At 45.4% G+C, this 57,671-nt stretch carries 48 protein-coding genes, 2 tRNA genes, 2 rRNA genes and 1 other annotated feature (1 of these 53 running past the window's edge); of the genes, 31 read left to right on the top strand and 21 right to left on the bottom strand.

Annotated features, from left to right (window positions below):
* The 3 genes from L1D23_RS17000 to L1D23_RS16990 form a co-directional block, all read left to right on the top strand.
* On the top strand, window positions 1–537 hold the end of the coding sequence (locus tag L1D23_RS17000; RefSeq protein WP_239868692.1) for an MATE family efflux transporter. Its footprint begins 801 nt before the window's first position; the window shows 537 of its 1,338 coding nt (coding positions 802–1,338); its start codon lies off the left edge, out of view; it ends in the stop codon at window positions 535–537.
* Between the two features lie 297 nt (window positions 538–834).
* Complete coding sequence (gene vpsR / locus L1D23_RS16995; RefSeq protein WP_239868689.1) at window positions 835–2,169, top strand: cyclic-di-GMP-binding transcriptional regulator VpsR; 1,335 nt, start codon at window positions 835–837, stop codon at window positions 2,167–2,169.
* 514 nt (window positions 2,170–2,683) lie between these two features.
* Complete coding sequence (locus L1D23_RS16990; protein WP_239838498.1) at window positions 2,684–2,935, top strand: DUF1127 domain-containing protein; 252 nt, start codon at window positions 2,684–2,686, stop codon at window positions 2,933–2,935.
* Window positions 2,936–3,006: 71 nt separating this feature from the next.
* Here L1D23_RS16990 and L1D23_RS16985 read toward each other — a convergent pair whose 3' ends face one another.
* A complete protein-coding gene (locus L1D23_RS16985; protein ID WP_239868686.1) occupies window positions 3,007–4,041 on the bottom strand; it encodes an NADP(H)-dependent aldo-keto reductase in 1,035 nt (344 codons plus the stop codon).
* Between the two features lie 127 nt (window positions 4,042–4,168).
* On the opposite strand from L1D23_RS16985, the gene L1D23_RS16980 reads away from it, so the two are divergent.
* Window positions 4,169–4,480, top strand: a complete 312-nt coding sequence (locus L1D23_RS16980) for a DUF6482 family protein (protein WP_239868683.1) — start codon at window positions 4,169–4,171, stop codon at window positions 4,478–4,480.
* 1 nt (window position 4,481) lies between these two features.
* Here L1D23_RS16980 and mutH read toward each other — a convergent pair whose 3' ends face one another.
* Entirely contained in the window at window positions 4,482–5,147 is a 666-nt protein-coding gene (mutH, locus tag L1D23_RS16975) for a DNA mismatch repair endonuclease MutH (protein WP_239868680.1), read from the bottom strand.
* 621 nt (window positions 5,148–5,768) lie between these two features.
* Here mutH and rppH point away from each other — a divergent pair.
* The 5 genes from rppH to L1D23_RS16950 are packed head-to-tail and all read left to right on the top strand — an operon-like array spanning window position 5,769 to window position 11,063.
* Complete coding sequence (rppH, locus tag L1D23_RS16970) at window positions 5,769–6,287, top strand: RNA pyrophosphohydrolase (RefSeq protein ID WP_239838494.1); 519 nt, start codon at window positions 5,769–5,771, stop codon at window positions 6,285–6,287.
* 2 nt (window positions 6,288–6,289) lie between these two features.
* Window positions 6,290–8,536 (top strand): phosphoenolpyruvate--protein phosphotransferase, encoded by a 2,247-nt coding sequence (ptsP, locus tag L1D23_RS16965; protein ID WP_239868677.1) that lies wholly within the window; start codon window positions 6,290–6,292, stop codon window positions 8,534–8,536.
* Between the two features lie 8 nt (window positions 8,537–8,544).
* The gene (locus tag L1D23_RS16960) at window positions 8,545–9,336 is read left to right on the top strand and encodes a sulfite exporter TauE/SafE family protein (RefSeq protein WP_255906151.1); all 792 of its coding nucleotides are present in this window, start codon (window positions 8,545–8,547) and stop codon (window positions 9,334–9,336) included.
* Between the two features lie 44 nt (window positions 9,337–9,380).
* Window positions 9,381–10,202 (top strand): prolipoprotein diacylglyceryl transferase, encoded by an 822-nt coding sequence (gene lgt, locus L1D23_RS16955; protein ID WP_239838492.1) that lies wholly within the window; start codon window positions 9,381–9,383, stop codon window positions 10,200–10,202.
* Between the two features lie 9 nt (window positions 10,203–10,211).
* Window positions 10,212–11,063 carry a thymidylate synthase gene (locus tag L1D23_RS16950; protein ID WP_239868674.1) on the top strand — a complete coding sequence of 284 codons (852 nt, stop codon included), beginning with the start codon at window positions 10,212–10,214 and terminating at the stop codon, window positions 11,061–11,063.
* Window positions 11,064–11,334: 271 nt separating this feature from the next.
* Here L1D23_RS16950 and L1D23_RS16945 read toward each other — a convergent pair whose 3' ends face one another.
* Window positions 11,335–12,480 (bottom strand): Na/Pi symporter, encoded by a 1,146-nt coding sequence (locus L1D23_RS16945; RefSeq protein WP_239868671.1) that lies wholly within the window; start codon window positions 12,478–12,480, stop codon window positions 11,335–11,337.
* A gap of 406 nt (window positions 12,481–12,886) precedes the next feature.
* Here L1D23_RS16945 and nhaR point away from each other — a divergent pair, with 406 nt between their 5' ends.
* Together nhaR and L1D23_RS16935 are read left to right on the top strand one after the other, a co-directional pair.
* Complete coding sequence (gene nhaR / locus L1D23_RS16940; RefSeq protein ID WP_239838489.1) at window positions 12,887–13,777, top strand: transcriptional activator NhaR; 891 nt, start codon at window positions 12,887–12,889, stop codon at window positions 13,775–13,777.
* Between the two features lie 127 nt (window positions 13,778–13,904).
* Window positions 13,905–14,210 (top strand): metalloregulator ArsR/SmtB family transcription factor, encoded by a 306-nt coding sequence (locus tag L1D23_RS16935; RefSeq protein WP_239838488.1) that lies wholly within the window; start codon window positions 13,905–13,907, stop codon window positions 14,208–14,210.
* A 97-nt stretch (window positions 14,211–14,307) separates the two neighbouring features.
* Here the strand turns inward: L1D23_RS16935 and rpsT are convergent, their stop codons facing one another.
* Complete coding sequence (gene rpsT, locus L1D23_RS16930; RefSeq protein ID WP_004410238.1) at window positions 14,308–14,568, bottom strand: 30S ribosomal protein S20; 261 nt, start codon at window positions 14,566–14,568, stop codon at window positions 14,308–14,310.
* Between the two features lie 260 nt (window positions 14,569–14,828).
* On the opposite strand from rpsT, the gene murJ reads away from it, so the two are divergent.
* The 6 genes from murJ to ispH all read left to right on the top strand — a co-directional run bounded on the left by murJ (window position 14,829) and on the right by ispH (window position 22,439).
* A complete protein-coding gene (gene murJ / locus L1D23_RS16925; RefSeq protein WP_239868669.1) occupies window positions 14,829–16,391 on the top strand; it encodes a murein biosynthesis integral membrane protein MurJ in 1,563 nt (520 codons plus the stop codon).
* A gap of 72 nt (window positions 16,392–16,463) precedes the next feature.
* Window positions 16,464–17,399 carry a bifunctional riboflavin kinase/FAD synthetase gene (gene ribF, locus L1D23_RS16920; protein ID WP_239868666.1) on the top strand — a complete coding sequence of 312 codons (936 nt, stop codon included), beginning with the start codon at window positions 16,464–16,466 and terminating at the stop codon, window positions 17,397–17,399.
* A 64-nt stretch (window positions 17,400–17,463) separates the two neighbouring features.
* Entirely contained in the window at window positions 17,464–20,310 is a 2,847-nt protein-coding gene (gene ileS, locus L1D23_RS16915; protein WP_239868663.1) for an isoleucine--tRNA ligase, read from the top strand.
* 76 nt (window positions 20,311–20,386) lie between these two features.
* A complete protein-coding gene (lspA, locus tag L1D23_RS16910) occupies window positions 20,387–20,899 on the top strand; it encodes a signal peptidase II (RefSeq protein WP_239838484.1) in 513 nt (170 codons plus the stop codon).
* Between the two features lie 116 nt (window positions 20,900–21,015).
* Window positions 21,016–21,447 (top strand): FKBP-type peptidyl-prolyl cis-trans isomerase, encoded by a 432-nt coding sequence (fkpB, locus tag L1D23_RS16905; RefSeq protein ID WP_239838483.1) that lies wholly within the window; start codon window positions 21,016–21,018, stop codon window positions 21,445–21,447.
* A 26-nt stretch (window positions 21,448–21,473) separates the two neighbouring features.
* Entirely contained in the window at window positions 21,474–22,439 is a 966-nt protein-coding gene (gene ispH, locus L1D23_RS16900) for a 4-hydroxy-3-methylbut-2-enyl diphosphate reductase (RefSeq protein WP_239868660.1), read from the top strand.
* A gap of 184 nt (window positions 22,440–22,623) precedes the next feature.
* Here the strand turns inward: ispH and L1D23_RS16895 are convergent, their stop codons facing one another.
* Window positions 22,624–24,108, bottom strand: a complete 1,485-nt coding sequence (locus L1D23_RS16895; protein ID WP_239868657.1) for a carbon starvation protein A — start codon at window positions 24,106–24,108, stop codon at window positions 22,624–22,626.
* A gap of 207 nt (window positions 24,109–24,315) precedes the next feature.
* Here L1D23_RS16895 and L1D23_RS16890 point away from each other — a divergent pair, with 207 nt between their 5' ends.
* Window positions 24,316–24,666, top strand: a complete 351-nt coding sequence (locus tag L1D23_RS16890; protein WP_239838480.1) for a DUF2799 domain-containing protein — start codon at window positions 24,316–24,318, stop codon at window positions 24,664–24,666.
* Between the two features lie 52 nt (window positions 24,667–24,718).
* Here the strand turns inward: L1D23_RS16890 and murQ are convergent, their stop codons facing one another.
* From murQ to L1D23_RS16870, 4 genes are read right to left on the bottom strand one after another with little or no spacing between them, the layout of a single operon-like run.
* A complete protein-coding gene (murQ, locus tag L1D23_RS16885) occupies window positions 24,719–25,642 on the bottom strand; it encodes an N-acetylmuramic acid 6-phosphate etherase (protein WP_239868654.1) in 924 nt (307 codons plus the stop codon).
* Between the two features lie 12 nt (window positions 25,643–25,654).
* The gene (locus L1D23_RS16880; protein ID WP_239868651.1) at window positions 25,655–26,764 is read right to left on the bottom strand and encodes an anhydro-N-acetylmuramic acid kinase; all 1,110 of its coding nucleotides are present in this window, start codon (window positions 26,762–26,764) and stop codon (window positions 25,655–25,657) included.
* Window positions 26,757–27,635: a BadF/BadG/BcrA/BcrD ATPase family protein gene (locus tag L1D23_RS16875; protein WP_275667347.1), complete on the bottom strand. Its 879-nt coding sequence runs from the start codon at window positions 27,633–27,635 to the stop codon at window positions 26,757–26,759. Before L1D23_RS16875 ends, L1D23_RS16880 begins: the two co-directional genes overlap by 8 nt.
* Window positions 27,632–29,224, bottom strand: a complete 1,593-nt coding sequence (locus tag L1D23_RS16870; RefSeq protein ID WP_239868642.1) for a sodium:solute symporter — start codon at window positions 29,222–29,224, stop codon at window positions 27,632–27,634. Before L1D23_RS16870 ends, L1D23_RS16875 begins: the two co-directional genes overlap by 4 nt.
* A gap of 236 nt (window positions 29,225–29,460) precedes the next feature.
* On the opposite strand from L1D23_RS16870, the gene L1D23_RS16865 reads away from it, so the two are divergent.
* Complete coding sequence (locus L1D23_RS16865) at window positions 29,461–30,309, top strand: MurR/RpiR family transcriptional regulator (protein WP_239838475.1); 849 nt, start codon at window positions 29,461–29,463, stop codon at window positions 30,307–30,309.
* A 9-nt stretch (window positions 30,310–30,318) separates the two neighbouring features.
* Complete coding sequence (gene nagZ / locus L1D23_RS16860) at window positions 30,319–31,302, top strand: beta-N-acetylhexosaminidase (protein ID WP_239868637.1); 984 nt, start codon at window positions 30,319–30,321, stop codon at window positions 31,300–31,302.
* Window positions 31,303–31,345: 43 nt separating this feature from the next.
* On the opposite strand, the gene btsR is transcribed toward nagZ, so the two are convergent.
* Window positions 31,346–32,068, bottom strand: a complete 723-nt coding sequence (gene btsR / locus L1D23_RS16855; protein WP_239838473.1) for a two-component system response regulator BtsR — start codon at window positions 32,066–32,068, stop codon at window positions 31,346–31,348.
* A gap of 9 nt (window positions 32,069–32,077) precedes the next feature.
* The gene (locus L1D23_RS16850) at window positions 32,078–33,751 is read right to left on the bottom strand and encodes a sensor histidine kinase (protein ID WP_239868633.1); all 1,674 of its coding nucleotides are present in this window, start codon (window positions 33,749–33,751) and stop codon (window positions 32,078–32,080) included.
* A 240-nt stretch (window positions 33,752–33,991) separates the two neighbouring features.
* Between L1D23_RS16850 and L1D23_RS16845 the strand changes: the two genes are divergently transcribed.
* Together L1D23_RS16845 and tyrA are read left to right on the top strand one after the other, a co-directional pair.
* Window positions 33,992–35,065 (top strand): 3-deoxy-7-phosphoheptulonate synthase, encoded by a 1,074-nt coding sequence (locus L1D23_RS16845; protein ID WP_239838471.1) that lies wholly within the window; start codon window positions 33,992–33,994, stop codon window positions 35,063–35,065.
* Window positions 35,066–35,089: 24 nt separating this feature from the next.
* Entirely contained in the window at window positions 35,090–36,217 is a 1,128-nt protein-coding gene (gene tyrA / locus L1D23_RS16840) for a bifunctional chorismate mutase/prephenate dehydrogenase (RefSeq protein ID WP_239868630.1), read from the top strand.
* Between the two features lie 69 nt (window positions 36,218–36,286).
* Here the strand turns inward: tyrA and L1D23_RS16835 are convergent, their stop codons facing one another.
* The 3 genes from L1D23_RS16835 to ettA all read right to left on the bottom strand — a co-directional run bounded on the left by L1D23_RS16835 (window position 36,287) and on the right by ettA (window position 39,462).
* Complete coding sequence (locus L1D23_RS16835; RefSeq protein WP_239868627.1) at window positions 36,287–37,246, bottom strand: M23 family metallopeptidase; 960 nt, start codon at window positions 37,244–37,246, stop codon at window positions 36,287–36,289.
* A gap of 9 nt (window positions 37,247–37,255) precedes the next feature.
* Window positions 37,256–37,627: a PilZ domain-containing protein gene (locus L1D23_RS16830; RefSeq protein WP_239838468.1), complete on the bottom strand. Its 372-nt coding sequence runs from the start codon at window positions 37,625–37,627 to the stop codon at window positions 37,256–37,258.
* Between the two features lie 167 nt (window positions 37,628–37,794).
* Complete coding sequence (gene ettA, locus L1D23_RS16825; RefSeq protein ID WP_239868624.1) at window positions 37,795–39,462, bottom strand: energy-dependent translational throttle protein EttA; 1,668 nt, start codon at window positions 39,460–39,462, stop codon at window positions 37,795–37,797.
* Window positions 39,463–39,721: 259 nt separating this feature from the next.
* On the opposite strand from ettA, the gene sltY reads away from it, so the two are divergent.
* Together sltY and trpR are read left to right on the top strand one after the other, a co-directional pair.
* On the top strand, window positions 39,722–41,677 hold the full coding sequence (gene sltY / locus L1D23_RS16820; RefSeq protein ID WP_239868621.1) for a murein transglycosylase: 1,956 nt from the start codon (window positions 39,722–39,724) through the stop codon (window positions 41,675–41,677).
* A gap of 29 nt (window positions 41,678–41,706) precedes the next feature.
* Complete coding sequence (gene trpR / locus L1D23_RS16815) at window positions 41,707–42,003, top strand: trp operon repressor (RefSeq protein ID WP_239838465.1); 297 nt, start codon at window positions 41,707–41,709, stop codon at window positions 42,001–42,003.
* Window positions 42,004–42,028: 25 nt separating this feature from the next.
* On the opposite strand, the gene yjjX is transcribed toward trpR, so the two are convergent.
* The 7 genes from yjjX to bamD all read right to left on the bottom strand — a co-directional run bounded on the left by yjjX (window position 42,029) and on the right by bamD (window position 50,451).
* Complete coding sequence (yjjX, locus tag L1D23_RS16810) at window positions 42,029–42,562, bottom strand: inosine/xanthosine triphosphatase (protein WP_239868617.1); 534 nt, start codon at window positions 42,560–42,562, stop codon at window positions 42,029–42,031.
* Window positions 42,528–44,873 carry an EAL domain-containing protein gene (locus L1D23_RS16805; protein ID WP_239868614.1) on the bottom strand — a complete coding sequence of 782 codons (2,346 nt, stop codon included), beginning with the start codon at window positions 44,871–44,873 and terminating at the stop codon, window positions 42,528–42,530. Before L1D23_RS16805 ends, yjjX begins: the two co-directional genes overlap by 35 nt.
* Window positions 44,857–45,897 (bottom strand): spermidine/putrescine ABC transporter substrate-binding protein, encoded by a 1,041-nt coding sequence (locus tag L1D23_RS16800; protein WP_239869003.1) that lies wholly within the window; start codon window positions 45,895–45,897, stop codon window positions 44,857–44,859. Before L1D23_RS16800 ends, L1D23_RS16805 begins: the two co-directional genes overlap by 17 nt.
* Window positions 45,898–46,055: 158 nt before the next feature.
* The gene (gene pheA / locus L1D23_RS16795; protein WP_239838461.1) at window positions 46,056–47,234 is read right to left on the bottom strand and encodes a prephenate dehydratase; all 1,179 of its coding nucleotides are present in this window, start codon (window positions 47,232–47,234) and stop codon (window positions 46,056–46,058) included.
* A 13-nt stretch (window positions 47,235–47,247) separates the two neighbouring features.
* Window positions 47,248–47,369: a sequence feature (Phe leader region), on the bottom strand.
* 128 nt (window positions 47,370–47,497) lie between these two features.
* Complete coding sequence (raiA, locus tag L1D23_RS16790) at window positions 47,498–47,827, bottom strand: ribosome-associated translation inhibitor RaiA (protein WP_239838460.1); 330 nt, start codon at window positions 47,825–47,827, stop codon at window positions 47,498–47,500.
* Between the two features lie 343 nt (window positions 47,828–48,170).
* Complete coding sequence (locus L1D23_RS16785) at window positions 48,171–49,613, bottom strand: lytic transglycosylase F (RefSeq protein ID WP_239868611.1); 1,443 nt, start codon at window positions 49,611–49,613, stop codon at window positions 48,171–48,173.
* A gap of 112 nt (window positions 49,614–49,725) precedes the next feature.
* Window positions 49,726–50,451, bottom strand: a complete 726-nt coding sequence (gene bamD, locus L1D23_RS16780) for an outer membrane protein assembly factor BamD (RefSeq protein ID WP_239868608.1) — start codon at window positions 50,449–50,451, stop codon at window positions 49,726–49,728.
* Window positions 50,452–50,581: 130 nt separating this feature from the next.
* Here bamD and rluD point away from each other — a divergent pair, with 130 nt between their 5' ends.
* From rluD to L1D23_RS16745, 7 genes are all read left to right on the top strand, one after another.
* A complete protein-coding gene (rluD, locus tag L1D23_RS16775; RefSeq protein WP_239838458.1) occupies window positions 50,582–51,559 on the top strand; it encodes a 23S rRNA pseudouridine(1911/1915/1917) synthase RluD in 978 nt (325 codons plus the stop codon).
* Between the two features lies 1 nt (window position 51,560).
* Window positions 51,561–52,289: a peptidoglycan editing factor PgeF gene (pgeF, locus tag L1D23_RS16770; RefSeq protein ID WP_239868605.1), complete on the top strand. Its 729-nt coding sequence runs from the start codon at window positions 51,561–51,563 to the stop codon at window positions 52,287–52,289.
* Between the two features lie 112 nt (window positions 52,290–52,401).
* Window positions 52,402–54,975 (top strand): ATP-dependent chaperone ClpB, encoded by a 2,574-nt coding sequence (clpB, locus tag L1D23_RS16765; RefSeq protein ID WP_239868601.1) that lies wholly within the window; start codon window positions 52,402–52,404, stop codon window positions 54,973–54,975.
* Window positions 54,976–55,450: 475 nt separating this feature from the next.
* Window positions 55,451–57,003: ribosomal RNA gene (locus L1D23_RS16760) — 16S ribosomal RNA — on the top strand.
* 26 nt (window positions 57,004–57,029) lie between these two features.
* Window positions 57,030–57,105: transfer RNA gene (locus L1D23_RS16755), tRNA-Ala, on the top strand.
* 26 nt (window positions 57,106–57,131) lie between these two features.
* A tRNA-Glu gene (locus L1D23_RS16750) sits at window positions 57,132–57,207 on the top strand.
* A gap of 335 nt (window positions 57,208–57,542) precedes the next feature.
* Window positions 57,543–57,671 (top strand): 23S ribosomal RNA (locus L1D23_RS16745); the annotation flags it as partial.

Here is a 57,671-nt window from a genome sequence, read left to right as displayed (position 1 = left end):
TACGCGATATTAGGTTACATCGTTACAGTTTACTACTTAACAGCGGAAGGTATTGCCAATGGGATGCAGCCTTTGGTGAGTTTTAACCATGGTGCTCGTCATCAAGAAAACATTCGCAAGCTGCTTAAGGTCGCAATGGTGAGCTCTGTGATGCTAGGCCTAGTTTTTGTCATATTGCTGAATATTTTTCCGAACGAGTTTGTTTCGGTATTTAATTCTTCCGATGAAAAACTGATTGAAAACACAATATTAGGTGTCCGTTTACATATGTTTGCCTTGGCTTTAGATGGATTCCTTGTAGTGACAGGCGCCTACTACCAAGCGATTAACAAAGGCAGTAAAGCCATGTTTGTTACTATAGGTAATATGCTGATTCAACTGCCTTTTCTTTACGTTATGCCGAAACTGATGGGGGTGCCGGGTATTTGGATTGCTTACCCATTATCCAATATTGCCCTCAGTATTGTGGTGTTGCTAATGCTATTAAGAGATGTACGTCGCTATCACACACAACAGACAGAATACGTGATGGCTTAATAGAAGTCGTGTTTACAATGAATCCGGTATAGGTGAGACTTATACCGGTTTTTTCGTTTCTGATGCCTGCAATATCAAGGAAGATTGCACAGCAGCTTTGGCTCAATCTCTCTTTTTGTGCTTGGAAATGCATATTCACTTTGAATGTTGTTCGAATTGTTGTTTGGAATTTATATAATTCACTGGCTAGTCTTATAGATGAGACAGATTATCTTGCCGAGTCTCTATAATGTAACGGCTGAATTTCATGTGCCTCTGGGCATTGCATTAAAATTTGAATCAATAGGGATACATTTCATGGCTAATCAGTTCCGAATGGACTCCATTCCTGGTTCACTTGTCGTTGTCGGTGGTACGTACGAGCCCTGGCTGTCGGTGTTAGAGCAAGTTGGATGGCGTTGCACTCAATGTGCAGATTTACGCAAAGCAGATGCTTTGTTCAGTGAAACAGGGCCTTGTATTGGCATCGTCGATCTTAGCCATGATGAGTTCAGCCTCAATGGTATTGCGAATTTGGTTAGCACACACAAGCAAGTCCGTTGGCTCGCATTTATTCGTGAATCGCAGTTAAGCTCAGATACCATTTGCCAGTTTATTGTTAACTTCTGTATCGATTTCTTCACTGCGCCGATTCCGGATGCTCAGCTATTGGGCACGATTGGTCATCAACTTGGAATGCTTAAGCTAGAGAAAAAAGTCTGGCCACATTATGGCAGCAATAACGATATGGGATTGATTGGTGAGTCGATCCCCATGAAGCGTTTACGTGACCAGATCAAGCGTATTGGTCCTACTGATGTCAGTATTCTTATTTATGGTGAGAGTGGTACTGGTAAAGAGACTGTGGCTCGAGCGGTTCATAAAACTTCTTCACGTGCGCAGAAAGAATTTATCTCAGTAAACTGCCGTGCAATGTCAGAAAGGCGTCTTGAAAGTGATTTGTTTGGTATTAATCGTGATGATGTTTCAGAGCCTTCAATTCTTGAGAAAGCCAATGGCGGCACCATACTGCTCAACGATATTCTGACCTTACCTAAATCACAGCAACTGAATTTATTGCGCTTCCTTCAGGAAGGTACGATAGAAACGATAAATGGTCGCCAAGAAGTAGATGTGCGTATCCTAGCGGCAAATTCGGCAGATATTGAAAAAGCCTTGATCGATGGTGATTTCAATGAAGAACTCTATCACTACATCAATGTCTTGCGCATCAATGTGCCAAGCTTAAAAGAACGAGCAGGGGATATTGCGATATTGGCGCGTCATTTCTTGCAGGAATATTCGAAAGAATACAATGCTCAGGCTCGCAGCTACACTGAGGAAGCGACCCGCGCTCTGACTCGCTACCACTGGCCGGGCAATGTTCGCGAGTTAATGAATCAAATTAAGCGCATTGTTTTGATGTCTGAAACGGTGATGTTGGATGAGCAACACCTAGATTTACCTAAACGTAGCGATGGTAAACGTAGCCTCAAGAGTATTCGTGAGCGTAGTGAGCGCGATGCTTTATTGCTGGTATTAGAGTCCCATTCTGGGCAGGTGTCGATGGCTGCAAAAGAGTTGGGTGTATCACGCGCGACCATGTACCGATTGCTAAATAAGCACAACCTCATTAGTGACACCACGGTATAAATAATTGTTTTAGCTATATAAAGTCACACGCTAACTGGTGTGTATTTATATTATCTCTAGTTAATATGTCGATTAATCTGATATTGCTTAGTGGAATGTCTTATATCATTAAGCTCTATTGGGGTGTTTTTAGGTTAATACCTTGTATTTAAATTTTATCTAACAAAGTGGTTGAAATATCATCGTTGATGCATAGAATTTAACCATGAGCACACGCTCATAAACCGAAATACTTTTCTATTTGGATTAATACGTTACTTAGGAGGCGCACAATGAAACATTTCAAAGCTACTTCATTGAACATTGCGTCTTGCGATCACTCAGCGATCATGGCGACTAAACAAGATAAGTCTGCTGCATGTGATCCTAGATCTACCCGAGTAATGTAATTAGTCCGTATCCTTTTATTTTTAATTGGCTGCGGAAAAGCAGCGAATTAAAAGTGTCCTCATTTTGTTGTCAGTTTATTCGTTGATCTTTTCCCAGCTGTCTATCATCCAACTGGAGAATTATCATGAGCCATTCTGTATATCTAAAACTTGCTACGCTATTGGTGAAAGCTGACCTACGTCGTGAGGAGCGTGAGTGGAAGCGTCGAGTTCGACGTAGTGCCTTCCATATCCCATGGGAAAATGAGCGTTTATTACGTGATATAGGTTTAGAAAGAGACGGTCGCCCTGTCGGTCATACAGAGCCAGATAGCGTAAAAGCTGAACGCCGTATTCGTCATCTTCGTCGAGTACTCAGTGCGCGAATACCGACGTAATTAAAAGGGCCAGTCTGCTTCGCTGGCCCGAACATTATCAACCAGCTACTGATGCAGTCGCTGGTTTCTCGTTAAGGGCAAGGATTGGAATAGGTCGTGCCAATCTCTTGAAGTCCCTGAAGCAATTCTTCACTTAATACGACATCAAGGCTGTCAATATTAGACTTGAGCTGTTCCAGGTTTGTTGCTCCTATGATATTGGAGGCGACGAACGGTCGTTGATTAACAAATGCTAAGGCCATTTGAGCAGGATCGAGCCCATGCTCTTTGGCAAGGTTGACGTAAGCTTGCGTTGCTTGGATGCCTTGCGGTGTAAAGTAACGCACGAAGCGCTCAAACAACGAACATCTTGCACCTTGTGGACGTGCATTATCGAGGTATTTGCCGCTCAAACAACCAAATGCCAATGGTGAGTAGGCAAGAAGCTGAACACCTTCATAATGGCTAATTTCAGATAAGCCAATTTCAAAACTGCGGTTAAGCAGGTTGTATGGGTTCTGAATGGAAACAATACGTGGCAGTTCATGTTTTTCTGCCAGACGTAATAACGTCATAACGCCCCAAGGGGTTTCATTCGATACACCAATATAGCGAACCTTACCGGCTTTAATCAGTTCCGCCAAACTCTCGAGAGTTTCAATTAACGTGACTTCTTCCTGCTCATCTGGATACGGGTAATTGAGTTGCCCGAAGCAGTTTGTCTTACGTTGAGGCCAGTGCAGTTGGTACAGATCAACGTAATCAGTTTGCAGCCGCTGCAAACTTTGGTCTATTGCTTGATGAATATTACGTCTATTCAAGCTCATATTGTCACGGATGTAAGGAACATTTCTTGGCCCTGCAATTTTGGTGGCCAGTACGACTTTCTCTCTCTTTCCCGATGTTTTCAGCCAGTTACCAATGTACTGCTCGGTTAGACCTTGAGTATTTGCTTGAGGTGGAACCGGATACATCTCAGCGGTATCGATAAAATTCACACCACGTTCAAGCGCATAATCAAGCTGGCTAAATGCTTCTTGTTCAGTGTTTTGCTCGCCAAATGTCATGGTACCGAGACAGATTTTACTAATTTCAAGAGTGGAATGCGGTAACTTGTTGTATTGCATTGAACTTCCTTACTCAATATCTCTTTGTTATCCCAATATAGGGCATCGTCACATGAGATGAAACGGGAACGATAACAATTTCGCAAAATCTGCGTAGTTAACTAGAATTTAAATACGGAGGTAAGCTATGCAAAAAAGCCAATTAGATAAATGGATTCATGGACACCATAAAGACAGCTATCAACCACCTAAAGTGTTTGTCATTGGTTGCTCAGATCTCTCACACTACCTTCTCGCGGTGGAGTATAAGCACAAATTGGAACCTATTAAGCAAGATGATGAGACGATTCATTTCGAATCATTAGACTCTGTTAAAGAGGAGCTATTGCGGCTTGGTGTCGAAAGGGCTTATCTCAGGTTACATAATGCCTATGACGAATGTGGCTCAGGGGATGCACCACTTTATCATGATGTAGAGCTGTCACTAACGACGCACTAATTTAGACAAAGTGTTGTTCAAGAATTTTGGCTGTAAACTGAGTACGAAGATAGAATCCGCGCGGCAACGTCATTATAGGTTTGCCGCTCGCTCCATAGGCTTCGGTTAAAACACGACTGTTGGCTGCTTTTGGTCTTAGTTGAAGGACTTCGCCATGGCGCGCTGTAATTTGTTCGACTCTTCCTAAAACGATCATCTCCATCAGTTCTTCCCAGTCCGTTTTGAGCTGACATTCTTCGCTTTGGTTTGGTGACCAAATAAGAGGTGAGCCAACTCGACGTTCGGCTAATGGAATTTCTCGCTCTCCTTGTACGGGCACCCAAAGAACACGTGATAGCTTGTTGCGGACATGACTGGTTTCCCAAGTTAAACCTTGAACTCCTATTAATGGTGCGACACAAACAAAAGTGGTTTCTAAGGGTTTTCCGCTATGACTGATTGGGATTGTTTTAAGCTCTATGCCTAGTTGTTCAAAGTCTTGTTGCGGCTTGCTACCCGCTATGGCACCCAGATGCCATTCGAGTAGTTGTCCAACCCAGCCTTTGTCTCTTCTCAAATCAGGTGGAATGGTAAGCTCAGCTTCTGCGGCAAGCTCTTGAAAACTGATACCAGCAATCTCCCTTGCTCGGTCAAGCAGCTCTGTTTCTGACTTGGGTTCAGGTTTCATGTGGGTTTATCGGCTTGGTCAAATGTGATGGTCATTGTAACGGAATTTGATCCAAATGTGACTGGTGAAAAATTGATCTTAGAGTTGAAAAGATCATCGTTTAATGAGTTATCCACAGAATTAGTCGTGTGCTAGTTGTAATTTTTCCATGTTGTATGAATAAACAGTGCTTTTAATGCGAATTTTTACTTGAATTTTCCAACGCTAATTGTATTTGTTATTTTTTTTGTGGATAAATATAGTGCTGATGGATCTTTAACCGATCGTGTTTGGGATTGTCTGTTTGATCATTACAGCATGATGTAAATTATCATTGTTTTCTTATCTTTTTGATTTTATTTTTATTTTTTGGTTTTTGATTTAAGGTTTTATCGAGTTTTAAGGTGTAATGGATAAACAACGATCACTTTCACTAAGATTCTACACATGGTTATACACAGAAAAGGTGTATAAATGTGGCCTGAGTCTCACCTTTGTGTGTATAACCTAGCTTTAGGCTAAAAGTTATTCATGAAAGGCAAGTTAAGCCATATTTTACGTATCAGTCACACTAGTAAGTTTGCTACATCTGGGGATATGTGGAAAAATCACTGTAATTAAGAATTTATTAGAGGTTGGCCAGTGATAGATGGCGATGGTTACCGCTTAAATGTGGGAATTGTAATCTGTAACAACCATGGTCAGGTCTTCTGGGCTAAACGATACGGGCAACATTCATGGCAATTTCCTCAGGGAGGAATTGACGACGGTGAAACTCCTGAGCAGGCAATGTACCGGGAGCTCTACGAAGAGGTTGGTCTTACTAAAAAAGAGGTAAAAATTGTAGCCACTAGCCGTCATTGGTTAAGGTATAAACTACCAAAACGATTAGTGCGCTGGGATTCGAAACCTGTCTGTATCGGACAAAAACAGAAATGGTTCCTTCTTCGTCTGGATTGTGATGAATCACGAATTAATATGCAGCGAGGGAATTCCCCTGAATTTGATGGTTGGCGTTGGGTGAGTTACTGGTATCCAGTCAGGCAAGTCGTATCCTTTAAGCGTGATGTTTATCGTCGAGCCATGAAGGAATTTGCCTCTGTCGCAATGCCATTTAAAGAACGCAGAGCGAAAGGTAAACGCAAACATAAAAGAGGATAGACATGCTTTCTCAACTAAGGGACATAGTTGAACGGGTATCTAAAGTCGAAGATGTGCATCAGGCACTAAAGGTTTTAGTAAAGCAAACATGCAGCGCCATGAACACGGAGTGTTGTACTGTCTATCTCGCTAATGAAGAAATGCAACGCCTTGAGTTAATGGCAACTCAAGGCCTTCGTTTTAAAGGTAATAAAATTCATATCAATTTCAGCGAAGGTTTGGTCGGCTTGGTCAAACGTAGCGCTGAACCTCTCAACCTTGCTGAAGCTTCTCGGCATCCTAGCTTTAAATACTTTTCCCAGCTCGGCGAAGAGGTTTATCAAAGTTTTCTTGGCACGCCTATTATCTATCGCAAGCAAGTCTTAGGCGTTCTGGTTGTACAGCAAAAGCAGCCCCGTCAGTTTGATGAGATGGAAGAGTCCTTTCTGGTGACTCTGGCGGCCCAGCTAGCGGTGATCATCGCTCATGCTCAAACGCAAGGTCACTGGCGCTTAGAGAAAAAGCAACATGCCATCAAAGGTGTGCCAGCCTCGTCTGGGGTCGCGATTGGTGAGTTTTGGTGGGATGATACTCAACCAGATTTGACCGAGGTGTATCCCGCATCAACCTTAGATGTTGACCGTGAACAAGAGTGGTTATTGCTGGCAATTGAAGATGCGCTGAGCGATTTCCGTCGAATGCGTAAGAAGCTTGATAGTGAAATTAACAAAGACACTCTGGCTATTTTCGATTTGTTTACGCACTTGCTGAACGATCCGATGTTGCGCAAAGATCTCAAAGCACAGATCCAAAAAGGGGACCGTGCCGATTGGGCGTTAAGACAAGTTGTTGAGAGCTACTCTAACCGATTTGCTCGTATGTCGGATGTCTACCTCAGAGAGCGAGCACAGGACATAAAAGAGCTGGGGCAGCGCTTATTGTTCTTTCTCCACAATACAGAAAAAGATCAACCCGAGATCGATAAACCCGTTATCTTGGTTGTGCGTGAACTCACGGCGACTTTACTGGCTTCTATCCCTAAAGAAAAATTGCTAGCGGTGATCTCTCTAGAAGGGGCCGCGAATTCCCACGCAGCGATTTTATCGCGAGCTTTAGGGATCCCAGCTGTGATGGGGGTGACGCTTAACCCTAAGCCAATCAATGGCAAGCGTGGTATTGTCGATGGCTACAGTGGCAAGATTTTTGTTTCTCCGGGGAAGCAGCTACTCAGAGAATACCGTGAGCTAGCTCATGAAGAGAGTGAGTTGGCGAGCATGGTTAACCAACGAATTCTTGAGCCGGCTTGTACAAGTGATGAGGTTCGTATCGAGGTGATGCTTAATGCTGGTTTAAGCGCGGATGCCAATATCGCGGTGAACCAAGGGGTTGATGGCGTAGGTTTGTATCGGACTGAAATTTCTTTTTTGCTCCAACATCGATTCCCTTCTGAAGATGAACAAACGTTGCAGTATCAATCTGTCCTTAACACATACCCCGATAAACGTGTCGTTATGCGTACGCTGGATGTGGGTGGAGATAAGGCTTTACCTTATTTACCTATCGAGGAAGATAACCCATTTTTAGGCTGGCGGGGCATTCGATTTACTCTAGATCATCCAGATATCTTTTTAATGCAAATTCGGGCTATGATGCGTGCCAGTGCTGAGCACAATAACTTGAGTATACTTCTGCCTATGGTGTCTGGTGCTCAAGAGCTGGATGGTGCGATCGATCTCATCGAGCGTGCCTATCAGGAAGTCTCAGAGTTGGATGATAGGGTTGAGATGCCTGCGATTGGTGTGATGATTGAAGTGCCGTCGATGATTTATTTGCTGCCTTTGATTGCAGAGAAAGTCGACTTTGTTTCTATCGGGACCAACGATCTAACCCAATATCTGCTGGCCGTTGATCGTAATAATGCACGGGTGTCTGATGTGTACGAATCGATGCACCCCGCAGTGATTATGGCTTTAGATCATATTCAGCAGACATGCCAGCAACTGCAATTGCCAGTTTGTATCTGTGGTGAATTGGCTGGCGACCCTATTGGCGCACTTCTTATGGTTGGCTTGGGTTATCGTAGTTTGAGTATGAATACATCCAACGTGGCTAAGGTCAAATACTTGCTGCGCCACACTGACAGTGGTGAATTAAGGCAACTTGCTGACAAAGCATTGATGCAACCGTATGGCAATGATATTTATACAATGATGCAAACTTTCTTTGAAGAGAAAGGCTTTGCAGGTTTTATCCGCGCAGGTAAACGATAAGGAAAAACGTGAATATTGAATTTGTGGTCTTGCTGCTCCTTCTAGGCAGTATTGTTGGGGTTATGGCGGGGCTTCTCGGCATTGGTGGCGGATTAATCGTTGTACCTGCTTTGCTCTTTTTACTACCTATGGCAGGCATTGACCCTGCTATCAGTATGCAAATCGCCTTGGCGACTTCTCTTGCCTCAATTATTGTCACTTCCGGTTCTTCTGCTTTAAACCACTTTAAGCTCGGTAACGTAGACATGTATGTAGTGAAGTGGTTGATGCCTGGTGTGGTTGTTGGTGGTTTTCTTGGAGCCAATGTGGCTGAATGGATCCCTTCTCAGTATCTGCCTAAGGTGTTTGGTGTGATTGTGCTGTGTTTAGCCATACAAATGTTGTTTTCCATCAAAGGGCAGAGCCAGAGAGTCATGCCGGGTAATGGGGCAACATTGACAATTGGCACCGGGATTGGAATGGTCTCGAGCCTAGCGGGCATCGGTGGAGGCTCTTTATCTGTCCCGTTTTTGAACCGACATGGGATTGAAATGCGTAAAGCGGTTGGCTCCTCCTCAGTTTGTGGTTGCTTTATTGCCATCTCCGGTATGATTGGTTTCATCTTGCATGGTTATCAGGCACAATCGTTGCCTTCTTACAGCTTGGGATATGTTTATGTGCCAGCGCTGATTGCGATTGCGTCGACTTCAATGTTGACGACCCGTGTCGGTGCCAAACTTGCCACCTCATTACCCACCGCAACATTGAAGAAAATTTTTGCAGTATTTTTACTCTTTGTTGCTGGAACTATGTTGCTGTAGTGGAATCTCACCTAATTATCTAAATACCAAAAGAGTATAGTTTTATGTCTCAGGGATATTTTGAATTTCCTAATATCGATCCCGTTTTAGTTGCGATTGGACCCCTGTCCATTCGCTGGTACGGGCTGATGTATCTGGTTGGTTTTGCTTTTGCACTTTGGCTGGCAAATCGCCGTGCAGATAAGCCAGACAGCGGCTGGACACGCGAGCAAGTGTCAGACTTATTGTTTGCCGGTTTTCTTGGCGTCGTGATTGGCGGCCGAGTGGGTTACGTGCTCTTTTATAACTTCGATTTGTTCCTACAAGATCCGCTTTACTTATTTAAAGTATGGACGGGTGGAATGTCATTCCACGGTGGCTTATTGGGTGTCATTACTGCGATGTTGTGGTATGCCAAGAAGAATGGCCGTACCTTCTTTGGTGTCGCTGATTTCATTGCACCGCTTGTACCGTTTGGCTTAGGTATGGGGCGTTTAGGCAACTTTATGAACAGTGAGTTATGGGGACGGGTTACCGATGTGCCGTGGGCGATCGTTTTCCCTAATGGCGGGCCTTTACCTCGGCATCCCTCCCAGCTCTATGAGATGTTCTTAGAAGGTATTGTGCTGTTCTTCATTCTCAATTGGTTTATTAAAAAACCTCGCCCACTAGGCTCAGTATCAGGGCTATTTTTAGCGGGTTATGGTACATTCCGTTTCCTTGTCGAATACGTTCGTGAGCCTGATGCCCATCTGGGATTGTTTGGCGGATTTATCTCAATGGGGCAAATCCTGTCTCTGCCTATGGTTATCGTTGGTATCCTGATGATGGTTTGGGCTTACAAGCGTGGTCACTACAAAGATGAAATCCCACAACAAATGAAGTAAGGACTTGGTGTGAAACAGTATTTGGATCTCTGTCAGCGTATCGTTGAGCATGGTGAGTGGATTGAAAATGAACGTACAGGAAAACGCTGCCTGACGGTCATCAACGCTGATCTGACTTACGATGTTGGCCACAACCAGTTCCCATTAGTGACAACACGTAAAAGCTTTTGGAAAGCTGCGGTGGCTGAGCTACTCGGTTATATTCGTGGTTACGACAGCGCGGAAGCTTTTCGTAAGCTCGGTACCAAAACTTGGGATGCGAATGCAAACCTAAACCAAGCTTGGCTTAAGAATCCTTATCGAAAAGGTGAGGACGACATGGGCCGCGTTTATGGCGTTCAGGGACGTGCGTGGGCGAAACCAGACGGTGGTCATATCGATCAACTGCGTAAGATTGTCGATGACTTGACTCGAGGTGTGGATGATCGAGGTGAAATCTTGAACTTCTACAATCCCGGTGAATTTCACATGGGGTGCTTGCGTCCTTGTATGTATAGCCATCATTTCTCATTATTAGGTGATACTCTGTATCTCAACAGTACTCAGCGCTCATGTGATGTGCCTCTTGGCCTGAATTTCAACATGGTTCAGGTGTACGTGTTCTTGGCTATTATGGCTCAGATTACAGGTAAAAAACCGGGGCTGGCTTACCACAAGATAGTTAATGCTCACATCTATGAAGATCAGCTTGAGTTGATGCGTGACGTTCAGTTGAAGCGAGAGCCTTTGGCATCACCTACGTTCCATATCAACCCGGATATCAAGTCTCTAGAAGATTTGGAAACTTGGGTCACATTGGATGACTTTTGGGTTGAGGGCTACGAGCATCATGACCCAATTCAATATCCATTCTCAGTGTAATCAGCACGAGTTGTTAAACAGCCGCCTAAAATTGGGCGGCTTTTTTATACGAGAAAGAACGGGCGGCACCTTATGGAGCGCTTTGGTACTGGAAAGTGGGATCGAGCGTCGCCTTGTTGAAAACTAGTGTTGTTTACTTAACCACAACTTAGCTCTTTATTTCTCCGCAGGATGAAATTCGTTCCCGTATCCTTCTTCATCAGCGAAGCTTAGACAAGCAAAAAGCCCGCAACCTAGGTTGCGGGCTTTGAATAAGCGATGGTTCTTCGAATTAAGCAGTCAGCGCTAGGATGCTACCTGGCAGTACAAGGAATACCGCAATAAGGTAACCAGCCACTACAGCTTTGTTCTTCACTGCCATATCAGAGATGACGTCAGCGGCTTTGACTGGTAATTCACGTAGGAATGGAATACCAAAGATAAACACAGTTGCTAGGATATTAAACGCTAGGTGTACTAGAGCGATTTGCAGAGCGAATACTGCGAACTCACCTGATGCTGCTGTTGCTGCCAATAGTGCGGTAATACATGTACCGATGTTGGCGCCTAGTGTGAACGGGTAGACATCACGAACTTTCAATACACCTGAACCTACAAGCGGAACCATTAGGCTGGTAGTGGTTGAAGACGATTGAACCAGTATAGTGACGACTGAACCAGAAAAGATACCGTGAATAGGGCCACGACCAATGGCGCTCTTTAAGATTTCACGAGCACGGCCAACCATTAGACTCTTCATCAGTTTACCCATCACAGTGATAGCAACGAAGATGGTTGCAATACCAAGCACGATAAGTAGTACGCCACCTACAGTATCACCAAAGGTTGCTAGCGGCTCTTTTACTGCGTTAACAACTGGCTTTGTGATTGGCTTGATGAAGTTCAGGCCTTTCATACTCATATCGCCAGTCGCGAGGAATGGTGATACTAGCCAGTGAGAAATTTTCTCAAGGATACCAAACATCATTTCGAGTGGTAGGAAGATTGCGACCGCGAGAAGGTTAAAGAAGTCGTGAATGGTTGCGCTTGCAAAAGCACGTTTAAACTCTTCTTTATTGCGGATATGACCTAGTGAGACCAAGGTGTTGGTGACAGTGGTACCTATGTTGGCACCCATGATCATAGGGATCGCGGTTTCTACTGGTAAACCGCCTGCCACAAGGCCAACAATGATCGATGTTACTGTACTGGAAGATTGGATAAGAGCGGTTGCGACAAGACCTATCATCAGGCCTGCTACTGGATGAGAAGCGAATTCGAAGAGAACTTTAGCTTGATCGCCTGTCGCCCATTTAAAGCCACTGCCTACCATAGATACTGCCAGAAGCAGTAGGTATAACATGAATGCCAAGTTAGCCCAGCGTAACCAGCGAGTAGTGCTCGATATCGGCGCCGCTGTAGTAGTAGCTTGGTTCATAATTTTCTCCGTGGACCGTATAAATTTGTATTGGTCGGTTGTTGAAACTGTGGGCGATAGTAGAGGGGAAATATTTCATTAATATTACAGTTATGTGTAATGGGATTTTTTTTATCTCTCCGTCGCAATTTTCAATGTTTATTTACTTTTTCACTGCCTTTATGATATTGAAAAGTAAGAGGTTTTATTGGTTTTTCTGAGGTTTTCTGAGAGTGTTGGAAAATGGAGTCATTTCACAAATTGACCATGCTGTAACAAGCTTCCTAGTATGGCTTTGTCATATAACTTTTATTACTTATCGGTAAAATCTTGTTTTTTTTGTTATGAGGTCGGTTTTTTCGAAAGATTGTTGTCATTTGAAGCTTCTGCTATAACCATAGCCATATATAAAGCAGAGAGATTTTTCATGTCGCATTTAAATTACAACCATCTTTATTACTTCTGGATGGTATGTAAGCAGGGATCAGTGACCAAAGCTGCTGATGCGTTATTCCTCACTCCTCAGACGGTAACTGGGCAGATCAAAGCGCTTGAAGAGCGTATGGACGGTAAACTGACCAAAAGAAATGGTCGAAGTATCGAGCCAACCGAGCTTGGTCAACTGGTATTTAAATACGCTGACCGAATGTTTGGCTTAAGCTACGAGATGCTGGATATTGTCAACTATAGCCAGCGATCCAATATACTGTTTGATGTAGGAGTTGCTGATGCCTTATCAAAAAGGTTAGTCAGTAAAATTCTAATGACCACAGTTCCTCCTGATAACAGTATCCATTTACGTTGTTTTGAATCGACCCATGAAATGCTACTTGAGCAGTTATCTCAGCATAAACTGGATATGATCTTGTCCGATTGCCCTGTTGACTCCAGTCAAAGTCCCGGCTTATACAGCAAGAAGTTAGGGGAGTGCAATATGAGCTTCTTCTCTAGCCGAAGTGTTGAACAGGTAAAATTTCCTGCAGTGCTTGAACAGCGAAAATTATTGATACCGGGGAGTCGAACGGCAATGGGGCGGAAAGTTCTGCAGTGGTTCGATCGTCAGGGGCTTCAACCAAACATTCTTGGTGAGTTTGATGATGTCGCTTTAATGAAATCTTTTGCTCGTTACCATCACGATGTTATTTTTCTTGCCCCTTCTTTATATGTGTCGGAAGTCGAAAGTGATTTACCTTTGCAGTTGATCGGTCATATTGATGAGCTTAAAGAAGAATATTACGTGATTTTCGCTGAGCGTATGATTCAACACCCAGCAGTGAAGAATGTCTGTGATGCAGACTTCACGAATCTCTTTCAGTGAGAACCTTTTTCATTTCTACAAATAGATTACTGGATGTAAATAGATTAGTATCAGCTATAAATGTATCAATTTATTAATTACAGGCTGAGATTTGTTGATGTTTTGTTGTTTCAAGGGGTACTAGCCGATGAATTTACAAGAAATGGAAAAGAATTCTGCCAAAGCGGTGGTACTACTTAAAGCGATGGCGAACGAGAGACGTTTGCAGATTTTATGTTTATTACATAACCAAGAGTTGTCTGTGGGGGAATTGTGCAGCAAGCTCGAATTAAGTCAGTCAGCGCTGTCGCAACACTTAGCTTGGTTGCGCCGTGATGGCTTAGTTGATACACGCAAAGAAGCACAAACGGTCTTTTACACACTAAGCAGTGAAGAAGTGAAATCAATGATCCATTTACTACACAGCTTATACTGCAGTGAAATGACGGATTAACCTACCATCGTTAGATATTGGGTACTCACTTTGTGAAATTCAAATATAAAAAAACCGGCCTGAGCCGGTTTTTTTTCACTGGGAAATCAGAGTTCTATTAAAGAGCTTTGATTGCAGCAGCGAAACGAGACTTATGACGAGCAGCTTTATTCTTGTGAATAAGGCCTTTAGTTGCCATGCGGTCTAGGATTGGTGTAACTGTAGCAAATGCTTCAGTTGCAGCAGCTTTGTCGCCTGCTTCGATAGCAGCAACAGTTTTCTTCATGTAAGTGCGCATCATTGAACGACGGCTAGCATTGTGCTGGCGACGTTTCTCAGCCTGGATAGCGCGCTTCTTAGCAGATTTACTATTTGCCAAGGGTCTAACTCCCAAAAACTTTAGTTCGGTGACAATTTAAGGGCGAGGAATATCCCTCATTTGCGCCTAAATGTCAAATGATTTGTGCAAAAACCAATCGGAACCAAACAAATTTTGGATTAGAAAGGTCTTCACGGTTAAGATGGCGGGGATTCTATCAGTATTTTTTTTTCATTGCTAATACTAATCTTCTCTAGTCCTGACATTCCTGTCATAGAGTGGAGCCTTATTGAAAGTATTGCAGGATTCCCGAGGTAGCTGTGAGTAAACGTCTGCTCAAGTCTGGCCTAATTGTTAGTGCTATGACTTTGATTTCTCGTGTGCTTGGATTAGTACGCGATGTGGTAGTGGCGAATTTAATGGGGGCTGGCGCGAGTGCCGATGTCTTTTTCTTTGCCAATAAAATTCCCAATTTTTTACGTCGCCTATTCGCTGAAGGGGCATTTTCTCAGGCGTTTGTCCCTGTTTTAACGGAGTATCACGCCGCGGGTGACATGGATAAAACGAGGCAACTGATTGCCAGAGCTGCAGGTACCTTAGGTGTGCTTGTCTCTATTGTAACTGTGCTGGGAGTTTTAGGTTCTGGTGTGGTAACGGCATTATTTGGCTTTGGCTGGTTTCTTGATTGGTTGAATGGTGGGCCATCGGCTGAAAAGTTTGAGCTGGCGAGCTTCATTCTCAAAATTACCTTCCCGTATCTATGGTTCATTACTTTTGTCGCGTTATCTGGTGCGATTCTCAATACCATGGGTAAGTTCGCGGTATCATCTTTTACTCCGGTATTTCTCAACGTTATGATCATCCTCTCGGCGTGGTTTATTTCGCCGAATATGACTCAGCCTGAAATTGGCTTAGCGATTGGGGTGTTCTTAGGCGGCTTGGTCCAGTTTCTATTTCAGATCCCTTTCCTTATTAAGGCGGGTGTTATGGTGAGACCTAAATGGGGTTGGCGCGATCCCGGAGTGGTCAAAATCCGTACCTTGATGATTCCCGCTCTATTTGGTGTCTCAGTCAGTCAGATTAATTTGTTGTTTGATACCTTTATTGCCAGTTTTCTTCAGACTGGCTCTATCAGTTGGCTTTACTATTCAGATCGCTTGTTGGAGTTTCCTCTTGGACTATTTGGCATCGCGATTGCCACTGTGATACTGCCAGCGTTGTCGCGTAAACATGTCGATGATCATAGTGATGGCTTTGCCCAAACCATGGATTGGGGCGTGCGTATGGTAACGTTACTTGGAATACCTGCAATGCTTGGCTTGATGGTATTGGCAAAGCCAATGTTGATGGTGCTGTTTATGCGTGGTGAGTTCAGTCCTCAGGACGTACAGTTCGCATCGTTGTCGCTGATTGCTTATGCTTCAGGATTACTTAACTTTATGCTGATCAAGGTGTTAGCTCCCGGTTATTACTCTCGCCAAGACACGAAAACACCGGTCAAATATGGCATCATTGCGATGGTAGCCAACATGGTCTTTAATGCTATTTTTGCTTGGTTCTATGGCTATGTTGGTTTGGCTATCGCTACAGCACTGTCAGCATTTGTCAATATGTCGCTGCTGTATCGTGGGTTACATGTTGCTGGGGTCTATACACTGACGCGCAAGACCCTGATCTTCATATGTAAGCTGGCATTGGCTGGGGGCTTGATGGTGACATCCATTCTTTGGCAGTTAGAGGAGATGTCGGTATGGCTTATGTGGAGCCTGCTTGAGCGGGTAACTTCACTGACAATCTTGATCGGATTGGGAGCCGTCGTTTATCTGCTCACACTTGCTGTGTTAGGGGTGCGTTTAAAAGATCTAAAAGCAGCGACAGAATAAGGGGGATTAGTATATAATCCGTCAGTTTCACACTTTGCTAATAATAAAGAAGACAGGAATTAGAAGCTTCCAATGGAATTGATCCGAGGTATTCACAACATCAAAGCACATCATGCTGGGTGTGTCCTGACGATAGGAAACTTTGACGGTGTGCATTTAGGTCACCAAGCGGTACTGCGTCAAGTGTCTGAGCAGGCTGCTAAATTAGGCTTACCTGCAACGGTCATGACGTTTGAGCCTCAGCCTTTGGAGTTATTTGCAAAAGAGAGAGCGCCGGCGAGACTAACTCGATTGAGAGACAAATTTGTCCAGCTGAGTAAATTGAGTATAGAACGCTTACTTTGTGTTAATTTCAACAAGCGCTTTGCTAATCAGACGGCAAATGAGTTTATTAGCGACTTGTTGGTGAAGCGATTGGGTGTTAAGTTTCTCGTTGTTGGTGATGATTTCTGCTTTGGTAAAGGCCGAAAAGGCAACTTCCATATGCTCAGAGAAGCCGGTAAAAAATACGGTTTTGAAGTCGTTAGCACACAAAGTTTCTGTCTCGAGCAATTGCGTGTCAGCAGTACAGCGATCCGCGAAGCCTTAGCAAGTGATGAGTTGCACTCAGCAGCAGAGATGCTGGGTCGAGATTACAGCATCAGTGGTCGAGTATCACACGGTCGTAAGTTAGGAAGAACCATTGGTTTTCCTACAGCGAATATCCCACTGAAGCGTTGCGTGTCACCTGTATCAGGCGTTTATGTCGTTGAGGCTCTAGGCCTTGGAGGCAAACCGATTGGGGGCGTAGCAAATATTGGCAACCGTCCAACCGTGAACGGGGTTCGCCAGCAACTAGAAGTACATTTGTTTGACTTTCAAGCCAATTTATATGGCAAGCAGCTAGAAATCGTACTTTTACACAAGCTTCGCGATGAGCATAAATTTGACTCATTTGAAGCATTGAAACAACAAATTGAATTGGATGCTGAAGCAGCAAGGGTGTGGCTGCGTCAGCGTAATAGCTAAACGGTCTAGTCCACCGCTTGGCATAATGTCTAACATTCGCCCAACACAACGGAATTAAGAATCGATGAGTGAGTATAAAGATACCCTGAACCTTCCTGAAACAGGGTTTCCGATGCGCGGCAATCTGGCGAACCGCGAGCCAGAAATGCTTAAGCGTTGGTATAAAGAAGACCTTTACGGCGAAATCCGTAAAGCGAAGAAAGGCAAAAAATCTTTCGTTCTACACGATGGCCCTCCATATGCCAACGGTGACATTCATATTGGTCACGCACTAAACAAGATTCTTAAAGACATTATTATTAAATCCAAAACACTTTCAGGTTTTGACGCGCCTTATATTCCTGGCTGGGACTGCCACGGTCTACCTATTGAATTAATGGTAGAAAAAAAGGTGGGTAAGCCAGGTCAAAAAGTGACCGCGGCTGAGTTCCGTCAGAAATGTCGTGATTACGCAGCGGGCCAGGTTGAAGGTCAAAAAGAGAGCTTCAAACGCCTTGGTATCATGGGTGAGTGGGACAAGCCTTACCGCACTATGGATTTTGCTACCGAAGCAAACATCATTCGCGCTCTAGGTAAAATTGCTGATAACGGTCACCTACTGAAAGGTTTCAAACCTGTTCACTGGTGTACAGACTGTGGCTCAGCGCTTGCTGAAGCAGAAGTCGAGTACAAAGATAAAGTATCGCCATCGATCGACGTGCGCTTTAAAGCGGCCGATGAAGCAGCGCTTCTCTCTAAGTTCTCATTGAACGAAGGTCACGAAGGTGAAGGCGATATCTCCATCGTTATCTGGACAACCACACCATGGACACTGCCAGCAAACCGCGCAGTTTGTCTACGTGATGATCTAGAGTATGTCTTGATCCAAGTTGAAGGTGATTCTAAAGAGCGAATCATCGTTGCTTCTGAACTCGCTAAAGACGTGATGGATCGTGCGGGTATCGAGCACTTCCATAACCTTGGCTTTGCCAAAGGTAGCGATCTTGAGCTATCTCAGTTTAATCACCCATTCTACGACTTCTCCGTTCCTGCGATCCTTGGCGATCATGTAACAACGGATTCTGGTACTGGTGTGGTTCACACAGCACCTGGCCACGGTCAAGAAGACTTTGCGGTCGGTAACAAGTACAACCTAGAAGTCGCTAACCCAGTAGGTTCAAACGGTGTTTACCTGCCGGATACTGAGCTATTTGCTGGTCAGCATGTGTTCAAAGCGAACGATGCAGTGGTTGAGACGCTAAAAGAGAAAGGCGCGCTTCTACATCACCATGCTTACGAGCACAGCTACCCACATTGTTGGAGACACAAAACGCCAATCATCTTCCGTGCAACGCCACAATGGTTCGTCTCTATGGACCAAGCAGGTCTACGTGCAAAAGCACTTGAGTCAATCAAAGGTGTTGAATGGATGCCTGAGTGGGGTCAAAGCCGCATTGAAGGTATGATTGAAGGTCGCCCAGAGTGGTGTATCTCTCGTCAACGTACTTGGGGTGTGCCAATCGCTCTGTTTGTTCATAAAGAAACAGCAGAGCTTCATCCAGATACAAGCGAATTAGTAGAGAAAGTAGCTCTGCTAGTTGAAGAGAAAGGCATTCAAGCTTGGTGGGATCTAGAAATCTCTGACCTACTCGGTGAAGAAGCGGATAAGTACGAGAAAGTACTGGATACGCTAGACGTATGGTTCGACTCAGGTGTGACTCACTATTCAGTGGTTGATGCTCGTGAAGAGTACATTTTCCCTAATGAAGAAAAGGGCGCGTCGGCAGACCTATATTTAGAAGGCTCTGACCAACACCGTGGTTGGTTCCAGTCTTCACTCATTTCATCTATCGCGATGAAAGACGAAGCACCATACAAGCAAGTGCTTACTCACGGTTTCGTAGTTGACGGTCAAGGCCGTAAGATGTCGAAATCTATCGGTAACGTGGTTGCGCCCAAAGATGTGACTAACAAGCTAGGTGCTGACATTCTGCGTCTATGGGTTGCTTCAACGGACTACACGGGTGAAGTGGCGGTTTCTGATGAAATCCTAAAACGCTCTGCAGATGCGTACCGTCGTATCCGTAACACTGCGCGTTTCTTCCTTGCCAACCTAAGCGGCTTTAACCCAGCAACGGACCTTGTTCCTGCTGAAGAAATGGTGGCGCTAGACCGTTGGGCTGTAGGTCGTGCACTGGCTGCTCAAGAAGAGATCGTGAAAGCGTACGGTGAGTACAACACTCACGCAGTAACACAGCGTTTAATGCAGTTCTGTTCTATCGAAATGGGCTCATTCTACCTAGACGTAATTAAAGATCGTCAGTACACAGCGAAACGTGGCGGCCACGCTCAACGTAGCTGTCAGACTGCGCTTTACTACATCGTAGAAGCGCTTGTTCGTTGGATGGCGCCAATCATGTCGTTCACTGCAGACGAGATCTGGAACGAGATGCCGGGCGAACGCGATAAGTTTGTATTCACAGGCGAGTGGTACGAAGGTCTGTTTGGTCTAGCTGAAGGTGAAGAGCTTAACAACGAATTTTGGGCTGAAGTCCAAGCGGTTCGTGGCGGTGTAAACAAACTGCTAGAAGATGCTCGTAAAGAGAAGACCATTGGTGGTTCTCTGCAAGCAGAAGTGACGCTTTATGCTGATGATGCACTAGCAGCGAAACTAAGCAAGCTTGAAGATGAGCTACGCTTTGCGTTACTGACGTCAGCCGCGGTTGTGAAGCCTCTAAGCGAGAAGTCAGAGGCGGCACAAGCAACCGATGTTGAAGGTCTGTTTGTTGAAGTGAAAGCAACGGAAAACGAGAAGTGTGACCGTTGTTGGCACCACTCTCCAGACGTAGGCACAATCGAAGGTCACGAGAAGATTTGTGGTCGTTGTGTGTCTAACGTTGATGGCGAAGGTGAAACACGTCGCTTCGCGTAATTTATAGCAACTAGAAGTTGAACTTTATTGAGATAATATAGCCCCAGTACTGACTGGGGTTACTTTTAGGAATCGTATGAGCGAACAAGCATTCACTTTGAAGCAATCAGGCGTGCGCTGGTTGTGGCTAGCATTGGTTATCTTTCTAGCGGATATCGGTATTAAGCTGTTTGTGATGGATAACATGGGTTATGGCTGGGCGAACCGCATTGAGGTGTTGCCTTTCTTTAATCTGCTTTATGTACATAATTACGGTGCTGCATTTAGCTTTCTGAGCGATCAGGCTGGCTGGCAACGTTGGCTGTTTACGGGTATCGCGTTTGCGGTAACCGCTATGCTGACTTACTGGATGAGTAAACTGCCAGCAAAAGAGAAATGGAATAATGTGGCTTATGCCATGATCATCGGTGGTGCGGTGGGTAATGTATTTGATCGTGTGGTACACGGTTATGTTGTCGATTACCTCGACTTTTTCTGGGGTGACTACCACTGGCCAGCGTTCAATTTGGCAGACAGTACCATTTGTATTGGCGCTGCAATGATTATTCTTGATGGATTTCGTAAAAAAGACGCTGAAAAAAAAGCGTAAGCTGATAATGATCGAATAACCCTAAGCGCTGTCTGTTGATTCAGAGAGCGCTTTTTAATATAACGATGCCTCTATTGAATAGAAGCCGATATCTTCAATAACAAGGAAACACTATTGTGACCACAATTGTCCAGGAATCCGCAGTTACACTGCATTTTACTATCAAGCTTAAAGATGGTTCGGTAGCCGATAGTACACACAACATGGGTAAGCCGGCTAAGCTAGTCATCGGTGATGGTAGCTTGAGTGAAAATTTTGAGCAGTGTCTGTTGGGACTTGAAGTGGGTGAGCAAAAGGCTATTGAACTGAAAGCGGAAGATGCCTTCGGTGCTCCTAATCCAGACAATGTGCACTATATGGATCGGGCGAAGTTTGTTGGTGATGCGGAAGTGGAAGTGGGCACAATCATGGCCTTCTCTGGTCCTGATGGTATGGAAATCCCTGGAATCATTACTGAAATTGCCGGTGACTCAGTGACGGTTGATTTTAACCACCCGCTAGCAGGGCAAGATGTGACTTTTGAAGTTGAAATTTTGTCAGTAGAATAGCGACCTGAAGCGATAAGATAATCACTATGAGCAATGAAATGAAAATTCTTTTAGCCAACCCACGCGGTTTCTGTGCTGGTGTTGATCGCGCGATCAGTATTGTTGAGCGTGCATTAGAAATGTACCAGCCACCGATTTATGTTCGTCATGAAGTCGTGCACAACCGATTTGTGGTCGAGGGGCTGAAACAAAGAGGCGCTATCTTTGTGGAAGAACTTCATGAAGTGCCCGATGACAATATTGTGATCTTTTCTGCTCATGGTGTCTCTCAGGCGGTTCGTAAGGAAGCAAAAGAACGCGATCTGACGGTCTTTGATGCGACTTGCCCATTGGTAACCAAAGTTCATATGGAAGTGGCTCGTGCAAGCCGCCGTCATATGGAAGTGGTTCTGATTGGCCATGCCGGACACCCTGAAGTCGAAGGTACAATGGGCCAGTATGCCAGCGAAGAGGGTGGTATGTACCTAGTTGAGACGCCAGCGGATGTGGTCTCTCTTAAAGAGAAAGTCAAAGATCCGAGTAATCTTCATTATGTCAGTCAGACGACATTGTCTGTAGATGAAACTGCTGATGTCATTACCGAGCTGCGTCGCGTATTCCCAGAGATTCAAGGGCCACGTAAGGACGATATCTGTTACGCCACGCAGAATCGTCAGGATGCGGTACGTGAAATGGCAACGGATGTGGATGTCGTGATTGTTGTCGGTTCTAAAAACTCATCTAACTCGACTCGTCTCAAAGAGCTGGCTGAAAAGCTGGGCACTCCAGGGTATCTGACAGACTGCCCGGAAGATATCGAGCCCGAATGGTTTAACGATAAGGTGAAAGTGGGTGTTACGGCGGGGGCGTCAGCGCCAGAAGAGCTGGTTAATCAGATTCTGGAACGCATCAAAGAGCTTGTTGGCACACGTTCGGTAGAAGAAGTACTCGGCCGTGAAGAAAACATGTTCTTTGAAGTACCAAAAGAGCTACAGATTAAACAGGTCGACTAGAGACTTGGAAGGATAACAAGGCGACATTACGTCGCCTTTTTTACATCCGATTTAAATGCAGAAAGTTGGTTTTAATCTGATTTTTCGCTAGCGTGAGCATTTTGCTCATCGACACTTGTAAAGCAGTTTTCAGACAAAAGAAAAGGCTCCTTAGGAGCCTTAATCAATATGCCAGTCTATAGGCTTAAGCGGTTTCCGTCGCCACTTTGGGCTTGTCTTCATCTGCTAGGTCAGTTTCCCCTTTGCCTTTAGACTTTTTGATGACGTAGGCCGTTGTCGCGAGTGAGAACAAGATACCAGCGATGGTAGAAACGTTCATTGGTAGACCAAACCCTAGCGTGCTGTTGTTTAGGATAAAGGTCACCACGACAGTCGTCATAAAGATTGCTGGAATCGTAGTGATCCAGTGCAGCTTGTTGTGACGAAGTAGGTAAGCTGAAGCCGTCCACAGCATCATAACTGCTGTTGTCTGGTTAGCGAAGCCGAAGTAACGCCAGATAACACCAAAGTCTACCTGAGTTAGGATGCCACCAATCACGAAAAGAGGGACAGCCATCAGTAGGCGGTTACGTAGCGTTTTCTGTTCCATGTTGAAGTATTCAGCCAAGATCAAACGGCTAGAGCGGAACGCAGTATCACCGGATGTAATTGGTAGAATCACGACACCTAAGAAGGCAATCACACCACCAAATACACCAAGCAGGCCAAATGAAGAACTGTATACTACGTTACCTGGGCCGCCGTTTTTCACAGCTTCAGAAAGCGCATCAAGGTTACCGAAGAAAGATAGAGCAATCGCACACCAGATAAGCGCAATCACACCTTCACCAATCATGGCGCCGTAGAAAACGAATCGACCGTTTTTCTCATTCTCCATACAACGAGCCATCAAAGGTGACTGAGTAGCGTGGAAACCAGAGATAGCACCACATGCGATGGTGATAAATAGCGCTGGCCACAGTGGCATGTCGTTCGGGTTGAGGTTAGTGAACATATCCGTTACTTGGAAATCACCCATTACGGTGTGCTCGCTAGATAGTGCCACTGCTGTCATCAAGCCAACCGACATAAAGATCAATAGAGCGCCAAACAGTGGGTAAAAGCGACCGATGATTTTGTCGACAGGAACGATAGTGGCGATGATGTAGTAAGCAAAAATAGCAATGACCATGGTCGTCATGCTGACAGACAAGCTAGTCTGGTCGTTGATCAGGTTAGTGATCATTCCTGCAGGTGCTGAAACGAATACCACACCGACCAGAAGCAATAGGACAATGGCAAAGATATTCATAAAGTGTTTTGCACCATTGCCTAGATAGCGGCCTGTGATTGTTGGCACAGAAGCGCCACCGTTACGTACCGACAGCATGCCGGAGAAGTAGTCGTGCACGGCACCAGCGAAAATACAGCCAATGACAATCCATAGCATGGCCGCTGGGCCGTAAAGCGCGCCCATGATTGGACCAAAAATCGGGCCTACGCCTGCGATGTTCAAAAGCTGAACGAGATAGACTTTCTTGGTCGACATAGGGACGTAGTCCACACCGTCCGCTTGGGTATGAGCTGGTGTCTGGCGCTTTTCATTGATGCCGAAGACTCTTTCAACAAAAGCCCCGTAGAGGAAGTATCCGCCTATAAGAGCGGCAACACAGGTTAGAAACCACAACATAGCACTCGTTCCTTAGTGATAATTTAATAAGTTCAGCGTCGATATTACGCTTCTGATTAGCAAGACTCATCCGAATTTGAGTTGAGTGGTCGTATGGCGGCGCCAGTGGTAATTGACACCATTAAGCGGTTTTTAACCGATCTCGGTGGCAAAGTTGGTCATTTAGTGTTTTGATTAAGATAGCTTTAATAAAAACAAGGAAAAACAATGAGAAAACTCATTTTTTTGTTGTTGGTATCTACGTTAGTTGCCTGTGCGGCAAGCCCAGAACAATTGGCTGAGGAAGGAGACTGGTACGAAATTGGTTATCAAGATGGTGTCCGAGGTCACACTCAGCGTTCTTTTAAAGAGCTAGCCAGCTTAGGCAGTGTTAAACAAGGGGATTATGATCAGGGCTACCTGACAGGAATCCAAGAATACTGCAATCCTAACTTTGCGTATCAGATTGGTTTAACGGGGCAGTATTATGAAGGTGTGTGCGAGGGCACTGAAGAGGCGCAGAAGTTTCGCATGGAGTGGAAGCGTGGCTGGGATGAGCACGCTAATAAGTATTATTGATGAAACAAGGCTTGGTTGAGGCCAAGCCTTGTTTATTTTACTTGTAAGATTTCTAGCTGCTGTGGTTTTCCACTGCCTTTCTGAGAAAACCCTCTTGACGACTTAACTGTTGTTTTGCGCTGTCGACATCCAGCCCAGTGAGAATCATTAAGATGGCGAGTTTCACGTCATAATCAGTTTGCTCAAGTGTTGTGATGGCTTGTTGCTTATCACAGTCTGTGGCTTGCATGACAATTCGCGCTGCGCGGGCAACCAGCTTTTTATTGGTGGCTTTGACATCCACCATCAGGTTTTCATAACTTTTACCCAAACGAATCATGCTTGCTGTTGTTAGCATGTTGAGTACCAGTTTTTGCGCGGTACCTGACTTCAGTCGTGTTGAGCCAGTGAGTGCTTCTGGGCCAACGACTGGGCTGATGGCGATTTGAGCGACTTCAGCAATGACCGAATCTGGATTGCACGATAACGCCACTGTTGTTGCCCCTAGATCATTAGCGTATTCCAGTGCGCCAATAACATAAGGGGTACGCCCGCTGGCCGCAATACCTACCACCACATCTTTCTCGCTAAACTCAATAGATTTGAGATCCGCAACGCCAAGTTCCGGTGAATCTTCTGCGCCCTCTTTGGCTTTGAGGATCGCTTCTGGGCCACCAGCAATCAGTCCGATCACCATTTGATCAGAGACACCAAACGTCGGTGGGCATTCAGAGGCGTCAAGAATTCCCAAGCGCCCACTGGTTCCCGCTCCCATGTATACTAAGCGACCGCCAGATTGAAAGGCTTGAGTGATTTTATCGACAGCCTGAGCAATATCAGGCAGGACTTTTTCTACCGCGAGAGGAACGAGTTTATCTTGCTGGTTAATTCTTTTAACGATTTCCAGAGAAGGCAGCAAGTCGATATCCATGGTGTCTGGGTTACGACCTTCAGAAACCAGATGTGAAAGCGCTGCGATAAGTGCATCGTTGGTCATAATCGTCCTTATTTAATCGGCAAAGTACATCACACCAAGAGAAGCTTCTTGGCTTGCTCCGGTGACTTCTGGCAAATTGCTTGGCAGGTTGTGAATACGGCGATAAGCAAGCCAAGCAAATGCCATCGCTTCCATATTTTGACTGTCGACACCTTGTGAGTCTGTTGGACTCACACTCCATCCGGGAAGTAAGGCTTTAAGGCGTGCCATTAATAAAGGATTGTTGGCACCGCCACCGCATACTAATAGCCGTGGTTGCTCACCTTGAGTGTATTTGTCGACTTCATGGCTGATAGTTCGTGCAGTGTATTCACACAAGGTACGCTGAACATCCTCAACTGAGCAGTTGTGGTGACTGAGAATCGCTTCTAACCATGGTAGGTTAAATAACTCTCGCCCTGTGCTTTTTGGTGCTTTCGCTGCAAGGTATGGCTCCTGGAGTAAGGAGCTGAGTAAATCTGAATCTACATTACCTTGCTGGGCAAACAATGCGTCTTTGTCATACGGGTGACCACGGTGTTTCGCACACCAAGCATCCATTAGCATGTTACCTGGCCCCGTATCGTAGCCAATGACAGGGTGGTCATGACGAAGGACGGAAATATTGGCGATACCACCAATGTTGAGCACCACTGTACTGGCTTCGTTTGATTCAAATAAAGCGCGATGGAAAGCGGGAACCAACGGCGCCCCTTGTCCGCCCAGTGCCATATCTTTGCGTCTGAAATCCGCAATGGTCGTAATGCCGGTTCGTGTTGCAATGATATTGGCATCACCAAGCTGAGTGGTAAACGGAGTTTCTCCAGTTGGCTGATGGAAAACCGTCTGACCGTGATTACCGATCGCGGTAATTTGCTCTTTACTGTGGCCTGTTTTTTCAAGCAAAGCCAATACTGCTTCGGCGTACAAGTGGCCTAGCTGATGGTCGAGCGCCCCAATTTGTTGTAGGTCAGTTTGCTGACCCAGACAAATGTCGAGTACCTGTTGCTTTATTGATGACGGAATCGGGTAATCTTGGTTGTCGATTAACTGAATCTGTCCATTCATGACTTCAATTAGAGCGACATCAATACCGTCCAAACTGGTACCAGACATGATGCCAATATAAAGTTCTTTACTCATTGTAATTTTCCACCTGTTGTCTGGCTAGCAGAGTCGCACCGTCAAGTGCATCGCCTTTAGGAGTGATGAGTCTTGAGGACCATTTGGAGCTGAGATGTTGTTGATAGTATGCGCCCAAACTGCCTAAAAAAGCGATGTCTAGCTTGTTATTATCACAGCACTTTGCCACCAGGCTATCAATATGCTGTTGGCCTCTGTTTACGATTGTTGTGCTTACTGGGCAACCTTGTTGCGCGTGGTCCAATACGGCAGGAGCAAGCTGAGCAAAGCGTGAAGCATTGGCCGTGGTTAACCATTGTAAAACCTCTCCCCGTTGGCCACCTAAGTGTTGGGTCAAATAGTCGGTGAGTGGGTGGGAGGTTTCTTGTTCAAGCGCTTCAATGAGTGCTTGAACGGCTTGTTGTCCCAGCCAGGCACCTCCGCCATGATCGCCAATTGGAAACCCCCAGCCGCCATACATCTTACTGTGCCCATCGGCATCCAGTTGTGTGGCGACGCTGCCTGTACCAATGGCAATGCAATTCACGGCCTGACCGTGATTGACGCCCAGCAGTGAAATATGTGCATCTGTTGTGACTACGCAATGAGGGTAGATTTGCAATGATTGTTCAAGAGCAAGCTTTGCTTTCGCGTTACCTGCCCCAGCGACACCAATCACAATAGAAACATGACTGGCCGCCAGTTTTACTTGCTGTAAGCAAGCCTCAATCGCTTGATGTAGTTGCTGATGAGCTTGCTCCCCTTGTTGTGTGAGAGATGACGGACCCAGAGTCAAAGTAAAAATCGGGTCCGTCATTAGGGGGTCTATTGACGTTAGACGTAAGGCGGTTTTCGTTCCGCCTCCATCTATAGCGAGTAAGTGCGTAATCATAAGCGAGCCGCTTGTAGTTGCTCTTGTGGCTGTGCTTTGCCACATAGGCAGACCGCAAATGAAACGAAAGTACCGATACACAGCTGGTAAGGAAACGCTAGGCTCAGCCCAACCCAGTCAGGGTTCAGTAAGCCGAATGTGTTATCCCAGACATAAGCTTGAAGTAACAGTGTGGTTAGAAAGCCTGCCACCAGTGCCATGGCAACGGAACGTTCACTGCCTCGGTCAGTAAACAAAGCGGTGAAGTAGACGCCAAGTAATCCTGTGTAGGCAAATACCATTACGCTGAGAGCAAAAGCAAGTAGTGGCATATCTGTGTATTGTTGCCAGTAAAAACACAGGATCCCCATGCTGCCAAGTGCTATGGCTGCGGCTGCCATACCCAATCGGCCAACTTTGACATAGTGCGCATCATCTTGTTTGCCATCACGGGCTTCTTTCCAAGGTTTGTAAAGATCTTGAGTGGCGACAGAAGACATTGAATTCAACCCCGAATTTAATGTTGAAAGCGCGGCAGCCACCACACCTACTGTGACTAAGCCACGTAGACCCGCAGGCATCTCATTAAGAACGTAATACATGAAGATGGTGACACTCTCGCCATTGAAGTTCTGTACTACATCTTGCCCTTCTCCTCCCATTAGGTCCGGACGTTGATAGAATACGTACAATAGCAAACCAATGGTCATGAAAATCAGAACAATTGGCAGTGAAAAGATGATCGAATTGATCATGGCCTGTGAGCCCTGCTTGGCATTCTTACAGGTTAACACACGTTGAGTCATATCCTGATCGAGGCCAAACGCACCGATGTTCAATAGCACAAAGCCAGTAATACAGGCCCAGAAGCTAAATGTACCAGCAGGTGAGAAATCGAGGCTGAAATCGAATAAGGTAAGCTTTGAAGCCTGATCCGGCCCTGGATTTTCTAAGACCTGCATGATCTGACTAAGATCGGCGGGAATTTGTCCAAGCAGGTAAATGATGACAGCCACAGCAGCACCAACGTACACAATCAGCTGAATAAGATCACTCCAAATAACAGAGCGAATCCCCCCCATGTAGGTGTAGGCGAGACCGACAACAACCAATATCACGATGGAAGCAATAACGCTGGCAGGATCAATATTGGTAAACAGGATCATAGAAACGGCAATAGCGGCCATGTACAGGCGAGAGCCAGAAGCAAACACACGCCCGACAAGATACATCAAGCCTGCCCGTTGCTTGGTTCTTTCACCAAAACGAACTTTGAGTAACTCATAAACGGTTGAGACTTTGTTTTGGTAAAAACGAGGAATCAGCACCCAAGCCACAAATAGAGCGCCAAGAATACCGCCTATGTTCGTTGCAAGGTAAGTTAAGTCGCCACGGTAGCTGGAATCTGGCCCACCTAAAAAGGTCGCGGCAGATTGTGAGGTAGCTAGAACAGAGACTGCCACCACCCACATAGGCATACTATTTCCTCCGAGGAAGTAGTCCTTCGTCGAGGTGATTTTGACTCGGCTGAAATGCCAGCCAGTGTAGGCAATGATCGCAAAATATAAGGCGAACACTAACCAGTCTAGAGAGGTAAATAAAGAATTCATCGCAGCTCCATAGCTTGAATCATGTAGGGAATCTATTTATCGTTTTTTAGCAGTATGCTGATATGAATAACTCATTCCTAAATCTATTCTATGGTGGAATAATGACCGCTTTGATTCTATGATCCTGTTCTCAGTTCAAGCGTTAGCCTATTCCAAATACGGGTTTAACTTGGAATAACTATTCCCCAGCCTCACAGCCCTGAGTACACTGCAAACCATATAAAAGGAGAGGGAAGATGAAAGGTTTAGCCCGAATTCGAGCATTGCTACCACAATTGTCGCCTGCTGATAACAAGATCGCCCGTTATCTGCTCGAATACCCTCAACAGGTCAAACAGTTTTCTTCTCCAGAGCTAGCCAGAGCAATTGGTGTGAGCCAGTCGACGATAGTTAAGTTCAGTCAAAAGATCGGCTACAGCGGATTTTCCGATTTAAAAGTCCGCCTGTATGAGAGTGAATTGGCGTACCAGCCAAGTTCAAAAAAAGCGATTCATGGCACCATTTCACGTAGTGATAACATGACGCTGGTGATGGCTAAACTCCTTTCAAGCAAGCAGCAATCGCTCGACCGAACCGTTGCTCTCAATGATGAACAAACCATTCAGCGGGCAGCGGGATATTTGCATCTAGCGGGTAAAATTCAAATCGCTGGAGTAGGGGCTTCTTCGCTGGTGGCAAAGGACTTGAGCTATAAACTGACCAAAATTGGTCATGCCGTCCATTGTGAATACGATACGCATATTCAGGTGGCAAATGCGGCGGCATTGAGTGAAAACGATGTATTGGTGGCGCTGTCTTACTCAGGGCGAAGTCGAGAAGTTTTGAGCATTGCTCAGCTGGCTCGTAGTAAGGGGGCCAAGGTGATTATCATTAGCCAGCTTGCCCCTACACCATTGGACAAATACGCGGACATTAAGCTGATGACCGCCGCAGATGAAGAGCAGATTCGAAGCTCTTCCATTACCGCGCGTGATAGCCAGCTTTTGATGACCGATCTGCTCTTCATTGCTGTGACTCAGCAGGAAGAGAGCGCGGATCAATTAATTGAACAAAGTAAATCCGCCGTAGCGGCTTTAAAACAGTAAGGAATAATTATGGGACCTTTATGGCTTGATGTAGAAGGTTGCGAACTGAGCGCAGAAGATAAAAATATTCTTGAGCATCCAACGGTTGGTGGAGTGATTCTGTTTGCACGAAATTACCACGATAATGAGCAATTATTAGCACTGAATAAGTCGATTCGCCAGGCTGCGAAGCGTCCCATCTTGATTGGCGTTGATCAGGAGGGAGGGCGAGTTCAACGCTTCAAGGAAGGCTTTTCTCTGATCCCTGCGGCAGAAGCGTACGCTAAACACAATGATGGTGAAAAGTTGGCTGAGCAAGGTGGCTGGTTGATGGCAGCTGAGTTGATTGCTCATGACATTGATCTAAGCTTTGCTCCGGTACTCGATAAAGGCCATGAGTGTAAGGCGATTGGTAGCCGCTCATTTGGTGAAGACGTCGATACCATCATTCGTCACAGCAATGCCTACATGCGCGGCATGAAAGCAGTGGGCATGGCAACGACAGGTAAACACTTTCCCGGCCATGGTGGTGTGATTGCGGACTCGCATCTGGAAACCCCCTATGATCAGCGAGACACCATTCTCGAACAGGATATGGCGATTTTTAAAGCTCAGATCGAGGCTGGCTTGCTGGATGCCATGATGCCTGCGCATGTGGTGTTCCCTCATTATGACGACCAGCCTGCCAGTGGCTCTGAGTTTTGGCTTAAGAATGTACTGAGAAAACAATTGGGCTTCAATGGCATTATTTTCTCTGATGACCTGACGATGGAAGGCGCGTCTGTGATGGGTGGCCCTGCCGAGCGTGCGCATCAATCTCTGGCATCGGGTTGTGATATGGTACTAGTGTGTAATCAGCGTGATGCGCAGATTGAAGTGTTGGATAACCTGCCTGTAATGGAAACGCCACAAGCTAGTCAGCTATTAAAGAAACAATCTTTCACTTTGTCTGATCTGCGTAGCAGTGACGAGTGGAAGCAGGCATCCGAAGCCATGAAACGCGTTATTGGATAAGTTGAAAGTAACGAGTGAACAAGAGCCGCAATCGCGGCTCTTTTTAGTGGAAGCCAAGCATCTCTTTGAGGTTTTTCAAATAACGACGGCTAACGGGGATAGGGTGATCACTGACTGTGATGATTTCTGCTAGCCCATTCTCAAGTAATTTGATCTCTTTTATGGCTTTGATGTTGACCAAAAACTGGCGGTGGCAGCGCACTAACGGGGTTTTCTCTTCCAGTACTTTGAGTGTTAGTTGTGAAGTGGCTTTCTGCTCTGCTGTTTGGACGTGCACACCACCGATATCACTGTAGGCAAACTCTACATCTTGAGTTGGAATGATGACAATCCGATTGAGTCCGGTACAGGGTACCTGATCTAAGCTGGTTGGTGTGAGAGCAGAGATTTGTTGTTGAGTATTATGAGTGACGGACCTAAGCAGTCGTTTAATGGTTTTCTCTAATCGACAAGTATCAATGGGCTTTAACAAGTAATCGAATGCGTTGTCTTCGAACGCCTGAATAGCGAACTCATCGTAGGCGGTGACAAACACAACTTTCGGCATGGTGTCTGGATCGAGCATACCTAGTAGTTCAATGCCTGTGATTTGTGGCATCTGTATATCAAGAAACACTACATCGGGCTTGAGTTGATTGATTTTTTTTAAGCCTTCAATAGCATTACTTGCCTGCTCCAAGACGGTGACCTTTCCTGATTCTTCAAGCAGCTCTGTCAGCTCTTCTCGAGCAAATAATTCGTCATCTATGACTAAAGCAGAAAGCATGTTTGTTTCCTAATCGATATTTTTCTCGGGAATGAGGAAGCTCATTCGAGTCAGTTGGTGTGGCGTCACTTCGATACTGATCGATGCAGCCGGGCCAAATTTGTTAGTCAGTCTCTTGTCGACGATCTGCATTCCCAGACCTTGATGATCCGCAGGTGGTGTGTAGCTGCCCGCATTATCTTCAACGCATAACCGATAGCCTTGGGGCAACTTCTGGCTGTAAATCCGAATTCTTCCCCCTTCCAGAAGATTTGAAATGCCGTGTTTGATAGCATTTTCCACTAAGGGTTGAAGAGTAAAAGTGGGCAGTTTTCTCTCCAGTAGAGTGGAATCAATGTCAACGTCTACTTCTAACCTGTCGGTAAAGCGCGCTTTTTCTATGGTGAGATAAGCATTAACGTGCGCTAATTCTTCTTTAAGGGTAACCGTTTCTACATTTTGTTTGAGGTTGCTGCGAAAGAAATGTGACAGATGCTGAATCAACTCCCTCGCCTTAGGGGGATCGCGTCGAATCACGGCGCTAATCGTGTTGAGTGCGTTAAACAGAAAGTGTGGGTTGACTTGTGCATGGAGCAGCTTTATTTCAGCTTGGGAAAGTAAGGTACGTTTTTGCTGATAGTCACCAAACAAGATCTGACTGGAAAGTAACTGAGCGATGCCTTCAGCCATGGACATATTAATGGTTGAAAAGAGCTTACGTTTAGGCTCGTACAGCTTAATGGTGCCAATAACCTTGTCACCTGCATGCAAAGGAATAATCAGAGCAGACCCTAGTTTGCAGTTTTTAGACAGGGAGCACTGATAAGGTTTGTCTTTGCCATCGAGGTAAATGATGTCATTACGTGCAATGGCGTCTAATGTGCTTTGTGATGAAATAGGGGTTTCAGGTTTGTGATGGTCATCGCCGATACCGACAAAGGCAAGTATCTTCTCATTGTCTGTGATTGAAACCGCCCCTACGTTGGTTTCCTCATACACGATACGCGCAATCTTCTCGGCATTATGGGTATTGAAACCCGAAGCGAGTATACCGACCGAACGCTCAGCAATGTTTAATGCTCGGCGTGAAAAGGTCGCCGAGTACTCTTCAAAGATAGTTTTTCGATCTTGCAGTATGCTCATAAACAGCGCTGCGCCGACTGAGTTTGCGATGATCATTGGTGCCGCAATCGCAGAGACTAATGAATATGCCTGATCAAATGGTTTAGCGACGATCAGAATGATCGCCATCTGGGCGATTTCCGCCACTAAGGTGACTGCAAATACCACGCTTGGGTTAAAGAGTTGGGCACCTTTGCCCCGCCTGAGCAGATAGGTGTGTAATAAGCCACCAATCAAACCTTCTGCGGTGGTCGAGATAGCACAAGCAAGGTCGGTAAAGCCGCCAAGTGAGTAGCGATGCAAACCACCTGTTAACCCGACAAAGAACCCAACTACAGGCCCACCAAATAAACCACCCATCACGGCTCCTATCGCTCGGGTATTGGCAATCGCATCATTGATCTGCAAACCAAAGTACGTCCCCATGACACAAAACAGGGAAAACAGTACGTAGACACTGAGTTTGTGCGTTAGGCGATTAGAGATACTCAGCAATGGCAGGAAAATGGGGGTTTTACTTAGCATATAAGCAAGGACTAAGTAGACACACATCTGCTGAAGTAGGGAAAGAATGAGATCCATGAGTGAAATAATATGCTGGGCTATAGGCTTATTTTAGAAAAGATAAGTGGAAGAAAATATGCTCGAGTCGAAGTTTTTCAGCTAACTAGCTCAAATGACAACTATGTAAAATTTAATTTACGGTGTGTTTTTTAATGTGTACACCTTGAAATTTGTTTTTAGGCTGTTATTTTATGTTTATTCGCAGCCCATTAGAGATGCATTTAATTGGGTGTAAAAAAATAAATACAGGTTTGAGTTATGCAAAAAAGTGAGTTGAGCAATATAAATATTAGCGAAGAACAAGTTCTTATTACACCTGAAGAGCTGAAAACTAAGCTGCCTTTGAGCGATAATGCACGTCGCTTCATTCAAGAGTCTCGCCAGACTATCGCCAACATCATCCATAAGAAAGATCACCGTTTGTTGGTGGTCTGTGGCCCTTGTTCAATTCACGATATTGATGCAGCTAAAGAGTACGCGAAGCGACTCAAAGCCTTATCTGAACAGCTCAGTGATCAACTTTACATTGTTATGCGTGTTTACTTTGAAAAGCCGCGTACTACGGTGGGCTGGAAAGGCTTAATTAATGACCCGCATCTCGATGGCACTTTCGACATCGAGCACGGCTTGCATGTAGGGCGTCAACTTCTGATCGAGCTTGCTGAAATGGAAATTCCTCTCGCAACAGAAGCGTTGGATCCGATCAGTCCTCAGTATCTAGCTGATACATTCAGTTGGGCGGCAATTGGTGCACGTACTACCGAATCTCAGACTCACCGCGAAATGGCGAGCGGCCTTTCGATGCCAATCGGCTTCAAGAACGGTACTGATGGTAGCTTGGCAACAGCCATCAATGCTATGCAGGCTGCGTCATCAAGTCATCGCTTTATGGGTATCAGTCGTGAAGGCCAAGTTGCGCTTCTCACTACCCAAGGCAACCCAAATGGCCACGTGATTCTTCGTGGTGGAAAGCAAACTAACTATGACTCAGTCTCTGTGACTGAGTGTGAGCAGGATATGGCGAAAGCTGGTCTTGATGCCTCTCTGATGGTGGATTGTAGCCATGCCAACTCACGCAAAGATTTTCGCCGCCAGCCTTTGGTCGCAGAGGACGTCATCCATCAAATCCGCGAAGGCAACAAATCAATTATCGGCCTAATGATTGAGAGTCATATTAATGAAGGTAACCAGCCGTCGGATATTCCTCTCAATGACATGCAATATGGCGTATCTATTACCGATGCCTGTATCAATTGGGATACAACTGAGGCACTATTGCGTCACGCACACACAGAGCTGGTCCCATTCTTGGAAGACCGTCTGAAAGGTTAAAAGAGAAGAGTAACAAGGAACATCATGGCCGTTGAATTGAATGAATTGCGTGATCAAATTGACGCAGTAGACAAACAGATTCTGGATTTATTAGCGCAGCGATTGGCTTTGGTTGAGAAGGTCGGTGAAGTGAAAAGTGAACACGGCCTGCCGATTTATGCACCAGATCGTGAAGCGGCCATGTTAGCTTCACGCCGTGAAGAAGCGGAGAAGAAAGGTGTACCGCCTCAGTTGATAGAAGACATTCTTCGTCGCACCATGCGTGAATCGTACGCTAGTGAAAAAGATTCTGGTTTTAAGTGCTTAAACCCCGAATTGCGCTCTGTGGTGATTGTGGGTGGTAACGGCCAGTTAGGTGGGCTATTTGGCCGTATGTTCAAATTGTCTGGCTATGATGTCAAAGTGCTGGGTAGTCAGGACTGGGACAAAGCAGATGAAATGTTGGCAGAGGCTGGGTTGGTTGTCGTAACTGTCCCGATTCACCTAACGCAGGGGGTGATTGAAAAGCTGGGTAACCTACCAAAAGATTGTATTTTGTGTGACTTAACTTCTATTAAGTCTAAGCCTCTTCAAGGCATGTTAAGTGTCCACCAAGGGCCGGTTGTTGGTCTTCACCCAATGTTTGGCCCCGATGTTCCAAGCTTGGCAAAGCAGGTGATTGTGTACTGTGATGGCCGCGGTGAAGAGCATTACCAGTGGCTACTGAAACAATTCTCTATTTGGGGTGCTAGCTTATGCCAGATTGATGCCTCAGAGCACGATCATGGTATGACTTTGATTCAGGCTCTGCGTCACTTTACGTCTTTTGCTTACGGCCTACACTTGAGCCGTGAAAATCCGAACATTGAGAAGTTGCTACAGTTAAGCTCCCCCATTTACCGATTAGAGCTGGCGATGGTTGGTCGACTGTTTGGTCAAGATCCTAACCTTTACGGTGATATTATCCTTTCTTCCGATGAAAATATCGAGATGATCAAACGTTTCCATCAATGCTTTGGCGAAGCTCTAAAAGTGCTGGATGGTAAGGATAAGCAGGCGTTTGTTACGAGCTTCAATAAAGTGAGTGAGTGGTTTGGTGACTACTCGCAGCAGTTTATGCATGAAAGCCAGAATCTACTGAAGCAAGCAAATGATTCCATTCATCGTGGCTAACCTATAACTCCTAACCAGATATTGTAAGAGCTGTCCTAGGCAGCTCTTTTTTGTCGATTAATCTACCCTTCATCGGTTCTTTACTGTGTGGACCGACTGATCCTCATAGGGCTGATGAGTCAGGTTAACCTGCAATCTAACTGTGTTGTTGATTAGCTTAACCAGTGGTGCCCATTTCACTTTCTTTTCTTTTTCAAACAGGTAATTAAAGTTTTCTGGTGTCCAGTCCATCATGTACTGCGGATTGAGTGCACGGCCGAGAAAGCGAACTTCGTAGTGCAGGTGTGGGCCAGTTGAGTTACCTGAATTGCCGCAAGCTGCAATCAGATCGCCTTTACTGACGAACTGTCCGCTGCGAACTTTAAACTTAGCTAAGTGGGCATAAGAACTCACAAAGCCAAAAGAGTGCCTCAAAGTTAGAAAGTTACCAAAGCCTTTTGTGCTTGGACGAACTGTTTCGACAACACCATCAGCGGGGGCGTAGATGGGTTCGCCACGCTTACAGGTCAAATCGATCCCCGTATGGGTATGACGTTTACCCGTGATAGGGTTAGTTCGTTTACCATAGGAGGAGGAGATACGAAGGTAATCCATTGGCGCGTCGTTGGGAATCATCCGAAACATAGTAGCTCGTACTGCAGAGTCGATAGCCGCGGCATCCAGTCGACTGAGTAGGTTGTTTTCTTCTGCTTGTGTGTCATCAGCTAGACCGAGTACCGATTCTACATCATAAACTCGTTTGCCTAAGGTATGGAGCTGGTCGCGCTTCTCTTCAAGTTCCTGAGATAGGGTGTGAGTTTCATCCACTTGCTGCTGATATTGTTGCTCGGTTTGATGGAGTTGTTTGAGTAATTGAGCCACTTGAGAGCGGGAGGAACTGTGTTGATACCAGCTGTAATAAGCGATCATCGTACTGAGTCCAAGCACACTGATTGAGCCAATAATAGTAAAAAGAAGGGCTTTTCTTGAAACGTGAAAAAGTTGCTCCCCAGATGACGAGGGGATAGAAATTATGATCTGTTTGGACATACGGCTCGGTTAGGTGTATTCACCCAAGTCTGACAGGTGTTCGATGTCTCTATGTAGGAGTTCATCATCACCGACATTCAATTCAATTAACCGCTTAAGATGTCCGATACTTTCTATATCAATATGATCAATACTCATACGAATCACATTGTTACGGAGGCTCACAATTTTGCCGACTAGCTCAATCGTGATATCACTATCTTGAAGCGAGAATGTTACATCTACCATGCTGTCGACATCAAGCGAGTCTGCGTCATCCGACGTCAGCAGCAGTCCATGCAAGGATAAATCGCACAAAGAGGATTTCACCACTTTGTTGTCTTGAGATAGCAAGGCTTGTGTTTGGTAAACAATGCGCGAAAAACGACGGCGTTCGATCATAGTTGTCTCTCTTAATGGTATCCAATAAGGCTATCAAATCAGGACTGACTGCTATACGCGTCGGTTCGCATTATTGATTTAAAACACGGTAAAAACCACCCGTATTGTGAATCAATATACAATAAAGGCCGCTATATTAGCGGCCTTTGCACAAACTTCAAGCAGAATTACTTCGCAATACGCTTGTATTTGATTCGGTGCGGTTCCGCTGCTTCTGGACCTAAGGTCTTCTTCAGCCACTCCATATACTCAGTATAGTTACCTTCGTAGAAGTTCACCTGTCCTTCATCACGGTAGTCAATAATGTGTGTGGCGATACGGTCAAGGAACCAACGGTCGTGCGAGATAACCATGGCACAACCTGGGAATTCGAGTAGGGCCTCTTCCAATGCTCGTAACGTTTCAACATCAAGATCGTTGGTCGGCTCATCGAGTAGCAGAACATTACCGCCAGCTTTAAGTAGCTTCGCTAGGTGAACGCGGTTACGCTCACCACCGGATAGCTCACCAATGACTTTCTGCTGATCACTGCCTTTAAAGTTAAAGCGTGAGCAGTAAGCGCGCGCTGGAATTTCAAAGTTATTGATCTTAATGATGTCTGCGCCTTCAGAGATCTCTTGGTAAACGGTTTTGGTGTCATCCATAGAATCACGGAACTGATCAACTGAGGCCAGTTTAACAGTATCACCCATTTCAATGGTGCCAGAGTCTGGTTGTTCAGTACCGCTAAGCATTTTGAACAGAGTCGATTTACCTGCGCCGTTAGCACCGATAATACCCACGATAGCACCCTTAGGCATACTGAACGACAGGTTATCAATCAGTACTCGACCATCGAAAGATTTAGACAGGTTATTGACTTCGATAACCTTATCTCCTAGTCGCTCACCAGGTGGAATGAACAGCTCGTTAGTCTCGTTACGCTTCTGGCGATCGCCACTTTGTAGTTCTTCAAAACGAGCCATACGAGCTTTAGATTTAGACTGACGACCTTTAGGGTTTTGACGAACCCACTCCAGTTCTTTTTCAATCGTCTTCTGGCGAGCTTTTTCCTGAGAGGCTTCTTGTTGTAGGCGCGCATCTTTCTGCTCTAGCCAAGACGTATAGTTACCTTGCCATGGGATACCTTCACCACGGTCAAGTTCGAGAATCCAGCCCGCGGCATTGTCTAGGAAGTAACGGTCGTGGGTGATAGCGACAACAGTACCTGTGTAGTCCACTAGGAAGCGTTCTAACCAAGCAACAGACTCTGCATCAAGGTGGTTGGTAGGTTCGTCGAGTAGCAGCATATCGGGCTTAGAAAGAAGCAGGCGACAGATGGCAACACGACGGCGTTCACCACCAGATAGGTGTTCTATCTTTTGATCCCACTCAGGAAGACGCAGTGCATCCGCAGCACGCTCCAGGGCGTTCTCAAGATTGTGCCCTTCTTTGGCTTGGATTAGCGCTTCAAGTTCACCTTGCTCTTTTGCGAGTGCATCAAAGTCAGCATCTGGCTCGGCGTACGCTGCGTATACTTCGTCAAGACGTTTCATTGCTCCTGCAACATCGGATACCGCTTCTTCAACGATTTCACGTACGGTTTTGGACTCGTCTAATACAGGCTCCTGCGGTAGGTAACCGACGTTCAATCCAGGTTGTGGGCGTGCTTCACCATCGATGTCAGTATCGATACCTGCCATAATTCGAAGAAGTGTCGATTTACCAGCACCATTTAGACCAAGAACACCGATCTTGGCGCCAGGAAAAAAGCTTAGCGAGATGTCTTTCAGAATTTGACGCTTAGGTGGCACGATTTTGCTCACCCGCGACATAGTATATACGTATTCAGCCATTGCCGATCGTTCCTAAAATTTCAATTCACGTAGAAGAAGCATTTTATACCAAGATGACGGGCTTTGTTACCTTCGAAATGAGGTCGGCAAGGAACTAATTAGGTTATTGATTGATAAGTGAACAAATCATTTGTTGTGGTGCCACTTATGTCACAGTTGTGTGAATTTATTATTATTTGCATCTATACGCTTTACACGGCTGCTTACAATAAGCATAAATGAATAACCATATGACTTATTCTCAACGGGACGAGAATTTATGATGCTGACGTTTTCAAAGTCGCTGCATCGCATTCCTTCATCGATTCTGACCTGGGTTTCGATGGTTTGCAGCGCAAGCATAGCCACTTCAGCAATGGCGAGCGATCTCCAGCAACAGCGGAAGATTTATGATCAGGCTCAAGAATACCTCGATAATGATCAGGTCACTCAATACCAAAAAATCCGTAACCAGATCAAAGACTACCCTTTAACACCCTACACAGACTATCGTGCATTTTTGGTGAATATTGGACAGCGTTCTCCAGCCGAAGTTGAAGCTTTCATTGAGAGCAACCGTACTTTGCCATTCTCAAGTCGTATTCGGGCACCATACATAGATAGTCTTGCCAGACAAAAGCAGTGGCAGAAGTTGATAGAGTTTCAGACGGTTGAACCTCGTGGCGAAACGTATCAATGTCATTACTACCATGCGCTTTACCAGATGGGTCAAAAAGATCAGGCATTTGCTGGTGCGGAAAAACTTTGGCATTCGGGGCAGAGTATCGCTGATGCTTGTGACCCTCTATTTGATGCCTGGGACAGAGCTGGGCTGAGAACTGACCAGCAAATCCTTGAGCGTATGTTGTTGGCGTTCGAAGCGCGCAATGGATCTTTGATGAACTATCTCAAGAAGCTATTGGACTCAGATAAAGCTCGCCAACAGGCTTTAGACATGAAGGCATTGTTCAATCGTCCAGAAAGTGTGGTTAATTTTGCTCGCCAGCATCCGGACAACGATCTGTCTCGTGCTCAGACTGGTCTCGCGCTGAAGAAACTGGCTCGAAAAGATGTTCGAATGGCTCAAGAGGCCTTTGATAAAGCAACTAAAGCCCAAAGTATGCCCCAAGATGAAAAGCAGAAATTGGCGGATTATATTGCTTTTAGACTAATGAATACTGAGTCTAAATCGCTGGCAAAATGGCGTGATAAAAAGATAGCCACCTCTAGTAATGATAATTTGATAGAGCGGCGAGTGCGCTTAGCAATACAGGAAGCTGACTGGCACGGAGTTGAAAGTTGGATCAGCTACTTGTCTGAAGAAAAGCAGCAAAGTTTACGCTGGCAATACTGGCTAGGTCGTAGCGAAGTGGCACTAGGCGACACTACTCGAGGCAGTCAGCGTCTTGAGGGGTTGGTTGGTCAGCGGAATTTTTATAGTGTAGCGGCAGCTAAAGAGATTAAACGCTCGATAAATTATCCTGTCTCTACCATTTCTTTTGAACAGCAAACAGTCAAACCATTTAGGACGGCTTTAGTTCGTATTGAAGAGCTGATTGAGCGGGATAAAATAGCCGCAGCGAAAAGTGAGTGGCGCTGGTTATTAAATCGTGCCAATTCACAGCAAAAGGAAATGTTGGCAGCGTATGCCTCTTACAAAGATTGGTCTCATTTAACGGTAACTGCGAGCATTAAAGCGAAAATGTGGGATAACCTTGAGCTGCGTTTTCCAGTTGCGCATCGTTGGTGGTTTAATTTCTATGGTGAAAAGCACAGCATTGACCCAATCACGTTGATGTCTTTGGCAAGGCAAGAAAGTGGTTTGGATGTGGAAGCGCGTTCTCCTGTCGGTGCTCGCGGGATTATGCAAATAATGCCATCAACCGCCAAGTATACGGCACGTAAGTACCAACTCGCCTATCGCAATAGTAACGACTTATATAAGGTCGGTAAGAATATCGAGATAGGTAGCCACTATCTCAAAGGCTTGTTAGAACGATACGATAATAATCGAATTTTTGCGTTTGCTGCGTATAATGCAGGGCCACACCGAGTGAAAACCTGGCGCGAGCGTACCCAAGGTAAGTTGGATGCTTATGCATTTATCGAAGCTATTCCATTTAAGGAAACTCGTGGTTACGTGCAAAACGTTTTGATGTTTGAAACCTATTATCGCAACCTGTTAGGGGTCGATGGTGCGTTCCTCAACCAAAATGAAATTGACACCAGGTACTGATTTTATGGCGTCCTAGGTAGCGAGAACAGATGGCAACACAACCCGAGTATACTGACTGGCAACAGGTCTTAGACCTGATAAAAAGTAGCGTAGAGTCCGATCAGCATGAAATGTTGCTGACGATGCTGCTGACACCTGATGAGAGAGAGTCTTTAATCGCAAGGGTCAATATATGTCGTGAATTGCTTAAAGGTGAATTGTCTCAGCGTCAAATCAGTCAGATGTTAGGGGTGGGGGTCGCCACTATTACTCGTGGATCCAATGAGCTGAAATCGAAGAGCGAAGCAGAAAAGGCTGAAATCTCAGTGTTACTTGAACCCAAATAAAGGTGCTCTCGCACCTTTATTCTTATCAGAGATTCGCGGGGAAATGCTCTGGATTGGTAAATGGAATTAATGCCAATATCAATGCTTGATGATAGACGCTGCTGCGAGTCAGTTGATCTTGCGTCAATAAACTTATCGCTCCGCCTTTTTGTTTAATATTCTCTGTGCCAAATATTTCGTCCATTACATCGCCGAGCTCGTTGGCCTGAGCGAGCTTCTCAATGACAACCGGTGGAAGCATCAAACTGGCAGAGCGAGATTCGCCGCGGTGGGTGTCAGACTCGATCACCATCCAGGCAAACGTGATGTTATCTTCAATACCTGCTTCAAGCCCTACATAATAGTCTCCATCAGGCTGAGTGGTTTTGGCGTTACGAACCCGATTGAGCGCTCCGGTATGTGTCTCTTCATTGCTCATCGGTTGTTCAGCCACTTCACTGGCTACATTCACACCAACAAATTCAAACGATTGGGAGCTAAAAGTCGCTTGAAACGCACTTTTGACGGCATTTATTTTGGCTGGATTAAGCGAAGCGACAATAACTTTCTTCACCGACATGATGGTTTCCTTGTATTGATGATTTGAGGAACTCTAGCTCGGAGAGTGAAACTGGCGGAGAGAGGAAATACCCTTGCATATAGTCACATTGGTTTTCCGCCAGCCACTGATGCATTTCTTTAGACTCTATACCTTCTGCTGTAACAATCATTGACTGTGAGTGGCACAGTTCGACCAGTGGTTTCACCACCTTCTGGTTGTTGGTCTTGATCAGTGCCGCGAGAAATTCACGATCGAGCTTAATTTTCTGTACTGGGTATTCTACAAGCTGAGTGATGGATGTATAGCCGGAACCGAAGTCATCAATCGCAAGCTTAAAGCCCAGTAAGGAAAGTTCGTGTAGCAATGAATAGCTTTGTGAATCGGTGGCGAAGGTTTCAGTGATTTCAAAATCAACCAGACTTGGGACAACGTGATATCGCTTGGCTGAGCGCTGTATATCTCGTGCCAGTTGTAGTGAATCTAACTCTGCAGATGAGAGATTGATCGATAACTGAATTGGCGACTCAAAGCAGCTTTGCAAGGCGACGAAGTCCTTGAATGCTTGCTCTATGACCCAGCGATCGATTTTGCCAAATAGCCCTGTTTTTTCTGAAATAGGAATGAACTCACCAGGATTTACTTTGCCCATCTTGGGCGACTCCCAGCGCAGTAGAGCTTCAACGCCGACGATTTTTGTCCCTGAGCGATCAAAGTAGGGCTGATACATTAGGTGGAATTCGTCATCAAATTCACCATTTCTTAACGCACGCTCAATCTGAGTTCGGCGACGAACAATTTGGTCTAATTCTTCCGAATAACGCGCGACTTGATTCTTACCAGCACGTTTTGCCTGATACATAGCGGTATCGGCATTAGAAAGCAGTTTGGCGAGGTCCTGGCCATCTTGAGGGTAGGTTGCGATCCCAATACTGGCGGTGATTGGAAAGCTGCCCAGCGATGAGCTTTGCGGATTTTGAATCGGCTCTAACACTGCTTGAGCCACTTTGTCAGGGTAATCGTTCTGATGAGCGGAGGCGATAAAAATGGCAAATTCATCGCCTGATAACCGGGATGCAATACATTTTACGCCATGAGACTGTTCGTACTGACGACAAACCTCGCGAATATGATTGGCAAAATTAACCAGTAGCGAGTCCCCGAGGTGGTGACCATATTTATCGTTGACGTATTTAAAGTTATCTAAATCGATGTACAGAATCCAAGCATGAGTATGCAGCAGTTTATTCGCGATAGTCCGTTCCACATAGACTTGAAATTGATAGCGATTGGCTAATTGAGTGAGGTGATCATTTTCGGCCATCGCTTTGGTTTTCTGATAACTCGAATTGAGTTCTTTGTACATCTCATAGAATCGCACCGATAAGCGACCAATTTCATCGTTACTATTGAGCTTCTCTATATTTTGCCGTTTATGCCGTTCCACTTCCTGAAGCTGTCGTTCAAGTTGGGTAATCGGGCTTATAACTCGTCGATGGAGTAAGAACAGCAAGATAAGTATGGTTGCTATGGTGGATGCGCCAAAAAACAGCATCAATCTTTGCTCAATTTTGTTGAGTTTTTTTGCCAATAAATACTGAGCAGGGTCGAGCACTGCGTATAAGTTGGGTTTGAGCTCGACCGACTGAGTGAGGCCTGATTTAATGACTGGCTGGTCAGTGAAAAAGATGCTGCTGTCGTTATCAAACTCGATGAGGTGCTTGAGTTGATCAAACTTATCCAAAGACAGATACACCACAATAAAGAACACCTGATCGGTGTTGTAGCTGAGCGGGGAAATTAGCGTGTTGGTGTCCAGCACATCATAGCGAACCAATATGCTTTGGCCTTGGTGATTCTTTGTAAAGCCAGTGTAAGACGCATTGCCGGTACGACGGTAAGTACGATCGACAAAATGAAACACATTTTGATCAAGCTTAGAGAAGGGGTCGGTTTGATTATCTGCGTAAAATTTGGGGGCTCGATTATGGTCTAAAATGGCGACTGAAATATCATTCTGTTGGTTAGCCTGAAGGTTAGCTATGGTCGTCTGCAGATTATCTATTAGCTCCATTTCTCGATAAGGGTTATCTTGTTGGCCGAAGTAGTGACGAATAATGTCACTCTTTGTCAGAGTAAGAGAGTAGCTGTTCAGTAATGCTACCGACTGACGAAAGTGTCCGGCGAGCTTCTCCATCGTAAGTTGGAGGTAGCTGTATTCGCGCTTTATTAATGCGTCTTTTTGGTTGTTGTAGATACCGTAGCTAGAAAATGCAGCACTGATTAGGATGACTGGAGAGACTAGCAACAGAACTCTAGTACTGAGCTTCATGGTGTTTCAGAATGCGATTTATTATTTTTGCTCGTAAGCTGATGTTTGACGCCGAGAGTTCGCTATCTACACGTCCTTGCTCGACTCGCTGTTGTTCTGGAAACAATGATGCATCATCTAGATACCAATCTGGCATCTGTTTTAACGCCGTTAAGTTTGGTGTTGCAGCTTTGATGTCTGTTGCATTTTTTGCAGCCACAGTGGGATCCATGAGGTATTCTAGGAAGGCTTTTGCTGCTGGTTTGTTCTCTGAATGACTACTGATGGCTAGGCAATCGACCCAAAGATACAGTTCACCTTTGGGGATGGTATATGCCCACTGATTGCCTGCGTAATATCGGTTGAGTGAATATTGATCGCCACTATAAGCCAATGCCATAGCAAGCTTCTGAGCATTTTTATTACTGCGGATGTAACTCAGAATATATTCGTAGGTTAGGACTTTATCGCTAAATGCCTGTAGAGCTGGGTAGGCTTGCTGGAAAAGAGTTTCACTTTCCTCTGTTGGAGCGATACCTAAGCTGTAAAAAACAGGTAGGAAGCTTTCAACGCTGTCATTGATCATGCCAATTTTGCCTTCTAAATTTTTAGGCGGATTGACGAACTCTTGCCAGCTGGTTGGAGGTTTCTCGACCATATCTTTTCGATAGGCTATCCCCACCGTGCCCCAGAAATACGGAACGGCATAATCACCGCAGGCTCGTAGCCATTTGTCGTCATTATGCTGACGATTACTCAGTTGGGTTAGGTCCTCAAAAGAGCCCAAACGTCCGTAAATTTGTGCTGAAACATTATCCAATACGACCAAGTCAAAAGGTAACAGTACACCTTTCATCATAAGTAGACTGCGCTCATCGTCATTATCGAAATGGGACAACTTGAGCGGTGTTCCCGTAGCGGATTGCCAGTCATTGATGACATTAGGTGAGAGAGTATCTTCCCACATATAGACATTGAGGGGATTGGCTTGGGCAGGCAAGCTGTGTACGAAAAGAGTGAGGGAATATAGAAGTATCGTTCTCATATCAGCCAAGAAGTGACCTTCGGTTCTATGAATAGATAACGCCTATTAGAGTGAAGGACTGTCACTACACCTAATATGCAACCAAGATGCGGGATATTAGGTGTATTTATGGTTGGTGTCAGTCCCTGTCAGTAATTTATTTGATCTGTATTGTTGAATTATTGAAGTTTGACTGTGGTTGGCTTGATATTCTCACTTGGGTAACAACCCAACACTTTTAAGTGTTTTGTCAGCTGGGTTAGCTCGTTTAGCGCTTGCTGCATGTCCTCTGACTCGAGGTGAGACTCGAGATCAACATAGAACATTTCTTCCCATGGATTACCCATAATTGGGCGTGATTCCAACTTGTTTATATTGATGCCGTATTTTTGTAGAACTAGCAGTGTTGCTACTAAAGAGCCAGCTTCTTGCGATGTTGACATAATAAGAGTCGTTTTCGCAGGAATTTGACTAGAAACTTCCACAGGTTTACGTGCCACGATAATGAAACGAGTGTGGTTTTCGGTTTGGTTTGCAATGTTGCCTTGTATAGATTGAAGACCATAGAGTTTGCCGCTTGAGGCGTTCCCGATTGCTGCCACGTCACTGCGGTTCATTTCTTTGACTTTCTGCATGGCATCTGCAGTACTGGCACAGGACTCAAGCGTTACGCCTTTCATCCGGCTTAGGAATTCACTGCACTGCTGGTGCGGTTGGGGATGTGAGTAAAGAGTTTTAATCTCTTCTAATCGAATGTCTGAGGTCGCGACTAGGCAGTGTTCAATCGGTAGCGTCATTTCGCCCACAATGTACAAAGTGGTATGTTGCAACAAGTCGTACACTTCATTAATTGAACCAGAGCTAGTGTTTTCGATCGGTAGAACACCGTAGTCAGCGTGACCGGACTCGACGGTTTGGGTCACTTCTTTGAAATGTTCACAGTTCAGTTCGATAAGCTCGGTATTTTTACGGCTGAAGTATTCGCGGCTCGCCAAATGAGAGTATGAGCCTTTGGAACCAAGAAAAGCGACGCGAGCGAGGGGTTTGCGACTTAGTTCGGGGTTGGCTAAATTCTGCAGGTAAGACTGTTGCAATAGAACAGAATCTTCGATGATGGTATGAAATAATTTAGTGATGTATTGAGCATCAAGCTCATATTTGTCACGGCCAGCATTGATCAGTTTGACTAGCAGTTGTTGCTCTCGCGCTGCATCGCGCACGGGCTTGGATGTTTGAACTTTACTCTTGGCAACTTCAATGCTTAGTTTTCTTCGCTCGGATAAGAGCTTTAACATTTCGTCGTCCAGCTCATTTAAACGTAAGCGAATTTCATCGAGTGAGTATTTTTGTTCGGTCATCCTGTATTCCTTCATAAAAAAAGCCTCCCGTTTGGGAGGCTTCCTGTTCGTTTTTGACTTTTCTTTCGAAAACGAGAGAGCCTCCAAACTTAGTGGAGAAAAAAGAAGTCAAAAAAGAACAGGGTATTTAGAGCCATAAATCGTTACTTTGTTGTGATGCTGTCAACACAATAAGCAACCACTTAGTGAGCGTCAAGCAAAAAAATAGCGCCGTTTGGCGCTACTTTTTAAATCTTCCGTCACTCATCATTGTGAGTTGACCATTATTCCGTTTCTATCTCTTCTAGCTCTGGTTTTTCTGTACGTCGGGCTTCTGGTTTGTGACGTAATTTATTTAGCTGACGCTCCAGTTTCTGTTCTACGTCATTAATAGCAACGTATAGGTCTTCGTGGGTAGCTGACGCGACAAGTTGGCCTTTAGGGACAGTAATAACAGCTTCAAATTTCTTCTGTTTGTTTGGCTCCTCGCTGAAGCTTGCCTGACATCCGATGATGTCTACTTGCCATTTTTCTAGTTTTTTAAATTTGCTCTCTATATGAGCGCGGATTGCAGAGGTGATGTCGATGTTTTTACCAGTGATATTTACTTTCATAGATGTTTTCCTCTGTAGCATCCCTCATGGGTTTAACTTCAGGTTACTCGTCTAAGTGGAAAATAATGTGACGTTAATCACTGTTTTATGAGTGTGTTTTGGGATTGAAATTAAACGTGATCTACCTCAAATACTGAGTGTATTCAGCAGACAAAAAGCTTGTACGGATAAAAAATATCGCTAGATTGGGGTGGAGTAACATACTAAAAATCATCTGTTTTTTAGGGCTCAGATGCGACCTAACAAAAACAGGTGGTTGTTTATTGTCCACTCTTCTATGTGATCTGATCCACACAGCTATTTTCTTCACTCCGTAACGAATGGTGTCGTCACGTTCGCGTTCTTATTCGTCGATGTTAGGAACAAATAAATCCGGTATATCTGCACTAATTGATGGGGTGTGACCTTGTTGTTTTAATGCATTCAGTTGCTTGTAAATGATGAAATAGCGATTGATGTTGGAAACATAATGAACGGGTTCTCGTCCAATGTGTCGCCGCACGATTATTTCTACGTGTCTAAACCATTGATTTGGGTCGTAGCCCTGTTGACTAGCTAAGCGGCGCATTTTACGAATATTGGCGGGCCCAGCATTGTAGGCAGCAAGGGAAAAATAAACCTGATTGTCGGGCGTGATGTCATCATCACTAAAATAGCGATCTTTAAGGAAATGCATGTATTTCACCCCCGCATGGATATTGTTGTCCACTTGATAGATGTCAGGAATGGCGACGTTGGGATCTTTGGCTGTGCTGGGTAATACCTGCATGACGCCTACTGCGCCTTTGTGTGACACCTTGCTCTGATCTAAGCCGGATTCCTGAAAACCTTGGGCAGAGATCATCAATGGGTCAAAGTCGTATTGTGCTGAGTAATTGGCGAATATTTCTGATAATGCATCTAAGCGCGTCACGTGCTCTGGATTAAGGATGCGCTTCAACCAGCCCGTGTGATCTAGATATTTGTCGTAAATAACGTTGCCCAGTAGAGTACCTGAACGGGTTCTTTGGAGGTATTGATTAACGAAGGATTGGAGGAGAGGGCTTTGTTTACGCATTGCCCAGGCAATTTTCCCATCTGTACGTAGTGGGGCCTGATCGTGCACTGAGATGTTTTCCATCACTTTAAGCCAAAGCTCTGTTTTATGGCTATCTAACACGGTTGCATCAATATGACCTTGATTGACCAGTTCTATGATTTCAATATCTTGTAGCGTTTCTTCAACAAAACGAATGGTGACAGGCTGTAAATTATGCTCATCGAGCATTCGATTTACTTTTTGTAAGCTTTCGAAGTAACTAGAGCTGGCGCGGACCCAAATCTCTTTACCACTGAGTTGTTTCAAGTCAGTGATTGTTGGGCTGGTACTACGAGTGACGAGCAGTTCGCTAACGCCTTGTAAAACCGGAATACTAAAATCGATATACTCCGAGCGATAGGAGGTGATTGTCAGATTGGCAACAATCAGATCGCCATAGCCTTTTTCTAAAGAGGGCAGCAGCTCGTCTCTGTGAACGGGAATAATCTGCAGGTTAAAGTAAGAGGAGCGCTGCCTTAATTCTTTTTCAAAGTGATATAACAGCTCAGCGAGAATGCCTTTTGGTTGACCGCCTTCAATGTAGTAGAAGCCAAGATCGGCTGAAACGAGAACCCTAATCACCCCTTTCTTTTCCAGTTCAGCGAGATCACCAAAGTAAGGTGTTTTTTGTAAAGGTGATAAAGATAGAGCAGTCGCATGGTTCCATGTAGCTGCGAACAAAATCAGAATCAATACAGTACGGCTCATGAATTACCCTCAACAGAACGTCTATTAAAGGTAGTTCTTAACCCATTACTCAGCAAAAAACAGTAATAAAAAACCGCCTGTAATTAGAGGCGGTTTTTTCATATCGTTGCTGTTATTGCGGGTTTAAATCAATCAACTGTTCAGTACGCTTGGCTGCGTCCTCTAAGCCTAGATGTTCATAGGCAGCGAGTTGAATCTCAAGAGACTTACGCGCTGCTTCCGTATCAGGGTAGGTTTTTTGTAACTCCTGAGCTCGGTTGATGGCTGCAATCCAAGCTTCACGACGCAAGTAAAAATCAGCAGTGGCAAGGTCGTATTCCGCCAAGCGGTTTTTCAGTGCAACCATACGTTTTTGCGCATCTGCGGCGTATGGGCTGTTTGGATAGCGCTCGAGCAGCTTTTTGAAATCCGCAAAGGCTTTTTTTACAGGCTCTGGATCGCGGTCATTACGATCCACATCAAACAGATCATGCATAAAGTTACGATCTTGCGCCATGTGAGTTAAACCACGCATGTACAATACCCAATCCAGCTTTTCATGAGTTGGATTGAGACGAGAAAATCGCTCAATAGTCGCAAGACCGAGTGCTAAATCATCGTTTTTGTAGTAGGCATAAATCAGGTCAAGTTGAACCTGTTCTGAGTAAGCACCGAACGGGTAGCGAGAGTCTAAAGCCTCCAGCTTATCGATAGCCGTTAACCAATTGCCACTTTGCAGCGATACCTGTGCTTCTGAGTAAAGTTCTGATGGCGGTACATCCGGGACGATTTCTTCGCTGCTTGAACAGCCAACCAAAACGGATAATGCCAATAAGCCAGATAAAGTATGCTTTTTCATGTCAGGATTCGATTCCTTGAGATAAATATTTCTGTCGCTTCCGTTACTTTCTTGTCGGTAGCAGATACAATGGAGCGATATTCTTCCACACTAGTGACAATTAGTCTCACAGTTTTTAAAAAAGTTCGATATGGCTCAGCAGATTGAATTAACCAATACAGTAAAAGATAGTCAATTAGGTCAGCGTCTTGATCAGGCAATTGCAGAATTATTCGCCGATTTTTCACGTTCTCGCCTGAAAGAGTGGCTCTTGGATGGAAAAGTCCAAGTTAATGGAGACGTTGTGACTAAGCCCCGCACTAAAGTTATGGGCGGAGAAACGATAACGCTACAAGCCGAGTTGGAAGACGAAGAGCGCTGGGAAGCGCAAGATATCCCGTTGGATATCGTTTATGAAGATGATGATATTATGGTCATCAATAAGCCTCGTGATTTTGTGGTACACCCGGGAGCGGGTACCCCAGATGGTACGGTTCTTAATGCACTCTTACATCACTATCCAGATATTGCCGAAGTGCCACGTGCAGGCATTGTGCACCGCTTAGATAAAGACACCACAGGCTTAATGGTGGTGGCGAAAACGGTGCCTGCTCAGACGCGTCTGGTGCGTGCACTGCAAAAACGCAATATTACTCGTGAGTACGAAGCGATTGCGATTGGTCGTATGACTGCGGGGGGCCGAGTGGAGCAGCCTATTGGCCGCCATTCGACTAAGCGGACATTGATGGCAGTGAGTCCGATGGGCAAACCTGCCGTGACCCATTATCGTGTTGCTGAACATTTTCGTGAGCATACTCGTATCCGCTTGCGTCTTGAAACCGGTCGTACCCACCAGATTCGTGTTCATATGTCTTACCTTCAGCATCCCTTGCTGGGGGATTCAGCATACGGTGGCCGAGCCCGCATTCCTTCCGGTGCTTCGGAAGAGTTGGCTGATATGATTCGCAAGTTTGATCGCCAGGCACTGCATGCCGTGATGTTAAAATTCGATCACCCTGTGACTGGAGAAGAATTAGAATTCCACGCGCCAGTACCTGATGACATGGTTGAAATGGCTGAAGCGCTTCGTCAAGATACTCAACAGCATGGGCTAGAAGACGAGTTCTGATATGGAAATGATCCTCCCTAACTGGCCTGCACCAAAAAACGTGAAAGCTTTTGCTTCAACTCGACTGCAAGGGTTTTCGACGGGTGTTTATCAAGGTTTGAACCTTGGTGCACACGTTGGGGATGAATTAGAGATTGTTGAGCAGAATCGGCAATGGTTGGCGAATCAATCTCACATGCCAAGTTCGCCAATTTGGCTTAATCAAACCCACTCTACGCTTGTGTTAGAAGCGGACCAGCCAACGCGAAATGTGTTAGATGCGGATGGTTTGTTTACTCAGCAACGTGGAGTGGTATGTTCTGCCATGACGGCAGATTGCTTACCCGTATTATTGACCAATACCCAAGGTACTCAAGTGGCTGCAGTTCATGCCGGCTGGCGAGGATTAGCTGGTGGTATTGTTGAAAATGCTGTAGCTAAGTTTGATGGGCCAGTGATGGCTTGGATTGGACCAGCGATCGGTGCGTCAGTCTTCGAAGTCGGTGAAGATGTACTTCAAGCATTTGTTTCCTTTGACCCCGCCGCCGAGCAAGCATTCTCGTCGAGAGAGGTGCAAGGGAAATGGTTGGCAGATATGAATCTGTTAGTGACTCAGCGTCTGAACAAAGTTGGAGTGTTTGATGTGTATTATAGTGATCTGTGTACATATCTTGATCAACAACGCTTCTTCTCTTATCGCCGTGATGGCGCCACAGGCCGACAGGCATCGTTTATCTGGATAGACAAATAACCCTTTTTTTAACTAAGGAAACTTAGTTCTTTCCCCTTGAAAATCGATTGTTGCGTATCCATCTCTCATACTGATTATAAGAGTTCACTCCGTTGAGGTTAGGAAGGTAGATATGCGTCTTGACAGATTCACAAGCAAATTTCAAATCGCGATATCTGACGCACAGTCGCTGGCGTTAGGCCGTGATCACCAATACATCGAGCCTGTACACCTGATGGTGGCACTGATGGATCAGAATGGCAGTCCTATTCGTCCACTACTGACTATGCTTGATGTCGATGTTACGCATTTACGCTCTAAGCTAAGTGAGATCCTAGATCGCTTGCCCAAAGTTAGTGGTATTGGTGGGGATGTTCAGTTATCTAGTTCGATGGGCACACTGTTTAATTTGTGTGACAAAGTCGCACAAAAGCGGCAAGACGCCTACATTTCCTCCGAAGTTTTCCTCTTGGCCGCGATTGAAGACCGTGGACCACTTGGTGAGCTCTTAAAAGAGTTAGGCTTAACTGAGGCGAAGCTAAGTGATGCCATTGATAAAATTCGTGGCGGTCAGAAAGTGAATGATCAAAATGCGGAAGAATTACGCCAAGCTTTGGAAAAATTCACGATTGATTTAACGGAGCGAGCTGAGCAAGGGAAGCTAGATCCGGTTATTGGGCGTGATGATGAGATTCGTCGAACGATTCAAGTCCTGCAGCGTCGAACCAAAAACAATCCTGTCATTATTGGTGAACCTGGTGTCGGTAAGACAGCAATTGTCGAAGGACTTGCACAGCGCATCATTAATAATGAGGTACCTGAAGGTTTACGCAATAAACGAGTATTGTCTCTTGATATGGGAGCGCTCGTTGCGGGAGCTAAGTATCGTGGTGAGTTTGAAGAACGCCTGAAATCGGTGCTTAATGAATTATCTAAAGAAGAAGGTAACGTCATTCTCTTTATCGATGAAATTCATACCATGGTGGGGGCCGGTAAAGGTGAAGGTTCAATGGACGCGGGCAATATGCTTAAGCCTGCTTTGGCACGTGGTGAACTTCATTGTGTGGGAGCGACCACGCTGGATGAATACCGCCAATATATAGAGAAAGATCCTGCGTTAGAGCGTCGTTTCCAAAAAGTACTGGTGGATGAGCCGTCTGTAGAAGATACCGTTGCGATTTTACGTGGCTTGAAAGAGCGTTATGAGCTGCACCATCACGTAGAGATCACCGATCCAGCGATTGTTGCAGCTGCAAGCTTATCACATCGTTACGTGTCCGATCGTCAGTTACCAGACAAAGCGATAGATTTGATCGATGAAGCAGCGTCGAGTATCCGTATGCAGATTGATTCTAAGCCCGAATCACTCGATAAACTGGAACGTAAAATTGTCCAGCTTAAAATCGAACAGCAAGCACTGATCAACGAGCATGATGAAGCCAGTGAAAAGCGCTTAAGTAATCTCAATGAAGAACTGAATGATAAAGAACGTGCATTTGCTGAATTGGAAGAAGTGTGGAACGCCGAGAAAGCAGCATTATCAGGGACACAGCATATTAAGGCTGAGTTAGAACAGGCTCGAATGGATATGGAGTTTGCTCGTCGTGCTGGTGATCTTAACCGCATGTCTGAGCTACAGTACGGCCGTATTCCTGAGCTAGAGAAACAATTGGATTTGGCGACTCAAGCTGAAATGCAGGAAATGACCTTACTGCGTAATAAAGTGACGGATAATGAGATAGCAGAAGTATTATCCAAGCAGACCGGAATTCCAGTGTCCAAGATGTTAGAAGCTGAAAAAGAAAAGCTTTTACGCATGGAAGAGGTACTGCATGCTCGTGTGATTGGTCAAAGCGAAGCGGTAGAAGTGGTTTCCAATGCTATCCGCCGCAGCCGAGCAGGGCTGTCGGATCCGAATAAACCAATTGGTTCCTTCTTATTCTTAGGTCCAACAGGTGTAGGTAAAACAGAATTGTGCAAAACGCTCGCGAGCTTTATGTTCGACAGTGAAGATGCCATGGTTCGTATCGACATGTCCGAGTTTATGGAGAAGCACTCCGTAGCGAGACTTGTTGGCGCACCTCCTGGTTATGTGGGGTATGAAGAAGGTGGTTACCTGACTGAAGCTGTGCGCAGAAAACCTTATTCAGTAATCTTATTAGATGAAGTTGAAAAAGCGCATCCAGACGTGTTCAACATTCTGTTGCAAGTGCTTGACGATGGTCGTTTAACGGATGGCCAAGGTCGTACCGTTGATTTCCGCAATACGGTTGTCATCATGACATCCAACCTAGGATCGGCGAGAATTCAGGAAAACTTTGGCTCTTTAGATTATCAAGGTATGAAAGAACAGGTGATGGAAGTCGTCAACAAACATTTCCGCCCTGAATTTCTAAACCGTGTTGATGAGAGTGTAGTTTTCCATCCTCTTGGTCAGGAACATATTAAGTCGATAGCATCTATTCAATTGCAGAGACTGTCCAAACGCATGGAAGAAAGAGGCTATGCGCTGGAGGTTTCAGATAAGGCGTTGGATCTGATTGCTCAAGTTGGCTTTGATCCGGTATATGGTGCGCGACCTCTGAAAAGAGCAATTCAGCAAAGTGTTGAAAACCCACTGGCTAAAGCAATTCTGGCTGGGAAAGTTGTTCCTGATAAGCCGGTTAAACTTCTAGTAAATAAAGATCAGATTATTGCACACCAATAACCAGTAATTCTAAAAGGGCCTTCGTGGCCCTTTTTGCTGCTATTTATACCGTCTTGTTTAATTTACGAGCGAATAAACTGAAAAGAGACATTTTTTTTAATTTTAGGCTTGTACTACCTGATTAAGTCCCTATAATGCGCCCTCGTTGTCACGGGATACCGAGCTGAAAAGCGATGGCAGCAGACGGCTTAGAGTTATCTAATTTAACTTTAAGAGAAATAACGAAAAAGTGTTTGACACTATAAGTTATCTCGCTAAAATGGCCGTCCGTTTTGAGTTAAGCTCGAAACATAGTTCTTTAACAATATAAACCTATCAATCTGTGTGGGCACTCGTTGATGATAATCCAATTGGAAGCTTCGGCTTCAAATTAGGTTTCAATGAAACGAAGTGACCATTGAATCTTCGGATTCAGCACAGTCAATTCAAACATTACTTATGTAATGTTCAGTATTCATTGAGCCGACAAAATCTTAAATTGAAGAGTTTGATCATGGCTCAGATTGAACGCTGGCGGCAGGCCTAACACATGCAAGTCGAGCGGAAACGAGTTRTCTGAACCTTCGGGGAACGATAACGGCGTCGAGCGGCGGACGGGTGAGTAATGCCTGGGAAATTGCCCTGATGTGGGGGATAACCATTGGAAACGATGGCTAATACCGCATAATAGCTTCGGCTCAAAGAGGGGGACCTTCGGGCCTCTCGCGTCAGGATATGCCCAGGTGGGATTAGCTAGTTGGTGAGGTAATGGCTCACCAAGGCGACGATCCCTAGCTGGTCTGAGAGGATGATCAGCCACACTGGAACTGAGACACGGTCCAGACTCCTACGGGAGGCAGCAGTGGGGAATATTGCACAATGGGCGCAAGCCTGATGCAGCCATGCCGCGTGTATGAAGAAGGCCTTCGGGTTGTAAAGTACTTTCAGCAGTGAGGAAGGTGGWWGTGTTAATAGCRYWWTCRTTTGACGTTAGCTGCAGAAGAAGCACCGGCTAACTCCGTGCCAGCAGCCGCGGTAATACGGAGGGTGCGAGCGTTAATCGGAATTACTGGGCGTAAAGCGCATGCAGGTGGTTTGTTAAGTCAGATGTGAAAGCCCGGGGCTCAACCTCGGAATAGCATTTGAAACTGGCAGACTAGAGTACTGTAGAGGGGGGTAGAATTTCAGGTGTAGCGGTGAAATGCGTAGAGATCTGAAGGAATACCGGTGGCGAAGGCGGCCCCCTGGACAGATACTGACACTCAGATGCGAAAGCGTGGGGAGCAAACAGGATTAGATACCCTGGTAGTCCACGCCGTAAACGATGTCTACTTGGAGGTTGTGGCCTTGAGCCGTGGCTTTCGGAGCTAACGCGTTAAGTAGACCGCCTGGGGAGTACGGTCGCAAGATTAAAACTCAAATGAATTGACGGGGGCCCGCACAAGCGGTGGAGCATGTGGTTTAATTCGATGCAACGCGAAGAACCTTACCTACTCTTGACATCCAGAGAACTTTCCAGAGATGGATTGGTGCCTTCGGGAACTCTGAGACAGGTGCTGCATGGCTGTCGTCAGCTCGTGTTGTGAAATGTTGGGTTAAGTCCCGCAACGAGCGCAACCCTTATCCTTGTTTGCCAGCGAGTAATGTCGGGAACTCCAGGGAGACTGCCGGTGATAAACCGGAGGAAGGTGGGGACGACGTCAAGTCATCATGGCCCTTACGAGTAGGGCTACACACGTGCTACAATGGCGCATACAGAGGGCGGCCAACTTGCGAAAGTGAGCGAATCCCAAAAAGTGCGTCGTAGTCCGGATTGGAGTCTGCAACTCGACTCCATGAAGTCGGAATCGCTAGTAATCGTAGATCAGAATGCTACGGTGAATACGTTCCCGGGCCTTGTACACACCGCCCGTCACACCATGGGAGTGGGCTGCAAAAGAAGTGGGTAGTTTAACCTTCGGGGGGACGCTCACCACTTTGTGGTTCATGACTGGGGTGAAGTCGTAACAAGGTAGCGCTAGGGGAACCTGGCGCTGGATCACCTCCTTAGATTGATGGTTTATATAAATTAAAGAGGGGCTATAGCTCAGCTGGGAGAGCGCTTCGCTGGCAGCGAAGAGGTCATCGGTTCGATCCCGATTAGCTCCACCAATGATTTCTATTAAGAAATTCTTAGTGTCCCGTTCGTCTAGAGGCCTAGGACACCGCCCTTTCACGGCGGTAACAGGGGTTCGACTCCCCTACGGGATACCATCTTTAAGTGCATTTCTTTAAGTAGAAAGTTTTAAGTGTTCTTAAAAATGGTTACCTCATTGAGGTGATTTGCTCTTTAACAATTTGGAAAGCTGACGAATAACAACAATCCCCATCTCTATGAGATGCGTTGTTATTCAATTAAAAGTTCTCAAATCCTAATTCTATGAATTAGGTACCAACACACATTCAAGTGTTCTTGGCTTTTTGTTTTCACTTTTTATAAAAAAGTAAARTAAAAAGATATTTGAGTCCGGCAAAATCGAGTCTGCATCATGTTTAAATAATTGCAGACAACTTTGGTTGTTTGACTRKAAGACCCTTTGGGGTTGTATGGTTAAGTGACTAAGCGTACACGGTGGATGCCTTGGCAGTCAGAGGCGATGAAGGACGTATTAACTTGCGATAAGCCCAGATTAGACAGTAAAAGTCATTTGAGTCTGGGATTTCCGAATGGGGAAACC

This window comes from Vibrio sp. Isolate24 (assembly GCF_022398215.1).
Classification (GTDB): Bacteria; Pseudomonadota; Gammaproteobacteria; order Enterobacterales; family Vibrionaceae; genus Vibrio; species Vibrio coralliilyticus_A.
The sequence above is the reverse complement of the archived record's forward strand: the minus strand, read 5'-3'. Positions and strand labels throughout refer to the sequence as shown.

Excerpts from the sequence above, each read along its gene's own strand:
- L1D23_RS16800 (WP_239869003.1), bottom strand. The coding sequence starts at position 45,897 with ATGAGAACGATACTTCTATATTCCCTCACTCTTTTCGTACACAGCTTG.
- L1D23_RS16835 (WP_239868627.1), bottom strand. The coding sequence starts at position 37,246 with ATGTCCAAACAGATCATAATTTCTATCCCCTCGTCATCTGGGGAGCAA.
- L1D23_RS16945 (WP_239868671.1), bottom strand. The coding sequence starts at position 12,480 with ATGAACCAAGCTACTACTACAGCGGCGCCGATATCGAGCACTACTCGC.
- raiA (WP_239838460.1), bottom strand. The coding sequence starts at position 47,827 with ATGAAAGTAAATATCACTGGTAAAAACATCGACATCACCTCTGCAATC.
- trpR (WP_239838465.1), top strand. The coding sequence starts at position 41,707 with ATGGCAACACAACCCGAGTATACTGACTGGCAACAGGTCTTAGACCTG.
- tyrA (WP_239868630.1), top strand. The coding sequence starts at position 35,090 with ATGGCCGTTGAATTGAATGAATTGCGTGATCAAATTGACGCAGTAGAC.
- L1D23_RS16865 (WP_239838475.1), top strand. The coding sequence starts at position 29,461 with ATGAAAGGTTTAGCCCGAATTCGAGCATTGCTACCACAATTGTCGCCT.
- L1D23_RS16830 (WP_239838468.1), bottom strand. The coding sequence starts at position 37,627 with ATGATCGAACGCCGTCGTTTTTCGCGCATTGTTTACCAAACACAAGCC.
- vpsR (WP_239868689.1), top strand. The coding sequence starts at position 835 with ATGGCTAATCAGTTCCGAATGGACTCCATTCCTGGTTCACTTGTCGTT.
- btsR (WP_239838473.1), bottom strand. The coding sequence starts at position 32,068 with ATGCTTTCTGCTTTAGTCATAGATGACGAATTATTTGCTCGAGAAGAG.
- pheA (WP_239838461.1), bottom strand. The coding sequence starts at position 47,234 with ATGACCGAACAAAAATACTCACTCGATGAAATTCGCTTACGTTTAAAT.
- lspA (WP_239838484.1), top strand. The coding sequence starts at position 20,387 with ATGAGCGAACAAGCATTCACTTTGAAGCAATCAGGCGTGCGCTGGTTG.
- L1D23_RS16870 (WP_239868642.1), bottom strand. The coding sequence starts at position 29,224 with ATGAATTCTTTATTTACCTCTCTAGACTGGTTAGTGTTCGCCTTATAT.
- L1D23_RS16785 (WP_239868611.1), bottom strand. The coding sequence starts at position 49,613 with ATGAGCCGTACTGTATTGATTCTGATTTTGTTCGCAGCTACATGGAAC.
- sltY (WP_239868621.1), top strand. The coding sequence starts at position 39,722 with ATGATGCTGACGTTTTCAAAGTCGCTGCATCGCATTCCTTCATCGATT.
- lgt (WP_239838492.1), top strand. The coding sequence starts at position 9,381 with ATGTCTCAGGGATATTTTGAATTTCCTAATATCGATCCCGTTTTAGTT.
- ettA (WP_239868624.1), bottom strand. The coding sequence starts at position 39,462 with ATGGCTGAATACGTATATACTATGTCGCGGGTGAGCAAAATCGTGCCA.
- rluD (WP_239838458.1), top strand. The coding sequence starts at position 50,582 with ATGGCTCAGCAGATTGAATTAACCAATACAGTAAAAGATAGTCAATTA.
- mutH (WP_239868680.1), bottom strand. The coding sequence starts at position 5,147 with ATGAAACCTGAACCCAAGTCAGAAACAGAGCTGCTTGACCGAGCAAGG.
- nhaR (WP_239838489.1), top strand. The coding sequence starts at position 12,887 with ATGTCGCATTTAAATTACAACCATCTTTATTACTTCTGGATGGTATGT.
- ptsP (WP_239868677.1), top strand. The coding sequence starts at position 6,290 with ATGCTTTCTCAACTAAGGGACATAGTTGAACGGGTATCTAAAGTCGAA.
- L1D23_RS16850 (WP_239868633.1), bottom strand. The coding sequence starts at position 33,751 with ATGGATCTCATTCTTTCCCTACTTCAGCAGATGTGTGTCTACTTAGTC.
- ribF (WP_239868666.1), top strand. The coding sequence starts at position 16,464 with ATGGAATTGATCCGAGGTATTCACAACATCAAAGCACATCATGCTGGG.
- L1D23_RS16980 (WP_239868683.1), top strand. The coding sequence starts at position 4,169 with ATGCAAAAAAGCCAATTAGATAAATGGATTCATGGACACCATAAAGAC.
- ileS (WP_239868663.1), top strand. The coding sequence starts at position 17,464 with ATGAGTGAGTATAAAGATACCCTGAACCTTCCTGAAACAGGGTTTCCG.
- pgeF (WP_239868605.1), top strand. The coding sequence starts at position 51,561 with ATGGAAATGATCCTCCCTAACTGGCCTGCACCAAAAAACGTGAAAGCT.
- L1D23_RS16890 (WP_239838480.1), top strand. The coding sequence starts at position 24,316 with ATGAGAAAACTCATTTTTTTGTTGTTGGTATCTACGTTAGTTGCCTGT.
- L1D23_RS16875 (WP_275667347.1), bottom strand. The coding sequence starts at position 27,635 with ATGATTACGCACTTACTCGCTATAGATGGAGGCGGAACGAAAACCGCC.
- L1D23_RS16805 (WP_239868614.1), bottom strand. The coding sequence starts at position 44,873 with ATGAAGCTCAGTACTAGAGTTCTGTTGCTAGTCTCTCCAGTCATCCTA.
- ispH (WP_239868660.1), top strand. The coding sequence starts at position 21,474 with ATGAGCAATGAAATGAAAATTCTTTTAGCCAACCCACGCGGTTTCTGT.
- L1D23_RS16985 (WP_239868686.1), bottom strand. The coding sequence starts at position 4,041 with ATGCAATACAACAAGTTACCGCATTCCACTCTTGAAATTAGTAAAATC.
- L1D23_RS16895 (WP_239868657.1), bottom strand. The coding sequence starts at position 24,108 with ATGTTGTGGTTTCTAACCTGTGTTGCCGCTCTTATAGGCGGATACTTC.
- L1D23_RS16845 (WP_239838471.1), top strand. The coding sequence starts at position 33,992 with ATGCAAAAAAGTGAGTTGAGCAATATAAATATTAGCGAAGAACAAGTT.
- L1D23_RS16990 (WP_239838498.1), top strand. The coding sequence starts at position 2,684 with ATGAGCCATTCTGTATATCTAAAACTTGCTACGCTATTGGTGAAAGCT.
- bamD (WP_239868608.1), bottom strand. The coding sequence starts at position 50,451 with ATGAAAAAGCATACTTTATCTGGCTTATTGGCATTATCCGTTTTGGTT.
- yjjX (WP_239868617.1), bottom strand. The coding sequence starts at position 42,562 with ATGTCGGTGAAGAAAGTTATTGTCGCTTCGCTTAATCCAGCCAAAATA.
- L1D23_RS16880 (WP_239868651.1), bottom strand. The coding sequence starts at position 26,764 with ATGAGTAAAGAACTTTATATTGGCATCATGTCTGGTACCAGTTTGGAC.
- murQ (WP_239868654.1), bottom strand. The coding sequence starts at position 25,642 with ATGACCAACGATGCACTTATCGCAGCGCTTTCACATCTGGTTTCTGAA.
- L1D23_RS16935 (WP_239838488.1), top strand. The coding sequence starts at position 13,905 with ATGAATTTACAAGAAATGGAAAAGAATTCTGCCAAAGCGGTGGTACTA.
- clpB (WP_239868601.1), top strand. The coding sequence starts at position 52,402 with ATGCGTCTTGACAGATTCACAAGCAAATTTCAAATCGCGATATCTGAC.
- nagZ (WP_239868637.1), top strand. The coding sequence starts at position 30,319 with ATGGGACCTTTATGGCTTGATGTAGAAGGTTGCGAACTGAGCGCAGAA.